Source organism: Mycolicibacillus koreensis (assembly GCF_002104795.1).
Taxonomy (GTDB): Bacteria; Actinomycetota; Actinomycetes; order Mycobacteriales; family Mycobacteriaceae; genus Mycobacterium; species Mycobacterium koreense.
Map to the genome: position 1 here is coordinate 1 of NZ_NCXO01000018.1, position 56,811 is coordinate 56,811.

Below are 56,811 nucleotides of genomic sequence, written 5' to 3' on the forward strand. Positions count from 1 at the left end.
GGGGCGGTTCGGCCGGTTCGGCGCGGCGCCGGCGCCCGCCGCCCGCGGAGGCACCGGCGGGGGCGCCGGCGTGGCGCGGCGCGGCAGCCGGTTCGGGCGGCGGCGTCTCGGCGGCCGGGGCGGCAGGAAAACCCCCGGTGGGCACCGCCACCTCGGGCACATCGATGATCGGGTTCTCCGCGGTGGGGCTGGTGTCGGCCCGGTCGGAGTCGACGCGGGTGGCGGTGGTGGCGCCCCAGTTGACGGTCTCGCCGGTGCCCCCGGCGCGGTCGCTGAAGGCATGCACGGTGGCGCGGTCGGTCTCCAGGGCCGGGCGGTGCGCCAGATCGGCGTCGAACAGGATCTCCAAGTTGGTGCGCAGCGCCACCAATTCGCTGCGCAGCGCGGCGATCTCGTCGGAGGACTCGGCGCGCAGCTCGGCGGTGAGTTCGGCGCGCAACTGCGATTCGACGCCGAGTTCGTATTCGCGGCGGGCCGCGATCTCACGGTCCAGCTGCAGGTCGTAGACGAGTTTCATGTCCCTCGCGCGCGCCTGGGCGACATCGCTTTGCCGACGGTAGATCACCGACACGAACGCCGCGACCACCGCGGCCCACAGGGCGAGCACGACCGCGAGTTTGAGCAATTCGACCCGGTTGGTGAACACCAACGCCGAACTGGCCCCCAACGCCAGCACGAGCAACGCGGTCAGCAACGTCCAGCCCGGCCTGCGGCCGCCGCGCCGGACCCGAGCGCCGCGGGACAGAACGGTCATGGCCTGACTGTACCCGTGCGAGGTCAATCAGCGTGTTGCCACGCTTGGGCGATTCTTACCGACCGTTCAGCACGCCTGGCTCTCGGCGTCCTCGCCGTGCTCCGGCGGCAACCCCGGTGAGCGACAGCAATACTGCAGCCACAGCGCAGCAACCACCAGGGCCAGAGCGCTGGCCGCGGCGACCACCGCGCCCCGGGTGTCCACGGCGGCCACATGCAGCCAACTGCGCCGCGGCACCAGATACGCCAGCACCGCCAGCCACCATCCCAGCACCGGCGCCCCCACCCACGCCGAGGCCTTGGCGATCACCAGGCTGCGGGCCACCGTCAGCGGATGCACCCGGTCGGAACCGGCGCCGATCTCGGCGGCGCCGATCTTGCTGCGCAGATACTGGCCCCAGCCCGCCTCGACCGCCGCGACCGCCAGCAGCGACAGCCCGGTCCAGACGGTGATCGGCGGGAACCACCGGTAGGCGACCATCACCAGCAGGTAGGCGCCGGCGGCGGTGATGGCGGTGACCGCGAGCAGGTCACGGGTGCGGGTGGGGCCCATCTAGTGCGCCGTCTTTGCGTCCGGGGGCGCCCCGAGGGACAGGTCGGTGCGCCGCACCGCGGCCCGCTCGGCCGGATCGAGTTCGGCGACCAGGGTACTCACCGGCCGGTCGTGGCCGGCGACCATCAGCTCGGCGTCCGGGTCGATGCCCAGCCACGGCACCAGCACGAACGCCCGCAGATGGGCCAACGGGTGCGGCAGCGTGAGCCCGTCGTCGCGGGAGATCACCAGGGTGTCGCCGGCCGGGGAGGTCTCGTAGCAGGTGACCAGGTCCACGTCGAGGGTGCGCGGCCCCCACCGCTCTCCGCGCACCCGGTGGGCGGCGTCTTCGAGTTCGTGGGCGCGGCGCAGCCAGGCGTGCCCGTCGCGGTCCGGGTCCTCGGCGATGAGCACCGCGTTGAGGAACTGGCCTTGATCCAGCCCGCCCCACGGATCGGTCTCATAGACCGCCGAGACCGCTCGCACCGTCGAGCCCAGCCCGTCGACGACCGACCGCAGCCGGGCCATCCGGTCGCCCAGGTTCGATCCGATCGACAACACCACACGGGTCATCGGTTGCGCTCCTTCCGGTTCGGCGGGCTCACAGGGCGGTGCCCGCCGGCAGCACCCGGGAGTGGCGACGGCGGGACCGCCGGGCCACCACCGCCACATCGGTGAACGTGTGCGGGATGGGGGCCTGCGGTTTGTGCACGCTGACCTCCACCGCGTCGACGCGGGCGTCGGCGATGACGTCGTCGGCGATCTCGGCGGCGACGGTCTCGATCAGGTTGCGTGCCGGGCCGGCGACGATCGTCACCGCCCGGTCGGCCAGCGCCCCGTAGTCGTAGGTGTCGGCGAGGTCGTCGCTGGCGGCCGCGGCGGCCTGGTCCAGCCAGACGGTGACGTCGACGACGAAGTCCTGTCCGTCGCGACGCTCGTGGTCGAACACGCCGTGGTGGCCGCGCACCCTCAGCCCGCGCAGTTCGATGCGGTCAGTCATCGTCGTCTCCTCCCGAGGCTCCGCGGCTCCAGGCGGCCGCCACTGCGAGGGCGTCGACGCTGGCGCGCACATCGTGGACGCGCACCCCCCAGGCGCCGTGCAGACCGGCCAGCGCCGAGATCACCGCGGTGGCGGTCTCGCGGCCGTCGGGGGGACGCGCCGCCCCGGCGGGGTCGGCGAGCAGGGCGCCGAGGAACCGTTTGCGTGACGCCCCCACCAGGACCGGCACCCCCGCGGCCACCAGCTGCGGCAGGGCGTGCAACAGCGCCCAGTTGTGCCGCGCGGTCTTGGCGAACCCGAGCCCGGGGTCGATCACCAGGTTGGCCGGGTCCACCCCAGCGGCCACCGCACGGTCCACCCCGGCGAGCAGCTCGGCGCGCACCTCGGCGACGACGTCGGTGTAGTGCGGCACCCGATGCGGCTGGTCGGCGGCGACGTCCCGCCAGTGCATCAGCACCCACCGCGCGCCGGTCTCGACCAGAAGCGGGGTCATCGCCGGGTCGGCCTGCCCCCCGGAGACGTCGTTGACCCAGCTGGCCCCGGCGGACAGGGCGGCACTGGCCACTGCCGCGTGCATGGTGTCGATGCTCACGGTGAGCCCGTGCTGCGCCAGCGCGGCGATCACCGGCAGCACCCGTGCGGCCTCCACCTGCGGGTCGATCCGGCGGGCGCCGGGGCGAGTGGATTCCCCGCCGACGTCGATGATCGCCGCGCCGTCGGCGGCCAGCGCCAGACCGTGTTCGACGGCACGGTCACACGCCAGATAGCGGCCGCCATCGGAGAACGAATCGTCGGTGACGTTGACCACGCCCATGACCTGCACCGGTGGAGAGTTCACTTGCGCAGCATCAGATCCAACGCTTCTGCCCGCGCCGCGGTGTCGGTTTTGAACTGGCCGCGCACCGCCGAGGTGGTGGTGATCGCGCCCGGTTTGCGGATGCCGCGCATCGACATGCACATGTGCTCGGCCTCCACCACCACGATCACGCCGCGCGGCTGCAGCCGGTTCATCATCGCGTCGGCGATCTGCCCGGTCAGCCGTTCCTGCACCTGCGGGCGGCGGGCGTACAGATCCACGACCCGGGCGATCTTCGACAGCCCGGTGACCCGGCCGTCGGCGCCGGGGATGTAGCCGACGTTGGCGACCCCGTGGAACGACACCAGGTGGTGTTCGCACATCGAGTACATCGGGATCTCTTTGACCAGCACCAGCTCGTTGTGCTGTTCGTCGAAGGTGGTGTCGAGCACTTCGTCGGGATCGGTGTAGAGCCCGGCGAACATCTCCCGGTAGGCGCGCGCCACCCGGGCGGGGGTGTCCTTCAGCCCGCAGCGCTCCGGGTCCTCCCCCACCGCGTAGAGCAGTTCGCGCACCGCCGCCTCCGCGCGGGCCTGGTCGAACACCGGCCCGTCGAGCGTGAGTGAATCAGCGCCCAGTTCAACGTCGACCATCTCCGAATCCGTCATCGAATCGGGGTGGGCCATGACACCTCCATCGCGTTTCAGCTGCGGGCCGGCGGGTTGGTCCGGCTCTCCTCACCGTGGCCACCCGTGTCCCCCGATCCTCGCTCAGCACCGGAGTCGCCGGGCGCACCGGGGGCCGGCGGCGGGTATCGGTGGCCCTGCGGCGGATAGGGCGGGTATCCCGGGTACGGCGCGTTCGGCTGCTGCGGGTGCGCCGGCGGGTACCAGTAGCCGCCCTGCTGCTGGGGCGGGGGCCAGCCGGGGGCGTGCCACCCGGCGGGGGCTCCGTAGTCGGGCTGGGTGCCGGCGGGCTGGGTGCCGGCCGGCGGTGCCCCGTTGCTGGGTGGGGGCGCGGCGCCCTCGGCGCGGGCCGCCTCGGCGCTGGCCCGGGCGATCGCGGCTTTGAACGCCGGTTCCGGAACCGGTTTGGGCCATTCCTCGCCGCGCTCGATCGCCAGTTCGCCGGGGGTCTTGATCGGCGGCTTGTCCGACGGGATGCGCCCGCCGAAGTCGTCGAAGAGGGTCAGCCGCGGGCGTTTGCCCACGTCGACGAAGATCGCCTCCAGGTCGGCGCGGTGCAGGGTCTCCTTCTCCAGCAGTTCGGCGGCAAGCCGGTCGAGGACGTCGCGATACTCGGTGAGGATCTCCCAGGCTTCGGTGTGGGCGGCCTCGATGAGTTTGCGGACCTCCTCGTCGATCTCGCGCGCCACCTCGTGGGAGTAGTCGGGGGCGGTTCCCATGGTGCGCCCCAAGAACGGGTCGCCGTGCTCGGTGCCGTAGCGCACCGCACCCAGCTTGGTGCTCATCCCGTATTCGGTGACCATGGCGCGGGCGATCTTGGTGGCCTGTTCGATGTCGGAGACGGCCCCGGTGGTCGGCTCGTGGAACACCAGCTCCTCCGCCGCGCGCCCGCCCATGGCGAACACCAGCTGCGAGATCATCTCCGAGCGGGTGCGCAGGCTCTTGTCCTCCTCGGGCACCGCCACCGCGTGCCCGCCGGTGCGCCCGCGCGCCAGGATCGTCACCTTGTAGATCGGGTCGATGTCGGGCATCGCCCACGCGGCCAGGGTGTGCCCGCCCTCGTGGTAGGCGGTGATCTTCTTCTCCTGCTCGCTGATGATCCGGCCTTTGCGCCGCGGCCCGCCGATGACCCGGTCGACGGCCTCCTCCAGCGCCGCGCCGGTGATCACGGTGCCGTTCTCCCGCGCGGTGAGCAGCGCGGCCTCGTTGATCACGTTCTCCAGGTCGGCCCCCGACATTCCGACGGTGCGTTTGGCCAGCCCGTCGAGGTCGGCGTCCGGGGCCATCGGCTTGCCCTTGGCGTGCACCCGCAGCACCGCGCGCCGGCCGGCGATGTCGGGGTTGGACACCGGGATCTGCCGGTCGAAGCGGCCCGGGCGCAGCAGCGCCGGGTCGAGGATGTCGGGCCGGTTGGTCGCCGCGATCAGGATCACGCCCTGCCGGTCGCCGAAACCGTCCATCTCCACCAGCAGCTGGTTGAGGGTCTGTTCCCGCTCGTCGTGGCCGCCGCCGAGACCGGCGCCGCGCTGGCGCCCGACCGCGTCGATCTCGTCGACGAAGATGATGCACGGCGCGTTCTGTTTGGCCTGCTCGAACAGGTCGCGCACCCGGGAGGCACCCACCCCGACGAACATCTCCACGAAATCCGAGCCGGAGATGGTGAAGAACGGCACCTCGGCCTCGCCGGCCACCGCGCGGGCCAGCAGCGTCTTGCCGGTGCCGGGCGGGCCGAACAGCAGCACGCCGCGGGGGATCTTCGCACCCAACGCCTGGTACCGCGACGGGTTCTGCAGGAAGTCCTTGATCTCGTAGAGCTCTTCGACGGCCTCGTCGACCCCGGCCACGTCGGCGAAGGTCGTCTTCGGCATGTCCTTGGTGAGCTGCTTGGCCCGGGATTTGCCGAACCCGAATCCCATCCGGGCGCCGCCCTGCATCCGGGTGAACAGCACGAACAGCGCCACCAGCAACAGCAGCGGCAGCATGTAGATCAGCAGCGTGCCCCAGATGCTGCCCTGGTTGACGGTGGTGTTGGTGGTGACGTGCTTGGCGGCCAGCGAGTCATACAGCGGCACCGCGTACCCGGTCGGGAACTTCGTGATGATCTGGTCGGCGTTCTCGGTGGCGTCGTTGCCGCTTTTCAGCGTCAACCGCAGTTGTTGTTCCCGGTCGTCGATTTGGGCGCTCTCGACGTTGTCCTCGGCGATCTGAGTGACGGCCACCGAGGTGTCGACCGGTTTGAATTTGCGGGTGTCGTCACTGAGATAGAAGATCGACCAGCCCAACACCACCAGCACACCGATCACGGTGAGGGTGCGGATCACGTTTTTGCGTTTCATCAACTTACGACCGGGCTCGGCCACGTCCTTCCCGTACAGGTAGTTGCAACAGCCCAGGCTACCGCGCCGCCGGCGCGGCCTCGTCGCGATGGCGGTGCCCACCGTGCCCACCGGTGCCCGCCGGTGCTTTCCCGGCACCGGCCGCTGTGCTTGGGTATGACGATGACGACGGGTGCGACGGCGGTCAGACAGCGGTTTGTCGACACCAACGGGGTGCGACTGCTGCTCACCGAGGCCGGTGAGCCGGGCGCGCCGGTGGTGGTGTTGGCCCACGGGTTCCCGGAGCTGGCGTTTTCGTGGCGCCACCAGATCCCGGCGCTGGCCGCCGCCGGCTACCACGTGCTCGCCCCCGACCAGCGCGGCTACGGCCGGTCGTCGGCGCCGGCCGCGGTCGACGCCTACGACATCCATCGCCTCACCGCCGACCTGGTGGGCCTGCTCGACGACGTCGGCGCCGACCGTGCCGTGTGGGTCGGCCACGACTGGGGCGCGCCGGTGGTGTGGAACGCGGCGCTGCTGCACCCCGAGCGGGTGGCCGCCGTGGCGGGGTTGAGTGTGCCGCCCACACCGCGGCCGCGGGAGAAGCCGACCGCGGTGTGGCGGCGGCTGTTCGGCGAGAACTTCTTCTACATCCTGTACTTCCAGCAGCCCGGTGTCGCCGACGCCGAACTCGGCGCCGACCCGGCGCGCACCCTGACCCGGATGTTCGGCGGGCTGCGCCCACCGGCCGACCGGGACGCGGCAGCCAGGATGCTCGCCCCCGGCCCGGCCGGGTTCATCGACCGGCTGCCCGAGCCCGACGGGCTGCCGGGGTGGCTGAACCAGGCCGAGCTGGACCACTACGTCGCCGAGTTCACCCGCACCGGGTTCACCGGCGCGCTGAACTGGTATCGCAACTTCGACCGCAACTGGGAGACCACCGCGCACCTCGCCGAGGCGACCACGGCCGCCCCGGCACTATTCATGGCCGGCTCCGCCGACCCGGTGCTGGGGTTCACCCGGCGCGACCGGGCCACCGACGTGGTGACCGGACCGTATCGGGAACTGGTGCTGGAGGGGGCCGGGCACTGGCTGCAGCAGGAACGTCCCGAGCAGGTCAACGCCGCGCTGCTGAAGTTCCTCGCCGAGCTGCGCTGACCGGCGTTCGCGCGCACGTCGTCGCACGCACGTCGACGCGCGCACGTCGACGCGTGCACGTTAAGGTGCCAACCATGCGCCACGCCACCTTCGACGCCCCGCCGTTCCGCAGACTGACCCGCCGGATGCTCGTCCCCGCGGCGGCCGTGTTGACCCTCATCGGGGTGGCCGGCTGCGACGCCGAATCCCCCGCCGACAGCGGCACCCGCGAGGTCACGGTGATCGGCGAGGGCCAGGTGCAGGGCAGCCCGGATCTGCTCACCGTCGACGTCGGTATCGAGTTCAGTGCCCCCGACGTGACCGCGGCGATGAACCAGACCAACGAGCGCCAGCAGGCGCTCATCGACGCGCTGATCGACGCCGGGGTCGACGAGAGCGACATCGCCACCACGTCGGTGAGCCTGCAGCCGCAGTACACCAGCGAGCCGGGCGCGCCGAGCACGATCACCAGTTACCGCGCCACCAACGCGATCAAGGTCAAGATCCGCGAGTTGGAGTCGGCCTCGGAGGCGCTGGCGCTGATCGTGAGCACCGGCGGGGACGCCACCCGGCTCAACGCGGTGAACTACTCGATCGAGAACGATTCGCAGTTGGTGCGCGACGCCCGGGCCCGGGCGTTCACCGACGCCAAGGACCGCGCCGAGCAGTACGCGCAGTTGTCGGGAATGAAGCTGGGCAAGGTGATCTCGGTGTCGGAGAGCCCCGGGGCCGAGCGGCCCAGTCCGCGCCCGGCGCAGCGGGCCCTGTCCGACGTTCCGGTGGAGCCCGGTGAGCAGACGGTGAGTTTCTCGGTGGAAGCGGTCTGGGAGCTGACTTAACTTCCCCGGCCCGCCCGGGGCTTCCGCTACTGGTAGATCCGCGGATCCAGGGTGCCGATGTAGGGCAGGTCGCGGTAGCGCTCGAGGTAGTCCAGCCCGTAGCCGACGACGAAATCGGTGGGGATGTCGAAGCCCACATAGGAGATGTCGACGCCGGTGCGCATCGCGTCGAGTTTGCGCAGCAGGGTGCAGATCCGCAGTGATCGGGGCCCGCGGGTGGCGAGGTTGCGCAGCAACCAGGACAGCGTCAGCCCGGAGTCGACGACGTCTTCGACGATGAGCACGTCGCGGCCGCTGATGTCGCGGTCGAGGTCTTTGAGGATGCGCACCACCCCCGACGACGACGTCGAGGACCCGTAGGAGCTGACCGCCATGAACTCGAACTGGGTGGGCAGCGGGATCGCCCGGGCCAGGTCGGTGACGAACAGCACCGCGCCCTTGAGCACGGTGACCAGCAGCAGATCCCGGCCGCCGGGAGGGGTGTGCGGGTCGGTGTCGGCGTCGGCGCCCAGGTGGGCGTAGTCGGCGCCGATCTGCGCGCCGAGTTCGGCGACACGGGCCTGAATCCGGTCCTGGGACAGCAGCACCGATTTGATGTCCCCGTTGTACGGCTGCGCTGTCACGCCCACAGCGTGCCATGCCCGGCGGTCAACGACCAACCGGTTCGCTGCGCAGCACCAGCACCGCGCCGTCGCGGGCGGCGACGAGGCGGCGCCGGGTCAGCGCCGAGCCGACCGCCACCCCGCCCTGACCGCGCCAGTCGGTGACGAGCGCGTCGATGCGGCGGATCTGGCGGTCGCTGAGCCCGCGGGCGCCGCCGTCGAGCAGCCAGCTGCGGATCACCCGGCGCCGCACCGGGCCGGGCAGCGGCGCCACCGCCGCCACCGCCAGCGCCCCGCCGTCGGCGTGGGCGCCCGCGGCCGCGGCCGCGGCGAGCGCGTCGAGCACCGCGGTGTCCTCGCGTAGCGCGGTCGCGGTGCGCGCCAACGCCTCGGCGACCCCGCCGCCGAGCACCTCCTCCAACAGCGGCAGCACCTCGGTGCGCAGCCGGGCGCGGGTGAAGCGGGGATCGGTGTTGTGTGGATCGGTCCAGGGGTCGACCCCCAGCACCGCGCAGGCGGCGTGGGTGAGCGCGCGGCGCACCCCCAGCAGCGGCCGGTACCAGGGCGGGTCGCACCGGGCCATCCCGGCCAGCGACCGCGCCCCCGAGCCGCGCCCCAACCCCAGCAACACCGTCTCGGCCTGGTCGTCGAGGGTGTGGCCGACCAGCACCGGCGCGCCGTCGCGGGCGGCCGCCAGCGCGGTGTAGCGGGCGCGCCGCGCGGCGGCCTCCGGGCCGCCGCCGGTGCCGACGGTCACGGTCAGCACCCGCGCGTCGACACAGCCCAGGGCCAGCGCCTGGGCCCGGGCGGCGGCCGCGACCTGCGCGGAGCCCGGCTGCAACCGGTGGTCGACGATGAGCGCGGTGGTCGGCAACAGCCCGGCGGCGACCGCGGTCAACGCCACCGAATCCGGCCCGCCGGACAGGGCGACACACCACCGGTCGGCCGTGGGGAGCCGGGCGTCGGCGAACCGGCTCAGTTCGGTCCGCAACGTCGCCAGCGGCGCCGCTAGAGCACCCGGTTGATCCATCGCTCGGGGGTGTCGATCTCGTCGGGCTGCGGCAGGGTCTGCGGGGAGGTCCACACGGTGTTGAACCGGGCCATGCCCACCCGCTCGACCACGGCGTCGACGAACGCCTTGCCGCGGGTGTACTGGCTGATTTTCGCGTCGATGCCCAGCAGTGCGCGCACCAGTCGCTGCAGCGGCGGCTGATGGCGGTTGCGGCGCTGGTCGAATCGCCGGCGGATGGTGGCCACCGACCGCACCGCCCGCGGTCCGACAGCGTCCATGACGTGATCGGCGTGGCCCTCCAGCAGGGTGCCGAGCACCAGCAACCGGTCGAGGGCGTGGCGCTGCGACTCCGATTGCAGCGCGCGCACCAGCCCGAGGATGCCGGTGGCGTTCGGGTCGGTTCCGTCGCGCCGGGCGCGGGTGAATTCGGCGAGGCGGCCCGCCACCGCGGTGAACTGGTCACCGCCGTCGGCGGTGAGCACCGCCAGCGCATCGGCCATGTGCTCGACCAGCCACGGGTTCGCGGTGAACTGCACCCGGTGGGTGACCTCGTGCAGACAGACCCAGAGCCGGAAATCGTGCGGGTCGACCCGCAGTTGGCGCTCCACGGCGATCACGTTGGGGTAGACCAGCAGCAGCCGGCCGGCCCCGTCGGCGGCCAGCGGGTCGTACTGGCCGAGGATGCCGGAGGCCACGAACGCCAGCACCGCCCCGGTCTGGGCCCCGGCCAGGTGCCCGGAGACGAACCCGCGGGCGGTGTCGGCGCCGCCGGTCATCACCCGCATCGAGTCGGCGGCCGAGGCGATCCAGCCGGGCCGGTCGACCACCGCGGTGTCCGGAGTGGCGGTGACCGGGGTCAGCCCGGTCACCTCGGCGACCAGTGGGCCGGCGGTGGTGGCGGCGTCGTCGAGTTCGGCGATGACCTGCCGGCGGGTGTAGCCGGTGCACGGCGGGCCGGGTCGGGCCAACCGGGTGCCCACGGTGACCGCGAAACGCCAGTCGACGGCGCGTCCCACGGTGAGGTCGGTCGGGCCGGTCACGTTCGGCAACCACACGACCGCAACGTGGCGGCGACGGTGTCGATCGCCGTGCGCCCGGTGGGGCCGGCGTCGTTGGAGATCAAGGTGAACGTCAACACCCGTCCGCCGCGGTCGGTGACCACCCCGGCGAGCGCGTTGGTCGCGGTCAGCGAGCCGGTTTTGGCGCGCAGCCACCCGGCGGCGTCACCGTCGCGATCCCGGTCCAAGAACCGGTCGGAGAGGGTGCCGCTGCCCCCGGCGATCGGCAGCAGGTCCAGCAGCGGGCGCAGCGCCAGGTGATCCGGGCCGGCGGCGGCCTGCACCACCTCGTCGAGGGTTTTCGGGGTCAACCGGTCATCGAGGGACAGGCCGCTGGAGTCGACCAGGGTCGCCTCGGCGGTGTCGATGCCGATACCGGCGAGTTGGTGCAGCACCGCGTCGACCCCGCCGGGGAACGAGTGCGGCCGGCCGGTCGCGGCGGCGATCTCACGGCCGATGCTCTCGGCCATCACGTTGTCCGACGCGTACATCATCTGCCGCAGCCGCAGCATCAGCGGCGCGGAGCGCACCGCGGCCACCTCCCGGCCGGGCACCGGGGCGCGCGCGATCGTCACCGCCGCCGGGTCCAGGCCGAGCGCGACGGCCAGGGCGCGACCCGCGTCGAGCCCGGGCGTGGTGGACCGTTTGGACTCCACCGTGGTCGGCTGGATGCGTCCGGCGTCGAGCATCACCGCCTCGATCGGGGCGATGTCGCCGCCGTCGATGTCCAGCGGGTCCCAGCCGGGCGCCATCGTGGCGCCGCTGAACGCCGAGAGGTCGACCTGCAGGGTGGTCGGGGTGACGCCGCTGGCACGCACCTGGGCGGCCAGGTCGGAGATCCGCGCCGCCCCGCCGTACCAGGTGTCCTCGTCGGGGCCGGCCGCCGAGAGCACCGGGTCACCGCCGCCGACGAGCACCAGCGCTCCGGGGGCGGTGTCGTCGGCCACCACCCGGGTGGTCAGCGTGGCGTCCCGGTCCAGGGTCAACAGCGCGGCCGCGGTGGTGAGCACCTTGTTGGTCGACGCCGGCAGCATCGGCATGTCGTCGTGCTGGGACCACAGTTCGGTGGCGCTGGCCGCGTCGGTGACCCGTCCGCCCAGGAAACCGAGGTCGGGGTCGGCGAGCGCGGCCGCCAGCGCCGCGGTGATCCCGGCGGCGGTGGGCATCGGGGCGCCGTCGGAGACCGGCACGACGCCGGGGTCGGCGGCCACCACCGCCGGCGGGGGCGCGACCTGCCGACTCGGATCGTGGGCGCCGGTGATCACCACCGCCACCGTCAATACCGCCACCACCAGCAGCAGCACGGACACACCGATGGTCACGTGGGTTGAGCGACGCCACTGCCTGGGACACATGGCCCTCCTGGTCCTCCCGCGTTCGGCCGGTGCTGCTGGCAGGCGCCGCGGCGGCGCCCCGGGGCAATTCTGCCGGATCGGCCGGTCGCCGCCGCGGGTGCGGTGGCCCTCCCCCGCTGGGCGGGTCTTAGACTCAGCCCGATCAACCCAAGACTTACCGCAGGCAAGGAGCCGGCACCGTGCAATTCGACGTAACCATCGAGATCCCGAAGGGTCAGCGCAACAAGTACGAGGTGGACCACGAGAGCGGCCGGGTCCGGCTGGACCGCTACCTGTACACGCCGATGGCCTACCCGGCCGACTACGGGTTCATCGAGGACAGCCTCGGCGAGGACGGCGACCCGCTCGATGTGCTGGTGTTGTTGCCGCAGTCGGTGTTTCCCGGGGTGCTGATCGAGGTCCGCCCGGTCGGAATGTTCCGGATGACCGACGAGGCCGGCGGCGACGACAAGGTGCTGTGCGTTCCGGCCGGCGATCACCGCTGGGATCACATCACCGACATCACCGACGTGCCGACCCACGAGCTCGACGCGATCAAACACTTCTTCCTGCACTACAAGGACCTGGAGCCGGGCAAGTTCGTCGAGGCCGCCGACTGGGTGGACCGCGCCGCCGCCGAAGCCGAGGTGCAGCGCTCGTTCGACCGGTTCCGCGCCGCCGGGCACTGAGCCCGCGCCGGGCGCCTCGGCCCGCCGGTCGCGCCCCGCCGGCCACGGCTAACTGCGCGGTGCGGCGCGGGCCAGCATCCGGGTGCGCACCAGGCTGGCCGCGGTGGTGACCACGATGGTCACGGCGATGACGACCAGGCTCACCCAGGTGCGGATCTCGGGCACCGGGATGGGCCGCCCGCCGTTCAGGAACGGCAGGTCGTTGTTGTGCAGCGCGTGCAGCAGCATCTTCACCGCGATGAAGGCGAGAATGAACGCCAGCCCGCGGGACAGATAGACCAGCCGGCCCAGCAGGTGGCCGAGCAGGAAGAACAGCTGGCGCAGTCCCATCAGCGCGAACACGTTGGCGGTGAACACCAGATACGGTTCACGGGTCAGCCCGTAGACCGCCGGGATCGAGTCCATCGCGAAGACCAGGTCGGTGGTGCCCAACGCGACGGCCACCAAGAACATCGGGGTGATCACCCGTTTGCCGCCCTCGACGACCATCAGCTTCATGCCCGCCCACTGATCGGTGGCCCGCAGGTGGGTGCGGGCGAAGCGCACCACCGCGTTGTCGACGTCCTCCTCGTGGACGGGGCCGCGGGCCATGCGGATGCCGGTGTAGAGCAAAAACACCCCGAACAGGTAGAACACCCAGCTCAATTGCTGGATCGCGAGCGCCCCCAGGCCGATGAAGATGCCGCGCAGGAACAGCGCCAGCGTGATCCCGATCAGCAGCGCTTCCTGCTGGTACTGCTTGGGCACCTTGAAGCTGGCCATGATCAGCAGGAAGACGAACAGGTTGTCCACCGACAGGCTGTACTCGGTGAGCCACCCGGCGAAGAACTGCATGCCGTAGCTCATGCCGTGTTGCGACCAGACCCACGCCCCGAACAGCACGGCCAGCCCGATGTAGGCCGCCAGGGCCAGCGCGCAGTTGCGGGGCTGCGGCACCCGGGGTCGCCGGCCGATCACCGCGATGTCCACGGCCAGCACGGTGAGCGTCACCGCGAGGGTGACGCACCACTCCAGCAGCGAGACGTTCAACGGCCGGGCCTCCGGTCATCGGGCGAACACCACGGGGAGCTGCGGTGCCAGCGGTGGGCGACGCGCACCGCGTCGCGGTTCAGTGTGGCAGGTCCGCCGCGGCCCGGCGAGTCGCCTCCCGCCGGTTCGTCCACCGTTCGCCGCGGGTTCCCCCGGTGGTTACCGCACCAGGTGCAGCGCCGGGGCCGTGGTCTGTGGGCGCCCGGTGCCCGCGGGGCGTCGGCGCGGGCGGGCCCGCCGCGCGGGTGGGGTGGCGACCGGTTCCGTGGCCCCCGGGTCGGGTTCGGGGGCGTCGGCGCGGGCACCGGGGCGGGCGGCGACGGCGACGGCCGCGGTGGCCGCGGCCGCCGAGCCCAGCGCCTGGGCCCACCCGAGCGGGCCGACCGGGGTGCAGCCGAGCAGTTGGCTGACCCCGGGGGTGCTGACCATCACGGTGAACGCCGCCATCGACCCGGCGGCGGTCACCAGCACCAGCGGTGCCCGCGAATCGACCACGGTCTGGCCGAGTTCCACGGCGACCAGCGCGATCAACGCCACGGTCGAGGCGCGCTGCGGCCGGCCGGTCAGCGCGGCCATCGCCCAGGCGGCGGTGCCGGCCGCGGCGGTGACCCCGCCGCGGAACACCACCGTGCGCCAGAGCTGGCGTTCGTCGACACCGAACGCGACCCGTTGCACCGGGCCGCGCGGGGTGCTGACCGCGACCGCGGTCGCCGGCAGCGCGTCGGTGAGGGTGTTCATCAGCAGCAGTTGGCGGGTGTTCAACGGGGAGTTGCCGGTCACGGCGGTGCCGATGATCGAGAACAGCACCTCCCCGGCGTTGCCGCCGAGCAGCCCGCCGACCGCGGCCTGCACCCCGCGCCACAGCCGCCGTCCCTCGTCGACGGCCTCGATCAGCGCCTCGATGCGCCCCTCGGTCAACACCACGTCGGCGGTGGCGTGGGCGGCGTCGCTGCCGCGGGCCACCACCCCGATGCCGACGGTGGCCGCCCGGATCGCGGCGGCGTCGTTGGCGCCGTCGCCGACCATCGCGCAGACCTTGCCGGCCCGTTCCAGGGTCTGGACGATCTGCACCTTGTTCTCCGGGGACATGCGAGCGAAGATCACCCGATCGGACACCGCCTGTTCCTGCTGTTTGCGGGTCAGCGCGGCCCACTGCGAACCGGTGATCACCTGCTCGGCGCCGACGGTCACGCCCAGGTCGGCGGCGATGGCGGTGGCGGTCACCGGGTGGTCGCCGGTGATCATCCGGATGGCGACGCCGCGGTCGGCCAGCGCGGCCAGCAGCCGCGGCGACTGCGGCCGGGCGGTGTCGGCGAGCCCGAGGAACCCGGTCAGCCGCAGCCCGGTGCCGCTGACCGCGCCGATCGCGTCGGGGTCGTCGCGGACCCGGCGGGCCTGCGCGGCGGTGAGTGCACGGCGGGCCACCGCGATGACCCGCAGGCCGTCGGCGGCCATGGCCAGCACCGCGTCGTGGGTGGCGGCGTCGGCGTCGTCGCAGGCGGCCAACACGACTTCGGGGGCGCCTTTGACGGTGAGCTCGCGGCCCACCAGCGACGCCGAGAACGCCCGACCGGACCGGAACGGCAGCTGTGCATCCGGCGGCGACCACGACGGTGTCGGCTCGAGGCCGGCGGCCGCGTCGATGATCGCCTGGTCGGTGGCGTGGGCGTGGGCGGCGGCCTGCGGGTCCGGCGCGGCCTGCGCGGCCACGCTGATCACCTCGTCGTGGTGGTGACCGGCGGCCGGGGTCACCCGGGTGACCCGCAACCGGTTCTCGCTGAGGGTGCCGGTTTTGTCGAAGCAGACCACGTCGAGCCGCCCGAGGGCCTCCACCGAGCGCGGCACCCGCACCAGGGCGCCGGAGCGGGCCAGCCGGCGCGACGAGGCGTGTTGGGCCAGCGTCGCCATCAGCGGCATCCCTTCGGGGACCGCGGCGATCGCCACCGCGATGGTGTTGCCCAGCGCCTGCCGCAGCCCGCCGCCGCGCAGCAGCCCCAGCGCACCGACCAGCACCCCGCCGCCGGCACTGACCGGGAACGCGCGGGTCATCAGTCGGCTGAGCTGGTATTGCAGGCCGACCTCGGGCAGCGGGCCCCCGGCGAGTTCGGTGGCGCGCCGCGCCTGGGTGTCCGGGCCGACCGCGGTCACCATCGCCGTCGCGGTACCGGTGACCACCGTGGTGCCGCCGTAGAGCATGCAGCGCCGTTCGGCGAGTTCGACACCGGGGGTGGCCTCGACCTGTTTGGTCACCGACAGCGACTCGCCGGTGAGGGCGGACTCGTCGACCTCCAGGTCGGTCTGGGCGATCACGCGGGCGTCGGCGGGCACCACCTCGTTGCTGTGCACCTCGATGATGTCGCCGGGCAGCAGCCGGTCCGCGTCGATCGCGCAGTGGCGGCCGGCGCCTTCGGCGGCATCGCACTCCCGGGGCCCCTCGGGCCCCTCGGAGCCATTGAGGACCAGCCGTGCCGGCGGGGTCTGCTGGGCCAGCAGCGCGGTGAGCCGCTTCTCCGCCTGGAGGCGCTGACCGGCGGCGAGCATCGCGTTGCCGGTGAGCACGGTGCCGACCATCAGCGCATCGATCGGGGAGCCGAGCACCGCGGTGGCCACCGAGCACAGCGCCAACACCGGGGTGAGCGGGTCGGCCAACTCCTCGCGCACCGCGTGGGCGAATTGCACCAGCATCGGGGGCTCCGGCGTCTCGGTGGCCTCGCGATCGGCGGGGGCGGGCCGGTCGGCGTCGTCGACGCCGAGCACCTCGGCGACCTGGCGCACCGACAGCGCGTGCCATTCGTGGTTCGGGGCGGGACGCGGGGTGGGGGCGCGCAGGCTGGCGCGCGCCAGCAGCGCCCCCGAGAGCAGCCCGGCGGCCGCCCCGGCGGTCACCGGCCCGGGTCCGCGGCCGCGGGGGCGTCGCACGCCGGGCACCATGAACAACGCCCCCAGCGACGACGCGCCGATCGAGATCGCGATGCCGCGGCGGGTGGCTTCCTGCGCCGCCGGCAGCGCGTGCAGCACCCGCCAGGCGGCCGCCAGATCCGGCAGCAGCACATCGGCGCTCCACGGCGGCGCGCTGTCGGCGGCGGGCAGCACCCCCAGGCCCAGATCCGCCGAGGACAGCGGCGCCGCGGCGCTCGTCGACAACACCGCCACGGTGCGCCCGTCGTGCTGCAACCGGGTCAACGCGCGCAGCAGCGCGGCGTCCAGGTCGCGGCCGGCGTCGGGGGGTTGGAGTTCGTCGAAGGCGGGGCGCATCTCGCCGAGCAGGTCGACGTCGACGGTGGCGACCACCAGTTCGGCGGTGCGCGCCGCGGTGAGCAGCGCGGTGCTCAGCCGGTGGTGGGCGGGCAGGATCAGGGCCTCCGGGACCTCGCGATTGCCTTCGCTGCTGCCGCCGCGGCCCGCCACCCCGGTCAGCGGGTGCCAGCCGGGAGCCAGGTCCGGCTCATCGAGCAGCCGTTGGGCCGCGGTCCAGGCCGCCGGCAGCCCCGGGGTGTCGGCGCCGCGCACCTGCACCACCCGCAACTGCGGTTCGCAGAGCACCCGCGGGTCGATGAGCAGCGCGTCGACGTCGCCGAGGCGGCGCAGTTTCTGCGGCTGCAGCGTCAGCACCTGCTGATCGGCGAGACCGGCGCCGAGTGTGGCGGCGAACGCCTCGGTGCTGGTGCGCATCGCCTTGGGGGCGGTGACCACGGCCGCGTTGGCGGCGGTGGTGGTGGTACGGCTCAGCGCGGCGAGCGCACCGGTGCTCAACGCCTGCACCCAGGCGACCCGACCGGTGTGGCGCTCGACGGCCCCCGGCGGTGCGGGCACCGGCCGCTGCGGCGCATGCGCCTGCTGCTCCTCGGCGTGTCGGGCCAGCGCCGGCTCGTGGCGGGCCCACGCCTTCACGCCGGCGCGGGTCTCGACGGCGCCCAGGGCGTGCATCATCAGGTCGACGGTGAGGGTGGCCGGGGAGAGTGTGACGACATGGGCCAACGTCTCGGCCAGCGACAGCATGGTGTCGGTCGTCTCGGCGCCGATGCGGTCCGCCAGCAGTCGGCGCACCCACGGCTGGTAGTTGGCGAGCGCGGCGGCGGCGTCGACGGCGACCGGAGCCTGTGGCCAGCGCAGCGCCCGGCCGGTGACCGCGACCGCCAGTCCGGCGGCGTTGGCGGCGACCAGCGCGCCGCGCACCGCCAGCATCAGGCCGTCGCCGGGCAGGCTGGCCTGGCGCGAGCCCGGCCGGGCGGTGCCGCCGCCGGTCGCGGGGATGGTGCGTTGTTCGGCGTCGGCGACCGCCGTGCACAGCTCGCTCAGCGACACCTGGTCGTCGTCGATCTCGACCACGACCCGCGACAGGGGACGGTTCAGGCGCACGGTCGACACACCGGGGCGCCCGGTCAGCGCGTCGACGACCGCCGCTGCACGCTCGGCGCCGTCGGGGCCGTCGAGGCCGCGGACCTCGATCCAGGCGCGGCCGGCACCGGCCCAGCACCGCCGGGTCAGGGTGGCCGCCGAGGCGTGCCCGGAGAGGATCCGGGCGCCGTCTCGCAGCGGGACGGCGGCGACCTCCACACTGGCCGACACCGCGGTCTGCACCGCCTCGACGGTCGCCGTCGCGGCGTGTCGGGTGGTGTCGAGCACCGCCGTTGTCGCGGCCATTCCCAGGGTGACGGCCTGCCGGGGAGACAAGATCTGCACGGTACGGACCTTCTTCGAGTCGTTGGACACAGATGTCAATGCCGGTGTGGCCGTGCGTCGTTGACGTTGACGCACGGCCGGTTCTCGGCGGCTACTTACGCGCGGTTGCCTTGCGGGCAGGGGCCTTGCGGGCAGGGGCCTTGCGCGCGGTTGCTTTGCCGGGCGGGGCCGTGCGGGCGACTGCCGGCCGCGGCGCGGGCGTCGGTGTGGCCGCCGGGGCGGGCAGCGAACCGGCCGGGCGGTTCAGCGTGCGCAGCACCAGGGCTCCGCCGCCGACCGCGGCGAGCACCGGCCACTCCACCAGGCCGCTGAGCCCGATCGCGCCGAGGGTCAACGCGGCCGCCGGGGTGGAGTGGCTGCCGGCCTCGGCACCCCGGCGGATGCCGGCGATCGCACCGCCGGCGGCGCCGACCGTGCCGGTGACCGCGGCGCCGCCGAGTGCCCCGGCTCCGGCCAGGGTGGCCGAGGCGGCCCGACCGACGGTGTGTGCTGTGGTACGCGCTGCCGCGCCGATGACGTTCATGATGACTCCTTGCGTGAGGGCACGAGGACTGCCACGAGGACTGCCACGAGGACAGCCAGGTCGACTGCCACGACGCGCCGCAGCCCGCGACGGGCTACGGATTCACCGGATTCATCTGTCGAACCGTGCATGGGGACTCTCCGGCCATCGTGACAAACCATCGTGACAATGCCGGAGGTCTCTCCCGCCGAAAGCGGCCCGCGATGCCGGTCACCCAATGGTGGGCGACGTGATGACGACACCGCCGCGAAGGAATACTCCCCTCCAGATGGTGCAGCCTACCAGAGCCGGCCGGTGTCCCGCGGGTTCGCGGCGGCCTGCCCGGGTGCCTGTCGCCTGCCCGGTTCGGCCAGGCGCTCGGTAGCTTCTACAGACGTGTCCAGTGCCCGCATTCGCCCCCGTCGCCGTGGCTGACACCGCGGCCGCCGGACCGGTCGCGGCGGGAAGCGTGGCGCGGGTGGGCGTGGCGACCGCGCTCTCCGCGCTCTGCGGCTATGCGGTGATGGCGCTGGCGGCCAGCGACCTCGACCCGGCCGGGTTCTCGGTGTTCGCCGTGTTCTGGGGGGCGTTCGGGCTGATCAACGGCGCCGCCAACGGGCTGCTGCAAGAGGCCACCCGGGAGGTGCGCGCCGCACCGGCGGTTTCGGCGAGCACCGGTGCGCGCACCCGGCCGCTGACGGTGGCCGCCGGGTGCGCGGTGGTCGCGGCGATCGGGGCGCTGGCCACCTCGCCGGTGTGGTCCGGGCGGGTCTTCGCCGAGCAGCGGGTGCTGTCGGTCGGGTTGCTGGCCGCGGGGCTGGCGGGGTTCTGTCTGCACGCGACCGTGCTGGGCATGCTGGCCGGGCGCAACCGGTGGGGCGCCTACGGCGCGCTGATGGTCACCGACGCCGCGACCCGGGTGCTGGTCGCCGTCGCCGCGTTCGTGATCGGGTGGGGACTGGCCGGCTATTTGTGGGCCACCGTGGCCGGGTCGACGGCGTGGCTGGTGCTGCTGGTGGTCTCGCCGGGCAGTCGGGAAGCCGCACGGCAGGCCACCCCGGGTACCACGGCGTCGTTCCTGCGCGGCGCCGCGCATTCGATCACCGCCGCCGGAGCCAGTGCGGTGCTGGTGATGGGGTTTCCGGTGCTGCTGAAAGCCACCGCCGGCGAGCTCGGCGCCCAGGGCGGGGTGATCATCCTGGCGGTGACGTTGACCCGCGCTCCGCTGCTGGTTCCGCTCACCGCGCTGCAGGGCAACCTGATCGCCCACTTCGTCGATGAGCGGGCCCGTCGGCTGCGGACCCTGGGGACCGCGGTGGCGGTGGTGGCGGCGATCGGCGCGGTCGGGGTGGCGGCCGCGGCGACGGTGGGACCGTGGCTGCTGGTCACCGCGTTCGGTGCCGACTATCACGCCGGCGGGGCGGCGCTGGCGTGGCTGACGGTCGCCGCGATCGGGATCGCGACGTTGACACTGACCGGTAACGCCGCGGTGGCCGCCGCGCTGCACCGCGCCTACGCGCTGGGCTGGGTCAGTGCGACCGTCGCCACGACCGGGGTGCTGCTGTTGCCGCTGGACCTGCAGACCCGCACGGTGGCGGGGCTGCTGTGCGGGGCCGCGGTGGGCATCGCGGTGCACCTGATGGCGCTGCGCCGCGCCGACCGTCTGCGTTAACGCTGGTCGCGGAAGAACGCCACGGTGCGCGCCAACCCGTCGGCCAGCGCCACCTGCGGGCGCCAGCCCAGCACCGATTCGGCCCGCCCGATCTCCAGACAGGAGCGTGCCAGATCACCGAGACGCGGCGGGTGGAACTGCGGGTCGTCGGGCGCACCGACCGCCGCGGCGACCGCGGTGTGCAGCGCCCGGTCGGAGGTCTCCACCCCGGTGCCGACGTTGAACCGCTGTCCGCCACCGGCCGGGCCCGCGGCCTTGACGAACGCGTCGACGACATCGTCGACGAAGACGTAGTCGCGGGTGTTGCTGCCGTCGCCGAACACCTTCGTCGGCGTACCGGACAGCAGCGCCTGGGCGAAGATCGCCACCACACCGGCCTCGCCGTGGGGGTCCTGGCGCGGACCGTAGACATTGGCGGGGGCGATGTGGGAGCACTCCATGCCGTAAAGGTGCCGGAAGGTGTTGAGGTAGATCTCGCCGGCCACCTTGCCCGCCGCGTACGGCGACGCCGGGTCGGTGGGGGTGTCCTCCCCGGTCGGGTAGGTCGGCGGGGTGCCGTAGATGGAGCCGCCGGAGGAGGTGTGCACGATCTTGCGCACCTCGGCGCGCCGCGCCGCCTCCGCCAGGCGGACCGTTCCGGTGACGTTGACCCCGGCGTCGAACTCGGGATCGGCCACCGAGTGACGCACGTCGATCTGGGCGGCGAGGTGGAACACCACCTGCGGGCGGTGCTCGGCGAGGATCGCCGTCAGGTCGGCGGTGACGATATCGGCCTCGACGAACGCGAACTCCGGGTTGTCGGTGAGATGTTCGAGGTTGGTGGCCCGCCCGGTCGCGAAGTTGTCCAGGCCCACCACTCGGTGCCCGTCGTCAAGCAGGCGGTCGACCAGTGTGGATCCGATGAAACCGGCGGCGCCGGTGACCAGTGCGTGCACCGGCCCACCATACCGGCGGGTAAGAAGGAGACCCATGATCGCCCGCACGACGCGTCTGCCGTGGGTCGCGGTGGTGGCCGTGGCGCTGCTGGCCGCACAGTTGGCGGTCCGGGCGGTGTTGGCTTTCGGCGGGTATTTCTACTGGGACGACCTGATCCTGGTCAGCCGCGCGGGCAGCGAGTCGCTGCTGGCGCCGGCGTTCCTGTTCGACGACCACGACGGGCACCTGATGCCGGCGGCGTTTCTGCTCGGCGGGGCGATCATCAAGGCGGCGCCGCTGAACTGGCTCGGCCCGGCGCTGAGCCTGGTGGTGCTGCAGGCGGTGGCGTCGGCGTCGCTGCTGCGCACCCTGCATCTCATCGTGGGGTGGCGCCCGGTGCTGCTGGCGGCGTGGACGTTTGCGTTGTTCACCCCGTTGGCGGTGCCCGGCTTCGCGTGGTGGGCGGCGGCGCTGAACTCGCTGCCGATGCTGGCGGCGCTGGCCTGGGTGTGCGGCGACGCGATCCTTCTGGTGCGCACCGGCGCTCGCCGCTACGCGGTCACCGGGACCTTCGCCTACCTCGGCGGGCTGGTGTTCTTCGAGAAGGCTGCGGTGATCCCGGTGGTGGCGCTCGTGATCACCGGCACCCTGGCGTACGTCCGCGGTGAGTCGGTGGTCGCGGTGTGGCGTCGCGGCCGGGCACTGTGGTACTCCACCGGTGCGCTCACCGTCGCCTGGGTGGTGCTGTATCTAACGGTGGTCAACCAGCGACGGTGGAGCACCGATTGGGCTATGACCGGAGAGTTGTTGTGGCGCTCCGTTACTCACGGAATCGTTCCCGGGCTGGTGGGTGGCCCCTGGCAGTGGCAGCGCTGGGCGCCCGCCTCGCCGTGGGCGGTGCCGGGCCCGGTGGTGATGACGCTGGGATGGCTGGCGGTGGTGGCGGTGGTGGCGGTGTCGCTGGCCCGCAAGCAGCGGCTGGCACCGGTATGGGCGACAGCGGTGGGATATGCGATCGCCTGCCAGATCCCGATCTATCTGATGCGGTCGTCGCGGTTCACCGCCTTGGAGTTGGCTCAGGCGCTGCGTTACCTGCCCGACCTGGTGGTGGTGTTGGCGTTGCTGGCCGCCGTCGGGTTCTGTGCGCCCAACCGCGCGGGGTCGGGCTGGCTGGATGCCGGACTCCGGCGCAGCGTGGTGACCGTCGCGCTGGCGGCGGCGTTCGTGGCCAGTTCCCTGTACTCCACGGCGACGTTCTACACGGTGTGGCGCGACAACCCCACCAAGTTCTATCTGCGCAACGCGGTACGCAGCCTGACGCTGGCGCACGCCGGTTCCGACGCCCCGGTGCTCGATCAGGAGGTCGACCCGATGGTGCTGCAGCGGATCATGGCCCCGAGCAACCGGGCCAGCCACCTGTTCGCGTTGCTGCGCGATCGGCCTGAATTCTCCTCGGCGACCACCGAATTGCGGATGTTCGACGCATCGGGGAATCTCGTCGACGCTCAGGTCACGTGGGTGCGCTCGATCATCCCGGGTCCGGTGGACGGCTGCGGGTATTTCGTTCAGCCCGACCTGCCGGCCCAGGTTGAACTCGACGGTCCGCTGCTGCCCGCGGATTGGACCGCCGAGATCAACTATCTGGCCAACGCCGACGGGTCGATGACCCTGGCGCTGTCGGAAGGGCCGGCGGTGAAGGTGCCGGTGCGCCCGGGTCTCAACCGGGTGTTCGTGCGCCTTCCCGGGGCCGGAGACGCCATCGCGGTGCACGCCGACACCGCGGCGCTGTCGCTGTGCATCGCGGCCGGGCCGGTGGGCTATCTGGCGCCGCGGTGATGCCGTCGTGGCGGGGCGCGGCCCACATCGTCGGCGAATGGCAGGATGCGGGTGTGGCACCCGGTTCACCGAGGCGGGGCCGGGGACGGCCGCCCGGTTCACACGTCCAGCGCGACCTTCGGCGCGATGAACTGCTCGACGCGGCCGAGCGCAGCCTCCGCAAGGGGGGCCCGGACCTGTCGCTCGTCGACGTCGCCCGGGAAGCGGGCCTGACCAGACCGGCCATCTATGCGGCCTTCCCGGACAAGGACAGCCTGGTGTTGGCCCTCGCCCAACGTCAGGCGCGCCGCATCATCGCCGAGATCGGCGTGGTCGTGCGATCGGTGGGCGATCCGCGCGACCAGACCCGTGCGGCCGTCGACTGCCTGTGCCGGTGGGTCGATGAGGAGCCGAACATCTCCGCGGCGCTGACCGGTCGGATCCGCTCGACCTCGGTCTCCGAAGAGCTGGCCCGGTGGCTGGAATCGGTTCTCACCGCGGGATTTCGCCAACTCGGCGCGGACGGCGCCGCCGCCGGGCCGTGGGCGCGAGCACTGGTCGGTGCGGTCTCGACCGCGGTGTCCTGGTGGGCGACCGATCGTACGATGAGCCGCGCCGAACTCGTCGACCATCTGACAGCACTGATCTGGTCGGGTTTCGCCGGCGCCGGCGGCGCCGCGTTGACGATGCCGATCGCGACCGGCGCCGACGATCGGCGCGCCCCCGGCTAGGCCGACACTGCCGCCCCGGCCTCGGTGTGCCGCTGGGCGAGGCGACGGCCGCGTTCGAAGGCGTCCAATCGTTTTTGGGGGATGTTGTAGTAGAACTCGCACATCAGCTGATACCGCAGTTCGGCCGGTAGCACCGCCTGCGCCAAGGGCGCCCATACCGGTTTGTACCGACGCGGCAGGGTACCGATCAACCGGTCCGACGCGAGGCGGAAAATCGCCGCCATCCGTAGGTAGTCGGCGCGGAAATAGGTGTAATCGCAGCGGTTCCGGAAATGGTCGATGTAGGTGGACGCCAGGGCACGGGGCAGATCGGCCTCGATATGGGCGGCGACACCGAGCAACAGCGCTTCGACGATGCCCTTGGGTGAGCCGGCCGCCGCGGCGCGTTCGGCCTGTCCCCACGCCCGGCGCCACGGCTCGACGACCGGTTCGCCGCGTTCGAAGGCGGTCAGGCTGGACAAATACAATTCGTGGAAGCACGGAATCAGCCGCAGGATCCACTCCGGGTTGTCGGCAAGGCCGGAGTGCAGGTGGGCCAACTGTTCCTCGGTCACGTACTGGTACACACGGGCGAACCACTGTTTCGGGTCGTCGGCCTGCGCCAACCGGTCGGCCACCGCCCGCTGCTCGACCAAGACCCGCTCGGCCGTGTCGCGCAGCGCCAGCAGATCGCCGTTCCCGAGCCGGCGCGGCGCCGGTGGGGCGGCAACGTCCGGGTGCGGGGCCAGCTCGGCGAGGCGGCGCAGCGAGCGTCGCAGCTCCCCCTCGATGAGACGGGCCGCCACGACCGCCATGCCCGGCGCCTCGAAACGCATCACCACTTCCCACCGGATCTCGGCCGCATCCGCGCCCGCGGGTGTCACGGTGATCCGGCCGGTGTGTTCACGCAGCAACGGGATCCCGCCGATCACCGTGTAGCCCAGATGGTTCGGGGGCTCCGAGGCGTGGATCACCTCGGTGAGCGGCAGACCGCTGTAGGGAAGGTAGACACGACGCATGGCGCCGACGCCGTCGGCGCGCTGGCGGTCGCCGAAGCCGACGAGCTCGATGCGCGCCGTCGACCACGCGTTCATCCGGCGCGGATCGGTCAGCGACTCCCACACCCGGGACGGCGGCGCCGCGACCGGCTGGCGCAACAGCATCGTGGTCATGACCGGATCGCCGTGAGGTCACCCATAAATGACATGATGTATATTCTGTGCACCGCTGTCAACCACCGTGGTTCACCCGTGTCGGCGCGCAGGGCCACAAGAAGACGGGTCCAGGAGGGGTGCGGGTGCCCCCTGGGCATACCGGATTCGTCGATCTCACCGGCGATCACGGCCTGTTGGGGCAGCGCAGGGCCGCACCAGCTCCGCGGTGATCGACTGGCTATCCCAATGCAGCGCCGAGTTCCGAGAGGGCGTCGAGCTTGTGGCGATCGACCCGACCGTGGTGTATGCGGCGGCCATCCGCACTCCTGGATTGTTTTCCAGTTTCCATTTCCAGTGGGGCATGTCCGGCCGTACGGCGGGGATCGAGGTGTTGCCTGCCCAGTGGTTCGGAGACGAAGAAACCCCTGACTAGCCGGGATTTTTGAGCCGCCTAGGAGAATCGAACTCCTGACCTATTCATTACGAGTGAATCGCTCTACCGACTGAGCTAAGGCGGCCTGCCCGTGGGCGGGGTCGAGTTTACAGGTCGGCCTCAGCGCCCCGGGCGCAGCGCCTGCCCGACGGTGGCAACCATCGCGTCGACGGCGAACTTGGGCTTGACGTTGCCCGCCAGCGCCTCGCGGCAGTGCAGCACCGCCTCGATGCATCGCAGCAGCGCAGCCGGGGTGGCGTGGCCGGCCAGCGCGGCGACCTGCTCGGCCATGTCGGGGTGGTTCGCCGCGATCGTGTCGGCGTCGGCGGCCACCAGCAGCGCGTCACGGAAATAGGTGGCCAGGTCGATCAACGCCCGATCCAACGCATCGCGTGAGGCCCGGGTCTGCCGGGATTTCTGCCGTTTCTCCAGGTCCTTGAGCGCCCCGGCGGACCCTCGCAGCGCCCCGGCGGAGCCCTTGCCGGTACCGCCGGCACCCAGCGCGGTGCGCAGTTCCTCGGTCTCGGTTTCGGCGCGCTCGGCGGTCAGGGCGACCGCCTCCGCTTCGGCGGCCGCCACCAATTCCTCGGCGGCGGCGTAGGCGCGTGACGGCGTGGCGGCGTCGCGGGCCAGGCCCAGCGCGCGGCGGCGCCGCTGTTGGGCCTGCGGGTCGGTCGCCAGTCGCCGCGCCCGACCGACGTGGCCACCGCTGATCGCCGCCGCCTGGGCGGCCTGCTCGGCCGAGAGCCCGTCGGCGTCGACGAGCACTTGGGCGATCGCGGCCACCGTCGGGGTGGCCAACGCCACGTGCCGGCACCGTGAGCGCAGCGTGACCGAGATGTCCTCGGGGTCCGTGGACGGGGCGCACAGCAGGAACACCGTGGCCGCGGGGGGCTCTTCGACCGCTTTGAGCAGGGCGTTGGCCGCTCCCTCGGTGAGCCGGTCGGCATCCTCGATGAGCACCACCTGCCAGCGCCCGGTGCTCGGCCGCCGGGCCGCCACCTGCACGATGTCGCGCATGTCGCGAACCCCGATCGACAGTCCCTCCGGTACCACGCGGCGCACATCGGCGTGGGTGCCGGCGACGGTGGTCGTGCAGGCCCGGCAGGTTCCGCAGCCGGGCATGTCGGGGTCGGTGCACTGCAGCGCCGCGGCGAAACACAGTGCCGCCACCGACCGTCCCGACCCGGGTGGGCCGGTGATCAACCAGGCATGGGTCATCGCGCCGGCCGCCTGCTCGGCGTCCCCGCGGGCCGCCCGTGCCGCAGCCACCAACTCGGCCTCCACCGCCTGCTGGCCGACCAGCCGCGCAAACACCCCGGACATCACCGCAACAGTACTGCCGGGCCCCGACACAGCGACACCACGGAGTGTCCCGGCGCACAGCCGGTCGGCGCCGCGGCGCGAACGCTACGGTGGGTTGGTGAACAGCACACCGAAACTCACCGATCGGGTGGGTGGTTTCGTTCGGTGGGTGGTGCGTACCCCGTGGCCGCTGTTCACCCTCACGATGCTGCAGGCCGACATCATCGGCGGGCTGTTCGTCCTGGGTTTCCTGCGGTTCGGGCTGCCGCTGGAGGACCGGCTGCAACTGCAGGACGCCCCGCGGTCCAACCTAGTGATCCTGGCCGCCGCGTTGGCGACGCTGTTCGTGCTGGAGTTGGCGTTGAGCATGCGGATGCTGCTGCCGGTGTTCCGCTGGCAGCGGCGCGACGGACTGCTCACCGACGCCGACCCGACGATCACCGAACTGGCCCGCGCACGGGCCCTGCGGATGCCGTTCTATCGGGCGCTGATCAGCCTGGCCAACTGGACGATCGGCGGGGTGGTGTTCATCCTGACCAGCTGGCCGGTGGCCAGCCGCACCGCCCCGGTGGTGGCGATCGCGATCGCGTTGGGCGCGGCGGCCACCGCGATCATCGGCTACCTGCAGTCCGAGCGGGTGCTGCGGCCGGTGGCGGTGGCCGCGCTGCGGGCCGGGGTGCCGGAGAATCTGCGCGCGCCCGGGGTGCTGCTACGCCAACTGTTGACCTGGATGCTGTCCACCGGGGTGCCGTTGCTGGCGATCGTGCTGTCGGTGATGGCCACCAAGTTCTCGTTCATGCACGCCCCGGCCGACCAGCTGTCGGACCCGATTCTGCTGATGGGGGTCTCGGCGCTGGTGATCGGGCTGGCCGGCACCATGCTGGTGGCGATGTCGATCGCCGACCCGCTGCGCCAGCTGCGCTGGGCGCTCGGGGAGGTGCAGCGCGGCAACTACAACGCCCACATGCAGATCTACGACGCCAGCGAGCTGGGCCTGCTGCAGGCCGGCTTCAACGACATGGTGCGTGACCTGGCTGAGCGGCAGCGGCTGCGCGACCTGTTCGGCCGCTACGTCGGGGAGGACGTGGCGCGCCGTGCCCTGGAGCGCGGCACCGAGCTCGGCGGCCAGGAACGCGAGGTCGCGGTGCTGTTCATCGACATGGTCGGCTCGACCCATCTGGCCGCCACCCGTCCGCCCACCGAGGTGGTGGCGCTGCTCAACGAGTTCTTCCGGGTGGTCGTCCACACCGTCGACCGGTACGGCGGGTTCGTCAACAAGTTTCAGGGGGATGCGGCGCTGGCGGTGTTCGGTGCTCCGCTGGAGCACCCCGCCGCCGCCGGGGCGGCCCTGGCGGCGGCGCGGGAATTGCACGACCGGCTGCTCACGGTGCTCGGCAGCACCGAGTTTGGGATCGGGGTGTCCGCCGGTCGGGCGCTGGCCGGTCACATCGGCGCGCAGGCCCGCTTCGAATACACCGTGATCGGCGACCCGGTCAACGAGGCGGCGCGGCTCACCGAGCTGGCGAAGCTGGAGGAGGGTCACGTGCTGGCCTCGGCGACCGCGGTCAGCGCCGCCCCCGACGACGAGGCGCTGCGCTGGGCCGTCGGGGAGGTGGTCGAGTTGCGGGGTCGTTTGGCCCCCACCCAGCTGGCACGCCCGCTCACGACCACGGTGGCCAAACCGGCGCCGGAGCCGGCGGGGAAGTCCGGTTAGACCACGCCGACCAGCACCGGGTGCGCCCGGCCGCTCAGGCGGGCGGAGCCGGCAGCAACGAATCGTCGATCGTCAGCGTCACCGGCGGCGTCGAGGTGCCGGTGTCCTCAAGCATCCCGCTGAGGTCGAGGTCGGTGAGTTCGTTGAGGCTCGGCGGCGGGGCGGTGTCCCCGGAGACGATCTGCCACCACTGCTGGTACTGCTCGCCGATCTTCGGTGTCGAATCCGACGACAGCTCCACCACCGGCACCTGCACGTTCGGCAGCGGCCGGGTCACCGGTGCGGCGGCCACGACCACCGCACCGGCCAGCACGACCGCGGCGGAGACACCGAAATAGACACCACGTCGCATGGCGCCTCCTTCCGCTCCGGTTTGCGGCAGCCGTGTGGCAGCAATCCTCAGCATACCTGAGAGCCGGCTAAGCAACAACACAATCTGTTGCGGTGGCCTCGGCCATGCCTCGCCAGAACCCCAGCATGGCGCTGAGAATACGGTAAACGCAGCGGTCAGCCGGTGCGGTGCAGTCAGGATTACTTAGTCGCCCGGCCGGTTTTCTTCGCCGCCGACTTGGTGGTTTTCTTCGCCGCCTTCTTGGCCGGGGCCTTCTTGGCCGCGGCCTTGCGGGTCCGTTTCGCCGGCCCCCGGGCGCGGCGCTCGGCGAGCAACTCCGCGGCCCGCTCGTCGGTGATCGTCGCCACGTCGTCGCCCTTGCGCAGGCTGGCGTTGGTCTCCCCGTCGGTGACGTACGGACCGAACCGGCCGTCTTTGACCACCATCGACTTGCCCGAGCCGGGGTCGGTGCCCAACTCGCGTAACGGTGGGGCCGCGGCCTGCCGTCCCCGCCGTTTCGGTTCGGCGTAGAGCTTCAGCGCCTCCTCGACGGTGATCGTGAACAGCTGTTCCTCGGTGGCCAGCGACCGGGAATCGGTGCCGCGCTTGAGATACGGGCCGTAGCGACCGTTCTGCGCGGTAATCTCCTCGCCGGAGTCGGGGTCGACCCCGACCACCCGCGGCAACGACAACAGCTTCAACGCGTCGTCGAGGGTGACCGTCTCCACCGACATGCTGCGCAGCAGCGACCCGGTGCGCGGCTTGGGCCCGGCGGCCTTTTTGCCCCGTCCCTTCTTGGCCGGGGTTTTGGCCCCCGGGCTCTCGGCGCCCTCGACACCCTCGGGTTCGGCGGGCTCGTCGGGTTTGGGCAGCACCTCGCTGACGTACGGGCCGTAGCGGCCGTCCTTGACGACGATCTCGTGGCCGGTCGCCGGGTCGACGCCGAGGACCCGACCCTCCTGCGGGGTGGCGAAGAGTTTCTCGGCCAACTCCAGGGTCAACTCATCGGGGGTGAGGGCGACGTTGAGGTTGGCCCGCTGCGGCGTCGGCTCACCGTCCTCCCCGGTGACCATCCGCTCCAGGTACGGGCCGTTCTTGCCGACCCGCACATAGATGTCGCGGCCCTGGTCGTCGGCGAACAACTTGATGGAGTTGATCTTGCGGGCGTCGATCTCCTCCAAGTTCACCCCGACCAGCGTCTTCAACCCGCCGGCGCGGGCGACCGACTGCTGCGAGCCGTGGTCACCGCCGAAGTAGAACTTGCTCAGCCAGTCGGTGCGCCGCTCGTGGCCGGCGGCGATCTCGTCGAGTTCGTCCTCCATCGCCGCGGTGAAGTCGTAGTCGACCAGCCGGGAGAAATGCTGCTCCAGCAGCCCGATCACCGCGAACGCCACCCAGGACGGCACCAGCGCGCTGCCCTTTTTGTGCACGTAGCCGCGGTCCTGGATGGTCTTGATGATCGAGGAGTAGGTCGAGGGCCGCCCGATCCCGAGCTCTTCGAGGGCCTTGACCAGCGACGCCTCGGTGTAGCGGGCCGGCGGGTTGGTGGCGTGCCCGTCCGGGGTCGCCTCGACGGCGTTGACCTGCTGGCCCTCGGTGAGGTTCGGCAACCGCCGCTCGGCGTCGTCGGCCTCCCCGCCGGCGAGTTCGTCGACGGTCTCCACGTACGCCTTGAGGAAGCCGGGGAAGGTGATGGTGCGCCCACTGGCGGCGAACATCACCTGCCGTTCGCCGGCCGCACCGCCGATGCGCAGGCTCAGCGTGGTGCCGCGGGCGTCGGCCATCTGGGAGGCGACGGTGCGCTGCCAGATCAGCTCGTAGAGCCGGAAGTCGTCGCTGTCGAGTTCGCCGCGCACCGCGTCGGGGGTGGCGAAGGTGTCCCCGGCCGGGCGGATCGCCTCGTGCGCCTCCTGGGCGTTTTTCACCTTGCGGGTGTACTGACGCGGCGAGGCGGCGACGAACTCGTCGCCGTAGAGCTGGCGGGCCTGGGTGCGCGCCGCCTCGATCGCCGACGCCGACAGCGTGGTGGAGTCGGTGCGCATGTAGGTGATGTAGCCGTTTTCGTAGAGCCGCTGGGCCACGCCCATGGTGCGCTCGGCGGAGAACCGCAGCTTGCGCCCGGCCTCCTGCTGCAGGGTGGAGGTCATAAACGGCGCATACGGCCGACGGGTGTAGGGCTTCTGTTCCACCGACGCGACCGACAGCGCCGCGCCCTGCAGCCCGGCGGCCACCGCGGTGGCCGCGCTCTCGTCGAGCACCACCACGTCGTCGGGTTTTTTCAGCGCCCCCAGCGAGTCGAAGTCGCGACCGGTCGCCACCCGGCGCTCATCGACGCTGACCAGCCGCGCGGTGAACGTGGGCGGGGTCGCCGCCGGATCGGAGACACTGGCGTCGAGGCTGGCCACCACGTCCCAGTAGGCCGCACTGCGAAACGCCATCCGGTCGCGTTCGCGGGCCACGATGATGCGGGTGGCCACCGACTGCACCCGCCCGGCGGACAGTTTCGGGGCGACCTTCTTCCACAGCACCGGGCTGACCTCATAGCCGTAGAGGCGATCGAGGATGCGCCGGGTCTCCTGGGCGTCGACGAGGTCGGTGTCCAGGTCGCGGGGGTGTTCGGCGGCCGCCCGGATCGCCGGCTCGGTGATCTCGTGGAACACCATCCGTTTGACCGGGATCTTCGGCTTCAACGTCTCGAGCAGATGCCAGGCGATGGCCTCGCCTTCCCGGTCACCATCGGTGGCCAGATACAACTCGTCGACGCCTTTGAGCAGATCCTTCAGCTCACGCACCGTGCTCTTCTTGTCCGGGCTGACGATGTAGAGCGGCTCGAATCCGCCGTCGACGTTCACCCCGAGCCGAGCCCACGGCTCGGTCTTGTACTTGGCGGGGATGTCGGCGGCGGTGCGGGGCAGATCCCGGATGTGCCCGCGGGAGGATTCCACGACATAGCCGCCGCCGAGGTACCCCGCGATTTTGCGTGCTTTGGTGGGCGACTCGACAATGACAAGTCGCCGAACCCCGGTTTTCGCGCCGTTGCCGCCGTCAGCCAACGCCTCCACGCTCCACTTCTCTCCGGTGTCGATGCAGGTTGAGCACCACTGCCGCCCGCCGACCAGAGACAATTTCGCACCCTCTGGCCGGACTGCGCAAACCGGGGTCCCCGCCGGACGCCGGAATCCGGCCGTCGGGAACCGCCGTTATGCGTGCGGCCATTGCGCCAACGCCTCCTGGTCGTCGGGATGTTCCCCGACATTCTCCACCAGCCGCGCGAGCCGGCGCCGCCCGCTGATCCGCAGCGCCGGATGCGCCCCACGGGTGCCGATGAGGGTGGGCGCGATCCCGACCCGCATCAGCGCCGACGCCAGCGGGGCGTGGGTGTCGGGGGCGTGCGGGTCCAGGCCCAGAAGGTAGCGGCCGTCCTCGCCGGTTCCGGCGGCCAGCACCCAGGCCCGCAGCTCACGCCCGCCCGGCGCCCACGACGGCGGCACCGTTTTGACGGCCCCGCGGGTCCAGGCCTCGGCAACAGGGCGCAGCCGCGCGTCCACGGCGGTGCGCACCAGCGGGGTGTCCTCGTCGGTGCGGCCGATCTCCGGGGTCAACCCGGCCGCGGCGATCATCTCGGCCAGCGCGGTCGCCCGCCACGGCCGGTCGACGACCACCGACAGGCGCGCGCCGGCGCCGACGACGACGATCTGACCCGGTGCGGCCAACAGCCCGGTGAGATCGGTGACCGCGGCGGGCACCGACTCGGCCGAGAAGAACGACAGTTGGCTCACGTCACCGACAGTAAGCCAGCACACCGGCGACCGGGCCGACCGACGCTGATACAGGCCGCTGACAACCCGCCGAAACGCAGATCCCCCGCCCGGAATCCGCACTCGGACCCGGACGGGGGACTGTCGTCAGACCTGCTGTGTTAGATGGAACGCACGCCCGTAGCCTGCGGCCCCTTGGGGCTCTGGCCGACCTCGAATTCGACCCGCTGGTTCTCTTCAAGGGTGCGGAAGCCTGATCCCTGGATCTCCGTGTAGTGGACAAACACATCGGCGGAGCCATCTTCAGGGGCGATGAAACCGAACCCCTTCTCCGCGTTGAACCACTTCACAGTTCCCTGTGGCATTTGTCGATCTTTCCTTCTCTACTAACCGGGTGCCGGTGCACCGTCGTTCGGTGCACCGAGTTTCGGTGCCCCGGGTCGGCTGCGGCCACGCCGCCTGCCGGCCCACACCGGAGGATTCTCCGGACGATGACCTCGCAGGAACGCAGCCGTAACGGAAGTCCTGCGAAGTTTTGACACGAACACAGAAGCTACGACCGTCCATCAGTCAACCACGTTCTGCACGTCGGCGACAGACGTGGGAGGTCAAATGCGCACAATTGGTCTCTATCGGGCTCATCTCGGCGTGCCCATCCCGGGGCCAGCCGACCGGCAGGAGGGAACCGATGACCAGTTTTGGCGCCGCGCTGCTGCACGCCGCCCGCGCCGGGGTGCCGGCCGGGGAGGACCCGGTGCGCCACGTCGCCGAACTGCCCGCACGCACCGCGCGGTTCAGCACCTGGCCGGACTGGGTGAGCCCCCCGGTGCGCCGGGCGTTCACCGAGCGCGGCATCGCCACCCCGTGGTCGCATCAGATCGACGCCGCCGATCGAGCCCACCGCGGCCAGCACGTCGTGCTGGCGACCGGAACCGCGTCGGGCAAGTCCCTGGCCTATCAGCTTCCCGCGCTCAACGCGGTCGCCACCGACGCGCGGGCCCGCGTGCTGTATCTGTCGCCGACCAAGGCGCTCGGCCACGACCAGCTGCGGGCCGCCCAGCAGTTGGTCGCCGCGGTGCCGGCGCTGGCCGACACGGTGGCACCGGTCGGTTACGACGGGGACAGCCCGCTCGAGGTACGCCGGTTCGCTCGCGAACATTCCCGGTGGCTGTTCTCCAACCCCGACATGGTGCACCTGACGCTGTTGCGCAACCATGCCCGCTGGTCGGTGTTCCTGCGACATCTCCGCTTCATCATCGTCGACGAATGCCATTACTATCGCGGAATTTTCGGCTCCCACGTGGCGCTGGTGCTGCGCCGGCTGCTTCGGCTGTGCGCCCGCTACGCCGGCACCGGCGCGCGAGTGCGGCCACCGACGGTCATCTTCGCCAGCGCCACCACCGCCGAGCCCGGCCGCACCGCCTCCGACCTGATCGGCGCGCCGGTCACCGAGGTCACCGACGACGGCTCCCCCCAGGGCGCGCGAACGGTCGCGTTGTGGGAGCCAGCCCTTTCCGCCGAGCCGGCCGGGGAGAACGGCGCCCCGGTGCGCCGCTCCGCCGGGGCCGAGGCGGCCCGGGTGATGGCGGATCTGATCGCCGAAGGTGCCGCCACCCTGACGTTCGTGCGGTCCCGGCGCGGCGCGGAGCTCACCGCGCTGGGCGCGCGCACCCGGTTGAGCGAGATCGCTCCGGCGCTGGCCACGACGGTCGCGTCGTATCGGGCCGGCTATCTCGCCGAGGACCGTCGGGAGCTGGAGCGCGCCCTCGCCGACGGCGAGTTGCGCGGACTGGCCGCCACCAATGCCCTGGAACTCGGCATCGACATCGCCGGCTTGGACGCGGTGGTGCTCGCCGGGTTCCCCGGCACCATCACCTCTTTCTGGCAGCAGGCCGGTCGCTCGGGCCGGCGCGGCCAGGGTGCGCTGATCGTGCTGGTGGCCCGTGACGATCCGCTGGACACCTACCTGGTGCACCATCCGGCGGCACTACTGGACAAGGCGATCGAACGTGTCGTCGTCGACCACACCAACCCGTACGTTCTTGCGCCTCAACTGCACTGCGCAGCAACCGAACTGCCCTTGGAGGACGCCGAGGTGCAAGCGTGGGGCGCGCAGGCCGCCGTGGCCCGGCTGGTCGACGACGGGGTGCTGCGCAAGCGGGCGGGCCGGTACTTCCCGGCCCCGGGCCCCGACCCGCATCCGGGGGTGAACATCCGCGGCGACACCGGTGGGGAGGTGCTGATCGTGGAGACCGACACCGGCCGCCTCCTCGGCGAGGTCGGCGCCGGCCAAGCAACGCTGAGCGTGCATCCCGGCGCGGTCTATCTACACCAGGGCGAGACCTACATCGTCGATGATCTGCAGCATCCCGGGCCGCACGGCGAGTCGGCGGGGATGGCGTTCGTCCACGCCGCCGACCCCGACTACACCACCCACGCCCGCCAGATCACCGAGATCAGCGTCACCGGGCCCGGCGATCGTTGCGAGTTCGGACCGGTCACCCTCGGACTGGTCCCGGTCGTGGTCACCGAGCAGGTGACCGGGTATCTGCGGCGCCGACACGGCGGAGATGTGATCGATTTCACAGAACTGGACATGCCGGCGCAGACCCTCGACACCGTCGCGGTGATGTACACGATCACCGAGGACGCTCTCGTGCAGGCTGGGCTCGATCCGCTGAGCGTGCCGGGTGCCCTGCACGCCGCCGAACACGCCGCGATCGGGTTGCTGCCGCTGGTGGCCAGTTGCGACCGCGGTGACATCGGCGGGCTGTCCACCGCCATCGGCCCCGATACCGGGTTGCCCACGGTCTTCGTCTACGACGGCCACCCCGGCGGCGCCGGCTTCGCCGAACAGGGCTTCCGCCGGGCCGCCACCTGGCTGTCGGCGACCGCGGACGCGATCACCGCATGCGAGTGCCCGCACGGATGCCCGTCGTGCGTGCAGTCCCCGAAATGCGGCAACGGCAACGAGCCGCTGGACAAGGCGGGTGCGGTGAGGGTGCTGCACCGGGTGCTCGCCGCGTTGGGCTCTATCGCGGGCCCGCGGCCCCACCGGTCGGTACAGTAACGGTCATGGGCCACGACTGGTTGCTCGTGGAGACACTGGGCGAGGAACCCACCGTGGTCGCAGAGGGTGCGACGCTGAAGGATCTGGTTCCGCTGGCGATATTTCTGCGGCGCAGCCCGTACCGCGCGGCCGTCCAGACCGCGATCACCGAGACCGTGCAAAACGGTGAGTCACTGGCCAGCATCACCCCCAAACACGCCCGGGTCATTCGGACCGAACCGGTGAAGATGCCCGACGGCCGGGTGCACGGGGTCCACGTCTGGCTGGGACCGGCATCAGCCGAACCCCCCGAGCGTCAGCGACCCGGGGCGCTGAAGTGGGATCTGACCTCCCACACCGCGATCGACACTGCCGAGTCGCTGGTCAACGCGGGCAAAGACCTGCACGCCGAGGGCATCCACGAACGTGCGTTCACCGACGACCTCCCGGCTCGTGAGCTGACCCACAATGAGGCACAGGTCGTGGCGCTGGCGATCAAAGCCGAACCGGGCCATGCATTGTGCAGCAGCTGGGATGTGACCGACTGGCAGGACAACCCGATCCGGGTGTCGTTCGTGGCGCGTATCTTCTTGGAGCCCACCGCCGACGGCGTGGACCATTTGGTGGCACGTGGGATGAACTGGCGCGGTCAACTCGACGAGGAGATCTTGGCGCCTGAACAATTGGCCCAGCGGGTGCTCGACGCACTGGCGCAGCCGGGGGTGCATCGCGCCCTGGTCGACCTGGACACCTGGACGCTGCTGCGCTGGCTCGATGAACCGTGCCCGTTTGACGACTGGCGCTCCGGAGAACTCGGCGAGCAGCGCGTGCACCCCGACGACACGCCCCTGATGGAGTCGATGCGCACCGAATTCGAGCACGGCCCCACCTCGCGGGTGCTGCGGCTGCGTCGCGCCGACGACGACTGGGTACCGTTGCACGTCACCGTGAACCGCGTCGAACTGGAGGACAACGAACCCATGGGTCTGGTGGCGCTGCGGCTGCCCAGCGACGCCGAACTCGCCGACGCGGGTCTGCACTGAGCCCCTGCACCCACCGGCCCGGCACGAGCGGCCGCCCGGGCTGCCCCGGGAACGCCGACACCGACCACCGACAGCGGCACCGTCACCACCACCACAACGTCGAGATCCTGGATGGCACAGTCGATGTCATCGAATCCCATAGCGTGCGCAAGTTCGCGAGCCCGGTCGCAGGCGCGGTCCCGACCGCCGGGTAGCCGCGCCGCCGCGGCCAGTGCGGCGAGGTCGGCGGCGGTCTGCGCCCGGTGGCGGGCCACCAGCACCGCACCGAACTGCACGCCGAATCCGGTCACGACCAGCATCAGCACCACCATGATCGCGCCGAGGACGGTGGCCGATCCGCGCTCGCCGTCAGGGTTCCGCTGCCGCGATCCCGGTCGCCGAGATCGACACCGCGGCAAGAATGGTCGGGTGAGCAGTAACCGTGGCGACATACACCGGTCCGTCGCGGCGCAGCTGCACGGTTGACCCCGAGGGTGCGATCTGCTGCGCCACCGCGACCGCTGCCGACTCGTCACCACGCGCGGCCAACCGCGCGGCCTCCCGGGCCGCATCGATGCACCGCAGGTGCAGACCGATCGCAGCCAGCCCGGCCACGCAGACCAGCAGCACCGAGACCAGGCTGGCGATGGCCAGTGCCGCTTCGACGGTGCTCGAGCCGGCCGTGTCACCGAGCAGCCCCCTCAGACGCGGGTGTTCAACGCCCGCCCGATGATCCGGGTGAGTGCCGCGACCACTGAGTCGCCGGTGACCACCGTGTAGAGGATGGCACCGAAGGCCGCTGCGGCTATCGTTCCGATGGCGTACTCGACGGTCGACATCCCGGTCTCGTCGGCCACGGCCATCAACAGCCGCGTCCGCAGGGTCTCGATCATGGTCATTGTTCGTTCCTTTCTTCGAAATCGCTTGACCCCGATGGGGCTTCATAACAACCCCGATCGCATTATGTTGCCCGCCAGCCCGGCGATGACCGGGACGATTCCCAGACAGACGAATGCCGGCAGGAAACACAGGCCCAGCGGTCCGGCGATGAGGACACCGGCTCGCTCGGCGGCGGCCGTCGCGGTGTCGCGGGTCTCCCGGCGGCACTCGGCGGCCAGATCGGCGACCCCACCGGCCAGTGCGGTGCCCGACTGCGCTGAGCGGCGCGCCATCCGCAGCAGGGCGTCCAGGTGTGGATCGTGTGGATCGGTGAGCGCCGGCGCCCAGGCCTTCGCCGGGTCGGCCCCGAGTGCCAGCAGGTCCGCCGCGCGTCGCAGCGGACGCGCCAACGTCTCGGGGCAGCCGTCGGCCGCGGCCCTGGCAGCGGCCGCCACCGGTAGGCCGGCCGCCAGGCACACTGCGAGCAGGTCGAGGCCGGCCGCCAGGGCATGAGGGTCCACAGCGCGGGCACGGCGGGTGGCCGCGGCCGGCGCGGCGGTAGGGCGGCTCAGCCGCGCACACGGACGCGGCCCGGCGATCAGCAGCGCGAGTGCTGTCAGTACCGCGGCGATCACGACAGCACTCCGGCGACGATCCGTTGTGACCACGCCACACCGACCAGGATCAAACACACCCCGGCCACAAGGACCGCACCGCCGCCGCCACCGCCGAGTAAGAACCGCAGCGGCTGCGCACCGATCAGTTCACCGAGCAGCACGCCGATCAACGGGAGCGCCGCCAGGATCGCGGCGGTGGCCCGGGTGCCGGCCAGTGCTGCACGCAGGTGCCCGGCGTGGCGTTGGCGCGCGGCGAGGTCGCGGTGGGCGGCCTGCAGCAGCGGGGCGATCCGCACTCCGTGTTCGTGGGCCACCTGCCAGCAGATGGCCATCCGCTCCCAGTACGGCACCAGCGCCGGCACGCTGGGCAGGCGCCGCAGCGCGCCGGGGACGTCGGCGCCGAGACGCGCTCCGGCTGCCACCGAGCGCAGGCCCTGGCGTACCGCGCCGGGTTCGGCGTCGTCGGCGGCGACGAGCAACCCGGCGACAGGATCCGCGCCGATGCGCAACTCACCGATGAGCACCTCCAGTGTCGCGTTCAGCGTGCGCCGTGCCGCGCGGTCGCGCCGCTCCCGCCGTGTGGCCCGCCACTGCAGTCCGCCGGCGCCTGTGAGCACTGCCAGCGCGACCACCACCGAGACGGGAACCGCTGCGGCGACACCGGCGACGGCCGATGCGGCGACGACCACCGCCGCGGCACGCCGAAGCCGGCGGGGAAACCGGCGGGGCGGCGCGGCCGCGAGCCGGTGATACGGGGCCGGCGTGATCACCGCGGCACCGGCGAGCGCCAGGGCGGACACCGTCACCGCGGTCACGACGCACTCCGGTCGAGGATGGCGCCCAGTTCCGGGGGCATGGCGGTCGGTGGGCGCCGGTCCACGTGCCACACGGTGTGCACACCGACCAGTCCCGAGGGTTCGCGGCGCAGCACCGCGATCTCCTGCAGTCGGCGTCGGCCCGACCGGTCGCGCCCCAGGTGCAGCAGCACCCGCACCGCAGCGGCCACCTGGCTGTGCAGCGCGGCGCGATCGAGTCCACCGAGAGCCCCCAGCGCCTCGAGCCGCGCCGGCACCTCCGTCGGGCTGTTGGCGTGCACCGTTCCCGCACCGCCGTCATGCCCGGTGTTCAATGCGGTCAGCAGGTCCACCACCTCCGCCCCGCGCACCTCGCCGACGACGATCCGGTCGGGGCGCATCCGCAACGCCTGGCGGACCAGTTGACGCACGGTGACTTCCCCGACGCCCTCCACGTTGGCGCAGCGCGCCACCAGATTGACCAGGTGCGGGTGCGCCGGCGCCAACTCGGGGGCGTCTTCGACACACACGATCCGTTCATTCGGGGCGACCGCACCCAACAGCGCCGCGAGCAGGGTGGTTTTCCCCGCTCCGGTACCGCCTGAGATCAAAAACGCCGCCCGCGCGGCGAGGATCGCCTCGACCAGCGGCACGGCCGTCGCGGCGATCGCCCCGGCGGCGATGAGCGCAGCCAGATCCTGGGTGGCCGCGCGCAGCACCCGTAGCGACAGGCACGTCCCACCGGCGACCACCGGCGGCAGAATCGCGTGCACGCGCACCCCGACGCCCGGCCCGGCCAGGCCGGCGAGTTGGCCGTCGACCCACGGCTGGGCGTCATCGAGGCGCCGGCCGGCCGCCAGGGCCAATCGCTGGGCCAGTCGGCGCACCGCCGCCTCGTCGGGGAAACACACCGCCGTGCGTCGCAGACCTGCACCGTCATCGATCCACACCTGGTCCGGTGCGGTCACCAAGACGTCGGAGACTCCGGGTGCCCGCAGGAGCGGATCCAAGACGCCGGCACCGCAAAGCTCGGTCTGCAGAGCTCGAAGACCGGCCAACGCCTCGGTATCACCCAACACCCCACCGGATTCGGCACGCAGTGCTGCCGCCACCGCAGCGGGGCGCAGAGGCACGCGTTGATGCGCCAACCGATCCCGAACCCGGTCGAGCAGGCCGTCGTTCACGCGGCCCGCCCACAGGTCGCGGTGTCGAGCACCGCCAGTACCCGCCGCGCCGCGACCGCCAGCCCCTCGTTGCGGCGCAGCCGTAATCGTCCGAGCTCCACCCGAGCGGCGAGTCGGGGCTCGGCACGCAGCGCAGCGAGCACGGGAGCCGCCGTGAGTTCGGCGATCTGGGCGGCCTGTAAACCTCCGGGAGCGGGACCGCGCACCACCAGACCGACGTTGGGGTTGCGGGCGGTCAGCACCGGAAGGAACGCTGCGGTGGCCGCCGCCGCCCGAACATCGCAACGGGTCAGTACCGCAACCAGATCGGCCGCAGACAAGGCGGTTTCGACTGCTTCGGTGAGTCGCCTGGGAAGATCGCACACCACCGTCGCGCCACCGCGTCGCGCCGCATCCAGCACGGCAGCGACAGCGCCCGGGTTGAGCTCGTGGCAGTGCCGTCCCGCGGAGAGAACCACCGCACCGCAATGGGTCGGCAACGCATCGCGCACCGTCGGCCACGGCAGCCGACCGCCTTGCAAATTCAAGTCCGGCCAACGCATCTCATCGCTCATGTCGTCGGCCATGAGTAAATCGATACCGCCGCTCCAGGGATCCAGATCGATGAGCGCCGCCTTCGGCGCCGTCTGGGTCAGTGCCGCACTGAACAGTGAGGCACCCGCCCCACCACAGCCGCCGATCACCGCCGCAACCCGCCCCTCACCACGGTCCTCGCCTTGGGGCTCGGCCGCTTCGGCCAACACCGAGGCCAGTACCGACTCATCCAGGGGGACTGTCAATACCTGATGGGCTCCGATGGTTACCGCGGCTTCCCAGGTCGTCGGCCGTACGTCGGAACCGGCCACAACCACCAGCACATGGTCGCGGCGCGGCAGCGCAACCGGAGCGCTCTCGGCGCAGAGTTTCACGGTGGGCTCGTCAATGATCACCGCAGCGGCGGCCGACCATTCCCGGCGCCCGGGAATGTCCTCGGTGTGCACGACGTGCACACCGACCGCGGCCGCGATGCGTTCGATCTCGTTACGCAGCACCGGATCGACCACTGCCGTCAACATCGCGGGGGTTGTCACCATGGGGCTCAGCCTGCGACCACGGCGCGACCGGCGCCAGTCACCCCGGCATCGACTGGGGATGGATCTCCGACTGTGCAGGGAACTGCGTGCTGGTGCCGGGAATAGAAAGGGGACGACCCCCGCCAGGGGGGGAGGAGGCGAGGGTCGTCGTGCATCAACCCCGGGGGGTCGGGCTGATACACCCTCGGACATAAGCCGAGTAATGGCTACTATACACGCGGCCACGCAGGTCGACGCAAGGTTTGCGACGAAGATCGGGGCGTGTCGGAGGGGCCCACCAAAGCCCTCCCGGAACCACTCCTGAAACCCACTGTGCGAGACCTCGCCGAGACGGCCGACGAGTCCCTTTATGCTGGGACGGTGACCGCCTCCGACCCGGCCACGGGGCCGCAACCGGCGCCGGACCTCGCCCCGACGGCGCGGGGGGTCCGCTCGGCCGCGTTTTTCGACCTGGACAAAACCGTCATCGCCAAATCCAGCGCGCTGGCGTTCAATAAGCCGTTCGCCGCCGAGGGGTTACTCGGCCGTAGGGCGGTATTGCGCTCCAGTTATGCGCAATTTCTCTTTCTGGTCTCCGGCGCCGACCACGATCAGGTCGACCGGCTGCGCGCACATCTGACCCAGATGTGCGCGGGATGGGATGTGGAGCAGGTCAAGGCGATCGTCGCCGAGACGTTGCACGACATCGTCACCCCGTTGATCTTCGCCGAGGCAGCCGATCTGATCACCGGACACAAGCTGTGCGGGCGCGACGTGGTGGTGGTCTCCGCCTCGGGCGCGGAGATCGTCGCGCCGATCGCGCGGGCGCTGGGCGCCACGCACGCGATGGCGACGCAGATGGTCGTCGAGGACGGCAAGTACACCGGCGAGATCGAGTTCTACTGCTTCGGAGAGGGCAAGGCCCAGGCCATCCGGGAGTTGGCCGCCCGCGAAGGTTACGCGCTCGAGCACTGTTACGCCTACTCCGATTCGATCACCGACCTACCGATGCTGCAGACCGTCGGCCATCCGACCGCGGTCCGCCCCGACCGGGCACTGCGCAAGGAGGCGACCGCCCGCGGCTGGCCGATACTGACGTTCTCGCGCCCGGTGGCGCTGCGGGATCGACTGCCCGCGCCGTCGGGCGCGGCGGTGGCGACATCTGCCGCGGTGGCGGTCACCGCGCTGGCTGCCGGCGCGTTGAGTTACACGCTGCTACGTCGTTTCGTGTTCTGACCCGTTCCGCGGTGCCGATCCGGTAACGACGGCAAGTTACTCGCGGTTAGGCCTTGCTGTGACCGAGACCACGTAGTAGAAATGAGGCACGGAAGTCCGGTGAGGCCAAGGTCGATTCAGAAGAGAAGGGTCGACCTCCCGAGCCGGGCGACCCAGCACGGGCCTCCGGTACCCACGGGGAGCTACAGCCGCGATAATGGCAGAAGTGTTGCGGGCCTGCGTTATTGCGAAAAGCGGACGGTCTCGACAGCCCTTTGGGTGGGGTTGCAACCGAGGCGCATCGCAAGACCGCCGAGGCCACCCACGCAACCCACGTGTCGCACGCCTGGTAACCGAGTTCCGTGCTAGCGGGCGGCGCTACGCGATCAGCGGGGTGCCGCCCGCTTCATTTGGTCCAGCACCCCGGCCGCGCCGTCGGAGGTCTTGTTGGCCGCCTCGGCAATCGACACCGCCTCCCCGGCGCCGGCTTGCAGCGCCTTGCAGCACAGCACCAGCCACCCCGCCACCCCGTCGGCGGTGCCGGCGGCGAAACCTTGCGCGGCCGCACGGTAATTGCCCGAACCGCGCATCCAGGTCAACTCCGGTACGCCGAGGCCGCGCGGGTCGAGTCCGCTGGCGATCGTGATCAGCCGGGACACCGCACGGGCCACCACCCCGTCGGCGGTGCCGAACGGCGCCAGGGCCAGCAGTTCGCCGTGGGCGACCGCGGCCAGCACCGGCGCGGGCGCACGGGTGCCCCCGGTGACCAGATCGGCCAGCAGCGCCAGCCGGCGCCCGACCTGCTCGTCGGATTCGCCGTGCCGCGGCCTGCCCAACCGGTCGTCGTCGTCGACCAGGTCGGCCGCGGCCAGCATGTGCAGCTTCGCGATCGCCTGCAGCGGGGCGCGCCGCCACACCTCGACCAAGGCGGTCTCCCCGCCCTCTAAGGCTTGGGAGACCCGCAGCGCCCCGGCGAAGATCGGGTTGGTGGTGGCCGACTCGTCGACCTGAACCGGCCCGCCGTCGAGCACCGAGGACGCCCGCGCGGCCCGCAGGGCGGCTTCGGCGGCGGTCACCGGCCAGCCACGCCGGTTGGTCTTGTGCTGGTGGGCCTTGCTCAAAGCCTGGCGCGCGAGGTCGGAGGCCTCGGTCACCCCGGGCAACTCCAGCAGCGGGGCCAGCGGGTCATCGGTCACGTCCGCTCACGTTACCGTCCGCCGGTCACGGCGAACCCAGCGATCCGCGCCGACCGGAGCCCCGGCGGTGACTACGCTCGGAACACGTGAGCGCTGCTTCGACATATCCGCCCCCGCCGGAGTTCGCCGCCGCGGCCAACGCCGGGCCCGAGCTGTATCGGCAGGCCGACGCCGATCGGCTGGCGTTCTGGGCCCGCCAGGCCGAGCGGGTGTCGTGGGCCTCCCCGTTCACCGACGTGCTGGACTGGTCGCAGGCCCCGTTCGCCAAATGGTTCGTCGGCGGCACCCTCAACGTCGCCTACAACTGCGTGGACCGCCACGTCGACGCCGGTCACGGCGACCGGGTGGCAATCCACTGGGAGGGCGAACCGGTCGGTGACCGGCGCAGCCTGACCTACGCCGAACTGCGGGACGAGGTGTGCCGGGCGGCCAACGCCCTGACCGGGCTGGGGCTGCGCGCCGGTGATCGGGTCGCGATCTATCTGCCGATGATCCCCGAAGCGGTGATCGCGATGCTGGCGTGCGCGCGCCTCGGGGTGCTGCACACCGTGGTGTTCGCCGGATACTCCGCCCACGCGCTGCGCGCCCGCATCCAGGACGCGCAGGCGTCGGTGGTGATCACCGCCGACGGGCAGTTCCGGCGCGGCGCACCGGCCGAGCTCAAACCCGCCGTCGACGAGGCGGTCGCCGACTGCCCCACCGTCGATCACGTCCTGGTGGTGCGGCGCACCGGGAGCGCGGTGGCCTGGACCGACGGGCGCGACCTGTGGTGGCACGACACCGTCGGGCAGGCCTCGCCCGTACACGCCCCGGACGCCTTCGACGCCGAACATCCGCTGTTTCTGCTGTACACCTCCGGCACCACCGGCACCCCGAAAGGCATCACCCACACCAGCGGCGGCTATCTGGTGCAGACCGCCTACACGCACTACTACACCTTCGACATCAAACCGGAGACCGACGTGTTCTGGTGCACCGCCGACATCGGCTGGGTCACCGGGCACACCTACGGGGTGTACGGCCCGCTGGCCAACGGCGTCACCGAGGTGCTCTACGAGGGCACCCCGGACTGCCCGGACCGCCACCGCCACTTCGACATCATCGCCCGGTACGGCGTGACCATCTACTACACCGCGCCGACACTGATCCGGACCTTCATGAAGTGGGGACGGGAGATCCCCGACGCCCACGACCTGTCCAGCCTGCGGCTGCTGGGATCGGTCGGTGAACCGATCAACCCGGAGGCCTGGCGCTGGTTCCGCAGCGTCGTCGGCGCCGACTCGACCCCGGTCATCGACACCTGGTGGCAGACCGAGACCGGAGCGACGATGATCTGCCCGCTGCCCGGGGTGGCCGCCGCCAAGCCCGGCGCGGCGATGCGCCCGCTGCCGGGCATCTCCGCCCGGATCGTCGACGACCACGGCAACCAGCTGCAGCCGGGCACCGACCACGGTGAGCAGCCCACCGGCTACCTGGTTCTCGACGAGCCGTGGCCAGCGATGCTGCGCGGCATCTGGGGCAACCCGGAGCGTTTCATCGAGGCCTACTGGTCCCGCTTCGCCGAGCAGGGCTGGTATTTCGCCGGGGACGGCGCCCGCTACGACGCCGACGGCGACATCTGGGTACTGGGCCGCATCGATGACGTCATGAACATCTCCGGGCACCGGATCTCCACCGCGGAGGTGGAATCGGCACTGGTCGCGCACGCCGAGGTCGCCGAGGCCGCTGTCGTGGGCGCCGCCGACGCCGATACCGGTCAGGCGATCTGCGCGTTCGTGGTGCTCACCGGCGTCACCACCGACGCCGGCGAGCAGACCGTCGCGGCGCTGCGTGAGCAGGTCGCGACCGAGATCTCCCCGATCGCCCGGCCGCGTGAAATCCACTTCGTGCCGGAGTTGCCCAAGACCCGCAGCGGCAAGATCATGCGCCGGTTGCTGCGCGACGTCGCTGACGGCCGCGAGCTCGGCGACACCTCCACCCTGGTCGACCCGGGGGTCTTCGAGGCGATCCGCGCCGCCAAATAGGCCGGGCTCAGACCGGGCGGGGCCCCTACACCGGGATCGGCACGAATCCCGATCCGGCACGGTTCTTGGCGTTGATGTCGTCGAGGACCGCGGTCATCGACACCACCACCGCCGGGGTGTGCAGCGGGATGTATTTGATGACGCAGTCGGGCAAGGCGTTGGAGAACGCGCCGTGGATCATTCCCACCAGCATGTTGTTGACCGTGACCGGCCCGCCGGAGTCGCCGTGCTGACCGCAGACCTGCATGACGATGGTGCCCGGATCCTGGCCCTGCCCCCAGGTGACCCCGCACGAGTTGCCGGTGGTGCGGCCCTGCTTGCAGGCCACCGTGCCGAATGCCGGGTCGGGGGCGATGCCGGCGATGACGAATCCGTCGACGTTGGCGACCGGGGCGACCTTCTCCGGGTCGAACTTGATCACCGCGTAGTCGAGGGCATCGTTGCCGGCGACCATCTCCCCGACGGTCCCGGCCCCCTCGGCGGCTTCGGCGGCGACCTGCGCGCCGGGCCCGCCGCAGTGCGCGGAGGTGAATCCGATCAGTGCGCCGGTGTTGTCGTGCCCGATCGTGGTCAGGGTGCACAGGGTGTCGCCGTCGACGACGATGCCGGAACCGCCGCCCATCGGCACCTTGTCGTCGGCGAGGGCGGCCGGGGCGCGCAGGACCGGGACGACCAGCGCGACCAGGACCGCGGTGACCACCGCGATACGTCCCATCGTGCCGTGGCGCTCGCCATGGATGATCCGCAAGGGATACTCCTGTCCGCCCGACCCGGGCCGTCAAAGTGCTGAGTCAGTCTAACGTGGCCGCCGCGGCGGCCCGGGTCCGCGCTGGCAGTTGGGTGCATCCGCCGACGTCGCTCATGGCACCATGAACCCGACGACAGCGAACCGGGAGGACCGTCTGTGAGCAAGACCGACCGCACCACCACGTCAAAACCGGGCCGCAAGGCCCCCGTGCCCTCCACCCTGACCGAGATCCCGCTGACCGACCCGCACGCGCTGCCCGCCGACCCGTCGATCGGAGCGTTGGTCAAAGACGCGACGTCGCATATGTCGACGCTGGTGCGGGCCGAGGTCGAGTTGGCCCGCGCGGAGATCACCCGCGACGTCAAGAAGGGCCTGACCGGCAGTGTCGCGTTCATCGCCGCGCTGGTGGTGCTGTTCTACTCGACGTTCTTCTTCTTCTTCTTCATCGCCGCCCTGCTCGACACCTGGCTGTACCGCTGGGCGGCCTACCTGATCGTGTTCGGGCTGATGATCGTCACCGCCACGCTGCTGGCCGTGATCGGCTATCTGAAGGTGCGGCGCATCCGCGGACCGCAGCAGACCTTGGAGACCGTGCGCGAGACCCGCACCGCGCTGACCCCCGGTCAGTCGCGCACCGCCACGCCGGCCCCCGCACCGACAGACCCGTCGGGCTGGTAGATGGCTCCCCCGGATCCGTCGATCACCCGGATCGACGGACCGTGGCGCCATCGGGACGTGCACGCCAACGGGATCCGGTTCCACCTCGTCGAGGCCGGCACCGCCGACGGTCCCGATGACGCGACCTCGGTGCCGCTGGTGCTGCTGTTGCACGGATTCGGTTCGTTCTGGTGGTCGTGGCGCCACCAGTTGCGCGGGCTCAGCGGGGCCCGGGTCGTCGCGGTCGACCTGCGCGGCTACGGCGGCAGCGACAAACCGCCACGCGGCTACGACGGCTGGACGCTCGCCGGGGATGTCACCGGGCTGATCCGCGCGCTCGGGCACTCCTCGGCGATCCTGGTCGGCCACGCCGACGGCGGGCTGATCTGCTGGGCGACCGCGGTGCTGCACCGGCGCCTGATCGCCGCGGTCGCGGTGATCAGCTCCCCGCACCCCGCGGCGCTGCGCCGCTCACTGCTCACCCACGCCGGGCAGCGCCGCGCGCTGCTGCCCACGCTGCTGGGCTACCAGTTGCCGCTGTGGCCCGAACGCCGTCTCACCCGCGACCACGGCGCGGAGATCGAACGGCTGGTGCGCTCCCGTGCCGGCGCGCGCTGGCTGGCCACCGACGACGCCGCGCAGACCCTGGCGCATCTGCGCCAGGCGATCCAGATCCCGGCCGCGGCGCACTCGGCACTGGAGTATCAGCGCTGGGCGGTGCGGACTCAGCTGCGCGACGAGGGGCGGCGGTTCATGGCCGCGATGGACGGCCAGATCACGGTGCCGATGCTGCACCTGCGCGGCGACACCGACCCCTATGTGCTCGCCGATCCGGTCGATCGCACCCTCCGCTACGCGCCGCACGGGCACTACGTCTCGGTCGCCGACGCCGGGCATTTCGCGCACGAGGAGGCCCCTGAGGCGGTCAACGACCACCTGCAGCGGTTCATCGGCGAGCGGCTCGGCCACCGCTGAGGGGGCCGGGGTGAATCAGCCCACGCAGGTCTCGGTGTTGACCGGCTGACTGTCGCCGATCTTGGCCAGTTGGCGCGACACCTCGTTGGCGGTCAACACGAACCCGGTGTCGTCGTCGTCGACCGCGGCGCCGAACACCACCCCGAGCACCCGTCCGCTCTGGTCGATCAGCGGCCCACCGGAATTGCCTTGGCGCACGGTGCCGCGGATCGTGTACACCTCGCGGTTGACGGTGGTGGTCTGGTAGATGTCCGGGCCGGACAGTTCGATGATCTCGCGGATGCGTGCCGGGGTCGCGGTGAACACCCCGCCGCCGGGGTATCCCAGCACGATGGCGTCGGTGCCCGACGGGGCAGGCTGGTCGACGAACGTCAACGGCTCCGAGGGCAGGTTGGGCACCGCGAGCAGCGAGACGTCGTGGTTGGGGTCGAACGACACGACGGTGGCGTCATACGGCGTGCCGTCGACCTCGACGGTGACCCCGGTGGAGCCGGCCACCACGTGGGCGTTGGTCATCACCCGCTGCGGGGCGACGACGAAACCGGTGCCCTCGAGCACCTTTTGGCAGCTGGTGGCCACCGCGCGGATCTTCAGCACGCTCGGCTGGGTGGCCGCCACCACGGGGCTGGTGGCCAGCGCCGAATCGGGGGCGTCGACGTTGGCGATCGGGGTGCGGCTGAACGGTTCGAGCACGGTGGGCAGCCCGGAGGTGTCCAGCAGCGCTGACAGTCGTTTCGGCACGGCCCGAAGCCAATTCGGGGCGGCGTCGTTGACGTGGCCGAGCACCCGCGAGCCGTTGATCGCCGCAGCCAGGTTCGGCTGGTCCGAGGAGGTCAACGGGGTCGCCAGGAGCCAGGCGGCCACCAGCACCACCATCAGTTGCACCCCGACGCCGATGATCGAGTCGATCCCGCGGATCACCGGGTTGCGGATCGCGCCGCGCACCGCCCGGCCCAGCACCACCCCGGCGACCTCGCCGATCACCACCAGCGACAGGATCAGAAACAGCGCGGCGAACAGCTTCGGACGTGACCCGCTGATGTGGCTGACGATGTGCGGGGCCATCAACACCCCGGCCACCCCGCCGAGCAGCACCCCGACGAACGACAACAGCGACCCCAGCGCCCCGGAGCGCCACCCCGAGATCGCGGCGATGAACGCGATCGCCACGATCGCGATATCGAGCCACTGCGACGAACTCATCGCGTCACCGTCTTCCTCGCCCCTCGCCCACCAACGTCATCGCCTCGTCCAAGGCGCGCACATCGGCGGTGTCCCACGGTCGCGCCCACCCGGCGACGTCGAGCATCGCCGAGATCACCTGCCCGGTGAATCCCCAGACCAGCATCTCGTTGAGCAGAAACGCCGGCCCGGCCCACCGGCGGGTGCGCGCATCACGGTAGACCATCAGCCGGTTCTCCGGGTTGAGGAACGCGCTCAGCGGCACCCGCGAGACGATCGCTGTCTCGGCGGTGTCGATGACACCGACCGGCCCCGGGTCCGGCGAGTACGCCAGCACCGGCACCACGTGAAATCCCGACGGCGCGATGTAGAGCCGCTCCACGGTGGCCAGCGGACGCAGCCGCTGCGGGTCGACGCCGGTCTCCTCCTGGGCCTCCCGCAGCGCGGTGGCCACCGGGCCGGCGTCGGTGTCGTCGGTGGCGCCGCCGGGGAACGCCGCCTGCCCGGCGTGGTGGCGCAGGCTGTCGGCGCGCACCGTCACCAGCAGGTCGACATCGGCCGGCGGTTCGGCAGGCGGGGCCCCGGCGGGTCCGGTGTCCGGGCCGGAGAACAACATCAGCACCGCGGCGTCGCGGCTCGCGCCGCGCAGCCGGGCCCGCGCGCCGGCGGCGGTCATCAACGCCAGTGCGTCGGCCGGCAAGCGGCTGCGGAACGCCGCCGGCACCCGATCCAGGTTGTCGACGAGCGGGCGCAGCCACGGCGGGCTGGCCTCGGGGCTGATCGCCACCCCGGAATGCGCATCGGCGCCCTCCCCGGCACTCACCGACACACCCCGATTCGCTCACGGCCGGGACCGTCGGTCGGCCGGCTCCTCACACCAACTCCCCGACCGCGGCGGCGATCTCGTCGGCGTCGGCGAACGGCCGCGGCAGGATCTGTGCCACGCTACCGTCCGCGGCCAACACCACCGTCGCAGGCATCACGTTGGGCACCGACAGCGCCGCGGCGATGCTGCGGGTGCCGTCCTGCAGCGTCGGAAGGTGCACCCCGAGGTCGGCCAACAGGTGCAACGCCGCGGCCTCGTTCTCGTCCTGATGGACGGTGACCACCTGCACCCGGGGGCCGACGCGGCGTTGATACTCCGCCATCGCCGGCAGCTCCGCGCGGCACGGCCCGCACCAGTAGGCCCACAGGTTCAGCACACTCGGCCGCCCGGCCAGCGCCGCGGCGACGGCCACCGGCCGCCCGTCGGCGGCGCACTCCACCACCACCGCGTGCAGCGGCGAGTCCCCGGCGGCCGGCGCCGCCGCGGAATCCGCGCCCGGGCACGGTTGCAGGTCGGCGCGGCGGCGCGGTTCGACCAGTGCCGCGGCGGTGTCGGCGTCACGGTGGTCGCGCGCGACGGGCGGGCCCGGTGACCGCGCCGACTCCCCCGGGGTGTCGTCACGCAACTCCAGCGCCAACGCGACGATCAGTGCGGTCACCACCGCCAGCACCGCCACCGTCCACCGCATCGCTGTGCTCACCGCCGGGTTACAACCCGACCATGGCCAGCAGGTGCTCGGCTTCGGGTCCTTTGACCAGTGCCGCCGCCGTCAGCGGGTCGACCGGCCCGGTCCCGTAGGACGGACAGTCCTTGGCGAGCACGCAGGCGCCGCAGGCGGGTTTGCGGGCGTGGCAGACCCGCCTGCCGTGGAAGATGACGCGGTGGCTCAGCAGCGTCCAGTCGGCGCGCTCGAACAGCGCGCCGACTGCGTGCTCGACCTTCACCGGGTCCTGCTCGGTGGTCCAGTTCCACCGCCGCACCAGCCTCCCGAAGTGGGTGTCGACGGTGATGCCGGGGACCGCAAAGGCGTTCCCCAAGATCACGTTCGCGGTTTTGCGCCCCACCCCCGGTAGGGTCACCAGGTCCTCGATGCGGTCGGGCACCGCACCGTCGAACCGTTCCACCAGCGCCTGCCCCAGCCGGATCAACGAATCGGTCTTGTTGCGGTAGAACCCGGTCGGGCGCACGATCTGCTCCAGCTCGCCGCGGTCGGCCCGGGCGTAGTCCCAGGCGGTGCGGTAGCGGGCGAACAGCGCCGGGGTGGTCAGGTTGACCCTCTTGTCGGTGCTCTGCGCGGACAAGATGGTGGCCACCGCCAACTCCAGCGGCGTGGTGAAGTCCAGTTCGCAGTGCGCGTCGGGGAAGGCCAGGGCCAACGTCCGGTTCATCCGCCGGGCCCGACGCACCAGTCCCAGGCGCGTCTCCGCGCTCCAGTCCTTCGGCCTCGACGCCGGCCGATCACGGTTGGCCACGCTCACGCTCATAGGGTACTGATTCGTGATCACGACGAGCCCGTCACCGTGACCTGACCGGGGTTTACTTGCTCTCCATGTCCTGGATGCTGCCGGCGCTGGTGCCCGGGCTGCTGATCGCAGCGACGTTCGGCCTGGACCGCGTGGAGACGCGGCTACGCATGCCCCGCACCATCGCGGATTCGCAGGTTCGGCCACCTCGACACGACGATCGTGTGTAGCGTTGGCAAGTCGAATACTGACGTAGTTCTAGACTCATCACACCAGCTGAATACATGATGGTCTGCGCGTGTCGATCATCCGAGTTTCGAAGGGGCAACGTGGACGAGATCCTGGCGCGGGCCGGAATCTTCCAGGGCGTGCAACCCAGCGCCGTCGCCGCACTGACAAAGCAACTGCAGCCGGTCGATTTTCCGCGCGGACACACCGTGTTCGCCGAGGGGGAGCCCGGCGATCGGCTGTACATCATCTTGTCCGGCAAGGTGAAGATCGGGCGCCGTTCACCGGATGGCCGGGAGAACTTGCTGACGATCATGGGCCCGTCGGACATGTTCGGTGAGCTGTCGATCTTCGACCCGGGCCCGCGGACCTCCAGCGCGACCACGATCACCGAAGTGCGCGCGGTCTCGATGGACCGTGACGCGTTGAAAGCCTGGATCGCCGATCGCCCCGAGATCGCCGAGCAGTTGCTGCGGGTGCTCGCCCGCCGGTTGCGTCGCACCAACAACAACCTCGCCGACCTGATCTTCACCGACGTGCCCGGCCGGGTGGCCAAGCAGCTTTTGCAGCTGGCCCAGCGGTTCGGCACCCAGGAGGGCGGCGCGCTGCGCGTCACCCACGACCTGACCCAGGAAGAGATCGCGCAACTGGTGGGGGCCTCCCGGGAGACGGTGAACAAGGCACTGGCCGATTTCGCCCACCGCGGCTGGATCCGGCTGGAGGGCAAGAGCGTGTTGATCTGCGACTCCGAGCGCCTGGCGCGCCGCGCCCGCTAGACGATCCGCGCGCGGCCTCAGCAGCGCAGATAGTCCAGCTGGGCCTGCACCGACCATTCGGCGACATCCCAGAGTTTCTCGTCGACGTCGACGTAGACGTGTTCGACCACCTGCCGGGTGGTGGCGTCCTCGCCGAGGGTGCGCAGCGCCGCACGGATCTGGTCGAGCCGTTCCTCGCGGTGGGCCAGGTATTGCCCGGCGACGGTGTCCACCCGCGGTAGATCCGGGCCGTGCCCGGGCAGCACCCGACGTTCCCCGAGTCCGCGCAGTCGCCGCAGCGACTCCAGATAGGCCCCCAGGTCCCCGTCCTCGGGGTCGATGACGGTGGTGCCGCGCCCGAGCACGGTGTCGGCGGTGAGCACCGCGTCGTCGAGCACGAACGACAGCGAGTCCCCGGTGTGTCCCGGGGTGGCCAGCACGGTGATCGACAACCCCGCCGCGTCGATGACCTCACCGTCGACGAGCGGTCCACCCAACCCGCGAAGAAAGCCGCTGGCCACCGAGCGCACCACCGCACCGGTGCGCTCGACCAACTGGTCGACGCCGTCATTGTGGTCGCCGTGGCGGTGGCTGATCAACACCAGCGCGATCTTGCCGATCCCGGCGATCCGGTCGATGTGCTCGACATCGTCGGGACCGGGGTCGACCACGACGATCTCGTCGCTGCGCGGGGCGCGCAGCACCCAGGTGTTGGTGCCCTCCAGGGTCATCATCCCGGGGTTGTCGGCCAACAGCACCGAAGCGGTCTCGGTGACCGGCCGCAGCAGCCCATAGGCGGGATGCTGCGGGGCGGTCACGGCACTCATCGGGCTACCCGACCTCGACGATCACTTCGATTTCGACGGGGGCGTCCAGCGGCAGCTCGGCCACCCCCACCGCGGAGCGGGCGTGGGCCCCCTGCTCACCGAAGATCTCCCCGAGGATCTCCGATGCGCCGTTGACCACGCCGGGCTGACCGGTAAAGCCCGGTGCGGAGGCGACGAAACCAACCACCTTCACCACCCGGGTGATCGCGTCGACACCGACGAGGGCGTCGACCGCGGCGAGGGCGTTGAGCGCGCAGATACGTGCCAGCCGGTAGCCGTCTTCGGGGCTGACCTGTGCGCCCACCTTGCCCACACCGGCGAGTTGACCGTCCTGCATCGGCAGCTGACCGGAGGTGTAGACCAGGGTGCCCGACCGTACCGCCGGGACGTAGGCGGCCAGCGGGGCGCTCACCGCGGGCAGCCCGATCCCGAGCTCGGCGAGGCGAGCCGCCCACGATGCGGTCATTTCGGGCGTTTCATGTACGCGACGAGTTGCTCCCCGGTCGGCCCGGGCAGCACCGCCACCAGCTCCCAACCGTCCTCACCCCATTGGTCGAGGATCTGTTTGGTGGCGTGGGTGATCAGCGGAACGGTCACGTACTCCCATTTGGTCGGCTCGCTCATACCGCCGAGCTTATCGCTGCGCACCGGTGACGCCACCGGCCGGGCGGCGGACGCGTTGGTTAGCATGCACTGGTGTCGACACCATCACTCGGTTGGCCCTCCCGGCTGTCAAAAGCCCGACTGCACTTCGTCACCGGCAAGGGCGGAACCGGAAAAACCACGGTCGCTGCGGCGCTGGCACTGGCGCTCGCCGCCGGCGGACGCAATGTCTTGTTGGTCGAAGTCGAAGGGCGCCAAGGCATTGCGCAGCTCTTCGATGTCCCTCCGTTGCCCTATGAGGAGGTGAAGATCGCGACCGCTGAGGGCGGCGGGCAGGTCAACGCGCTGGCGATCGATATCGAGGAAGCATTCCTGGAATACCTCGACCTGTTCTACAACCTCGGGCTGGCCGGAAAGGCGATGCGCCGGGTCGGCGCGGTCGACTTCGTCACCACGATCGCACCGGGGCTGCGCGACGTCATCCTCACCGGCAAGATCAAATACACCGTCGGCGGGGAGGGCAAGGACAACCGCGCCCACTACGACGCGCTGGTCGTCGACGCCCCGCCGACCGGACGCATCGCCCGGTTCCTCGACGTCACCAAGGCGGTGTCGGATCTGGCCAAGGGCGGCCCGGTGCACTCCCAGTCCGACGGCGTGGTCAAGCTGCTGCACTCCGATCAGACCGCGATCCATCTGGTCACGCTGCTGGAATCGCTGCCGATGCAAGAGACCATCGAGGCGATCGACGAGTTGCGGGAACTGGAGCTGCCGATCGGCAGCGTGATCGTCAACCGGACCATCCCGCCGTACCTGGGGGCCGAGGACCTGGCCAAAGCCGCCGACGGCGTCGTCGACGTCGATGCGGTGCACGCCGGGCTGGCCAAGGCCGGCATCACCCTCGACGACGACGACCTCGCCGGGCTGCTGACCGAGACGATTCAGCACGCCACCCGGATCACCGCCCGCGCTGAGACCGCCGAACGGCTCACCGAGCTGGAGGTGCCGCGGTTGGAGCTGCCGACCGTCGGTGACGGAATCGACCTGGGCAGCCTGTACGAACTCTCCGAAATTCTCGCCGAGCAGGGGGTCCGATGAGTCCCAACCCGTCCAAGAAGCCGCCGCGGTTGGACACGGCCACGGTGCTCTCCGACACCAGCAACCGGGTGGTGGTGTGCTGCGGCGCCGGCGGTGTCGGCAAGACCACCACCGCCGCGGCGATGGCGGTGCGCGCCGCCGAGTACGGCCGCACCGTGGTGGTGTTGACCATCGACCCGGCCAAACGTCTCGCCCAGGCGCTGGGGATCGAGGACCTGGGCAACACGCCGCAGCGGGTGCCGCTGCCGGATGAGGTGCCCGGTGAACTGCACGCGATGATGCTCGACATGCGTCGCACGTTCGACGAGATGGTCGTCCAGTACTCCGGGCCCGACCGGGCCCAGGCGATCCTGGACAACACCTTCTACCAGACCGTGGCCACCTCCCTGGCCGGCACGCAGGAGTACATGGCGATGGAGAAGCTCGGCCAACTGCTGGCCGAGGACCGATGGGATTTGGTCGTCGTCGACACCCCGCCGTCGCGCAACGCGCTGGACTTCCTCGATGCGCCCAAACGCCTCGGCACGTTCATGGACAGCCGGCTGTGGAAGCTGCTGCTGGGCCCGGGGCGCGGTATCGGCCGACTGGTCACCGGGGTGGTCGGGCTCGCGATGAAGGCGATGTCGACGATCCTGGGCTCGCAGATGCTCTCCGACGCCGCCAGTTTCGTCCAGTCGCTGGACTCCACGTTCGGCGGCTTCCGCGAGAAGGCCGACCGCACCTATGAGCTGCTCAAGCGTCGCGGCACCCAGTTCGTGGTGGTCTCCGCCGCCGAACCGGACGCGCTGCGGGAGGCCTCGTTCTTCGTCGACCGGCTCTCCTCGGAGAATATGCCGCTGGCCGGGCTGATCCTCAACCGCACCAACCCGATGCTGTGTTCACTGCCGGTCGACCGGGCCACCGACGCGGTCGCCACCTTGAGCGAGCAGGCCGAGCCCGACCCCGGCGATGCGCTGGCGATCGCGGTGCTGCAGATCCACGCCAACCGGGCACGCACCTCGCAGCGGGAACTGCGGCTGCTGTCGCGGTTCACCGGCGCGAATCCGGCGGTGCCGATCGTCGGGGTGCCCTCGCTGCCGTTCGACGTCTCCGACCTCGACGCGCTGCGGGCCATCGCCGACCAGCTGACCGGGTCGGCTACCGAAAAAAGTTAGCCAGCGCTGCGGCGCTTACGCTGCGCAGCGAAGAAATCAGCCCACGAGGTGACCTCGGGGTGCTGCTTGAGCAGGGCGCGGCGTTGACGTTCGGTCATCCCGCCCCACACGCCGAACTCGACCCGGTTGTCCAGCGCGTCGGCGGCACACTCGAGCACCACCGGACAGTGTCGGCAGATCACCGCGGCCTTGCGCTGCGCGGCGCCGCGCACGAACAGCTCATCGGGGTCGACGGTGCGGCAGGCGGCCTTGGCCACCCACGCCAACCGGTCCTCGGCGGCGGCGCCGTGCACCGCGCTGTAGGCCGGTGGAGTGTTGGTAATGCGCGGTCCTGGCCGAATACCTGACACCTGCGTTCCCTTCGTTCCGGCCGCCGGGACGGCGGCACTGCCCTCCGGTGCAGACCCCCACTTGCGAACGCTGAGATCCACGCCACATTGCGTCGTTCAGTGTTACCTGAATCGCACTCTGGTTATAAGTTAGGTGGTC

The 56,811-nt window shown here is 71.4% G+C and carries 55 protein-coding genes, 1 tRNA gene and 1 pseudogene; 18 read left to right on the forward strand and 39 right to left on the reverse strand.

What is annotated here, in order from left to right:
- The 7 genes from B8W67_RS09700 to ftsH all read right to left on the reverse strand — a co-directional run.
- Positions 1–754 (reverse strand): DUF6779 domain-containing protein (locus B8W67_RS09700; protein WP_338065981.1); only part of this gene is annotated, 754 nt, incomplete at its 3' end.
- 66 nt (positions 755–820) lie between these two features.
- On the reverse strand, positions 821–1,306 hold the full coding sequence (locus tag B8W67_RS09705) for a DUF3180 domain-containing protein (RefSeq protein ID WP_069393160.1): 486 nt from the start codon (positions 1,304–1,306) through the stop codon (positions 821–823).
- On the reverse strand, positions 1,307–1,858 hold the full coding sequence (folK, locus tag B8W67_RS09710) for a 2-amino-4-hydroxy-6-hydroxymethyldihydropteridine diphosphokinase (RefSeq protein WP_085303723.1): 552 nt from the start codon (positions 1,856–1,858) through the stop codon (positions 1,307–1,309). It lies immediately after the preceding gene.
- A gap of 28 nt (positions 1,859–1,886) precedes the next feature.
- Positions 1,887–2,285 (reverse strand): dihydroneopterin aldolase, encoded by a 399-nt coding sequence (gene folB / locus B8W67_RS09715; RefSeq protein ID WP_085303725.1) that lies wholly within the window; start codon positions 2,283–2,285, stop codon positions 1,887–1,889.
- Entirely contained in the window at positions 2,278–3,099 is an 822-nt protein-coding gene (gene folP, locus B8W67_RS09720) for a dihydropteroate synthase (RefSeq protein WP_174254794.1), read from the reverse strand. The genes folB and folP overlap by 8 nt, the downstream gene beginning before the upstream one ends.
- Before the next feature lie 20 nt (positions 3,100–3,119).
- On the reverse strand, positions 3,120–3,734 hold the full coding sequence (gene folE / locus B8W67_RS09725) for a GTP cyclohydrolase I FolE (protein ID WP_085303799.1): 615 nt from the start codon (positions 3,732–3,734) through the stop codon (positions 3,120–3,122).
- A 50-nt stretch (positions 3,735–3,784) separates the two neighbouring features.
- A complete protein-coding gene (gene ftsH / locus B8W67_RS09730) occupies positions 3,785–6,103 on the reverse strand; it encodes an ATP-dependent zinc metalloprotease FtsH (RefSeq protein WP_085303800.1) in 2,319 nt (772 codons plus the stop codon).
- Between the two features lie 162 nt (positions 6,104–6,265).
- Here ftsH and B8W67_RS09735 point away from each other — a divergent pair, with 162 nt between their 5' ends.
- On the forward strand, positions 6,266–7,240 hold the full coding sequence (locus B8W67_RS09735) for an alpha/beta fold hydrolase (RefSeq protein ID WP_085303802.1): 975 nt from the start codon (positions 6,266–6,268) through the stop codon (positions 7,238–7,240).
- Positions 7,241–7,314: 74 nt separating this feature from the next.
- Complete coding sequence (locus B8W67_RS09740; RefSeq protein WP_085303729.1) at positions 7,315–8,058, forward strand: SIMPL domain-containing protein; 744 nt, start codon at positions 7,315–7,317, stop codon at positions 8,056–8,058.
- A gap of 26 nt (positions 8,059–8,084) precedes the next feature.
- On the opposite strand, the gene hpt is transcribed toward B8W67_RS09740, so the two are convergent.
- The 4 genes from hpt to dacB are packed head-to-tail and all read right to left on the reverse strand — an operon-like array spanning position 8,085 to position 12,085.
- Entirely contained in the window at positions 8,085–8,717 is a 633-nt protein-coding gene (gene hpt, locus B8W67_RS09745) for a hypoxanthine phosphoribosyltransferase (RefSeq protein ID WP_069393155.1), read from the reverse strand.
- Positions 8,707–9,690 carry a tRNA lysidine(34) synthetase TilS gene (gene tilS / locus B8W67_RS09750; protein WP_085303731.1) on the reverse strand — a complete coding sequence of 328 codons (984 nt, stop codon included), beginning with the start codon at positions 9,688–9,690 and terminating at the stop codon, positions 8,707–8,709. The genes hpt and tilS overlap by 11 nt, the downstream gene beginning before the upstream one ends.
- Positions 9,669–10,712 (reverse strand): Rv3626c family coenzyme F420 biosynthesis-associated protein, encoded by a 1,044-nt coding sequence (locus B8W67_RS09755; protein ID WP_085303803.1) that lies wholly within the window; start codon positions 10,710–10,712, stop codon positions 9,669–9,671. The genes tilS and B8W67_RS09755 overlap by 22 nt, the downstream gene beginning before the upstream one ends.
- Entirely contained in the window at positions 10,709–12,085 is a 1,377-nt protein-coding gene (gene dacB / locus B8W67_RS09760; protein ID WP_085303733.1) for a D-alanyl-D-alanine carboxypeptidase/D-alanyl-D-alanine endopeptidase, read from the reverse strand. Before dacB ends, B8W67_RS09755 begins: the two co-directional genes overlap by 4 nt.
- A 179-nt stretch (positions 12,086–12,264) precedes the next feature.
- Here dacB and B8W67_RS09765 point away from each other — a divergent pair, with 179 nt between their 5' ends.
- A complete protein-coding gene (locus tag B8W67_RS09765; protein WP_085303734.1) occupies positions 12,265–12,753 on the forward strand; it encodes an inorganic diphosphatase in 489 nt (162 codons plus the stop codon).
- A 48-nt stretch (positions 12,754–12,801) separates the two neighbouring features.
- On the opposite strand, the gene B8W67_RS09770 is transcribed toward B8W67_RS09765, so the two are convergent.
- The 3 genes from B8W67_RS09770 to B8W67_RS09780 all read right to left on the reverse strand — a co-directional run bounded on the left by B8W67_RS09770 (position 12,802) and on the right by B8W67_RS09780 (position 18,988).
- A complete protein-coding gene (locus tag B8W67_RS09770) occupies positions 12,802–13,782 on the reverse strand; it encodes a TerC/Alx family metal homeostasis membrane protein (RefSeq protein ID WP_085303736.1) in 981 nt (326 codons plus the stop codon).
- Between the two features lie 159 nt (positions 13,783–13,941).
- Positions 13,942–18,426 (reverse strand): cation-translocating P-type ATPase, encoded by a 4,485-nt coding sequence (locus tag B8W67_RS09775; protein ID WP_085303805.1) that lies wholly within the window; start codon positions 18,424–18,426, stop codon positions 13,942–13,944.
- A gap of 130 nt (positions 18,427–18,556) precedes the next feature.
- Positions 18,557–18,988 carry a hypothetical protein gene (locus B8W67_RS09780; RefSeq protein ID WP_069393094.1) on the reverse strand — a complete coding sequence of 144 codons (432 nt, stop codon included), beginning with the start codon at positions 18,986–18,988 and terminating at the stop codon, positions 18,557–18,559.
- A gap of 382 nt (positions 18,989–19,370) precedes the next feature.
- Here B8W67_RS09780 and B8W67_RS09785 point away from each other — a divergent pair, with 382 nt between their 5' ends.
- Positions 19,371–20,639 (forward strand): hypothetical protein, encoded by a 1,269-nt coding sequence (locus B8W67_RS09785; protein WP_069393095.1) that lies wholly within the window; start codon positions 19,371–19,373, stop codon positions 20,637–20,639.
- On the opposite strand, the gene B8W67_RS09790 is transcribed toward B8W67_RS09785, so the two are convergent.
- Positions 20,636–21,574: an NAD-dependent epimerase/dehydratase family protein gene (locus B8W67_RS09790; protein WP_085303738.1), complete on the reverse strand. Its 939-nt coding sequence runs from the start codon at positions 21,572–21,574 to the stop codon at positions 20,636–20,638. The two genes, B8W67_RS09785 and B8W67_RS09790, sit on opposite strands and share 4 nt — an antisense overlap.
- Here B8W67_RS09790 and B8W67_RS09795 point away from each other — a divergent pair.
- Both B8W67_RS09795 and B8W67_RS09800 read left to right on the forward strand, forming a co-directional pair.
- Entirely contained in the window at positions 21,540–23,390 is a 1,851-nt protein-coding gene (locus B8W67_RS09795) for a hypothetical protein (protein WP_084228974.1), read from the forward strand. The genes B8W67_RS09790 and B8W67_RS09795 overlap by 35 nt on opposite strands.
- A 53-nt stretch (positions 23,391–23,443) precedes the next feature.
- Entirely contained in the window at positions 23,444–24,100 is a 657-nt protein-coding gene (locus tag B8W67_RS09800; protein ID WP_234793964.1) for a TetR/AcrR family transcriptional regulator, read from the forward strand.
- Here the strand turns inward: B8W67_RS09800 and B8W67_RS09805 are convergent.
- A complete protein-coding gene (locus B8W67_RS09805) occupies positions 24,097–25,251 on the reverse strand; it encodes an SRPBCC family protein (RefSeq protein ID WP_069393097.1) in 1,155 nt (384 codons plus the stop codon). The two genes, B8W67_RS09800 and B8W67_RS09805, sit on opposite strands and share 4 nt — an antisense overlap.
- Before the next feature lie 208 nt (positions 25,252–25,459).
- Between B8W67_RS09805 and B8W67_RS21280 the strand changes: the two genes are divergently transcribed.
- Positions 25,460–25,666, forward strand: a complete 207-nt coding sequence (locus B8W67_RS21280) for a hypothetical protein (RefSeq protein ID WP_069393098.1) — start codon at positions 25,460–25,462, stop codon at positions 25,664–25,666.
- Between the two features lie 12 nt (positions 25,667–25,678).
- Here B8W67_RS21280 and B8W67_RS09815 read toward each other — a convergent pair.
- Positions 25,679–25,751, reverse strand: a tRNA-Thr gene (locus B8W67_RS09815).
- A 35-nt stretch (positions 25,752–25,786) separates the two neighbouring features.
- Positions 25,787–26,992 carry a DNA polymerase III subunit delta' gene (locus tag B8W67_RS09820; protein ID WP_069393099.1) on the reverse strand — a complete coding sequence of 402 codons (1,206 nt, stop codon included), beginning with the start codon at positions 26,990–26,992 and terminating at the stop codon, positions 25,787–25,789.
- A gap of 97 nt (positions 26,993–27,089) precedes the next feature.
- On the opposite strand from B8W67_RS09820, the gene B8W67_RS09825 reads away from it, so the two are divergent.
- On the forward strand, positions 27,090–28,685 hold the full coding sequence (locus tag B8W67_RS09825; protein ID WP_069393151.1) for an adenylate/guanylate cyclase domain-containing protein: 1,596 nt from the start codon (positions 27,090–27,092) through the stop codon (positions 28,683–28,685).
- A gap of 34 nt (positions 28,686–28,719) precedes the next feature.
- Here the strand turns inward: B8W67_RS09825 and B8W67_RS09830 are convergent, their stop codons facing one another.
- The 4 genes from B8W67_RS09830 to B8W67_RS09845 form a co-directional block, all read right to left on the reverse strand.
- Positions 28,720–29,037, reverse strand: coding sequence for a hypothetical protein (locus B8W67_RS09830; RefSeq protein ID WP_069393100.1), 318 nt, complete (start codon positions 29,035–29,037; stop codon positions 28,720–28,722).
- A 179-nt stretch (positions 29,038–29,216) separates the two neighbouring features.
- Positions 29,217–32,078: a type I DNA topoisomerase gene (gene topA / locus B8W67_RS09835; protein ID WP_109561759.1), complete on the reverse strand. Its 2,862-nt coding sequence runs from the start codon at positions 32,076–32,078 to the stop codon at positions 29,217–29,219.
- Positions 32,079–32,216: 138 nt separating this feature from the next.
- On the reverse strand, positions 32,217–32,795 hold the full coding sequence (locus B8W67_RS09840; protein WP_085303740.1) for a hypothetical protein: 579 nt from the start codon (positions 32,793–32,795) through the stop codon (positions 32,217–32,219).
- 140 nt (positions 32,796–32,935) lie between these two features.
- Positions 32,936–33,139 (reverse strand): cold-shock protein, encoded by a 204-nt coding sequence (locus tag B8W67_RS09845; protein WP_003925183.1) that lies wholly within the window; start codon positions 33,137–33,139, stop codon positions 32,936–32,938.
- 323 nt (positions 33,140–33,462) lie between these two features.
- On the opposite strand from B8W67_RS09845, the gene B8W67_RS09850 reads away from it, so the two are divergent.
- Together B8W67_RS09850 and B8W67_RS20845 are read left to right on the forward strand one after the other, a co-directional pair.
- On the forward strand, positions 33,463–35,844 hold the full coding sequence (locus B8W67_RS09850) for a DNA 3'-5' helicase SftH (protein WP_085303742.1): 2,382 nt from the start codon (positions 33,463–33,465) through the stop codon (positions 35,842–35,844).
- A gap of 5 nt (positions 35,845–35,849) precedes the next feature.
- Positions 35,850–36,866, forward strand: coding sequence for a PAS domain-containing protein (locus B8W67_RS20845; RefSeq protein WP_163797273.1), 1,017 nt, complete (start codon positions 35,850–35,852; stop codon positions 36,864–36,866).
- Positions 36,867–36,940: 74 nt separating this feature from the next.
- Here B8W67_RS20845 and B8W67_RS21625 read toward each other — a convergent pair.
- The 7 genes and pseudogenes from B8W67_RS21625 to ssd all read right to left on the reverse strand — a co-directional run.
- A pseudogene (locus B8W67_RS21625) lies at positions 36,941–37,297 on the reverse strand (Rv3654c family TadE-like protein); the annotation flags it as partial.
- A complete protein-coding gene (locus B8W67_RS09860; protein ID WP_085303811.1) occupies positions 37,215–37,541 on the reverse strand; it encodes a TadE family type IV pilus minor pilin in 327 nt (108 codons plus the stop codon). The gene B8W67_RS09860 and the pseudogene B8W67_RS21625, both read right to left, overlap by 83 nt.
- Positions 37,542–37,546: 5 nt before the next feature.
- The gene (locus B8W67_RS09865) at positions 37,547–37,744 is read right to left on the reverse strand and encodes a DUF4244 domain-containing protein (RefSeq protein ID WP_069393105.1); all 198 of its coding nucleotides are present in this window, start codon (positions 37,742–37,744) and stop codon (positions 37,547–37,549) included.
- A 42-nt stretch (positions 37,745–37,786) separates the two neighbouring features.
- Positions 37,787–38,359 carry a type II secretion system F family protein gene (locus tag B8W67_RS09870; RefSeq protein ID WP_085303744.1) on the reverse strand — a complete coding sequence of 191 codons (573 nt, stop codon included), beginning with the start codon at positions 38,357–38,359 and terminating at the stop codon, positions 37,787–37,789.
- On the reverse strand, positions 38,356–39,156 hold the full coding sequence (locus tag B8W67_RS09875) for a type II secretion system F family protein (RefSeq protein ID WP_085303746.1): 801 nt from the start codon (positions 39,154–39,156) through the stop codon (positions 38,356–38,358). Before B8W67_RS09875 ends, B8W67_RS09870 begins: the two co-directional genes overlap by 4 nt.
- A complete protein-coding gene (locus B8W67_RS09880; protein WP_085303748.1) occupies positions 39,153–40,319 on the reverse strand; it encodes a TadA family conjugal transfer-associated ATPase in 1,167 nt (388 codons plus the stop codon). The genes B8W67_RS09875 and B8W67_RS09880 overlap by 4 nt, the downstream gene beginning before the upstream one ends.
- Positions 40,316–41,392, reverse strand: coding sequence for a septum site-determining protein Ssd (gene ssd, locus B8W67_RS09885; RefSeq protein WP_372507499.1), 1,077 nt, complete (start codon positions 41,390–41,392; stop codon positions 40,316–40,318). The genes B8W67_RS09880 and ssd overlap by 4 nt, the downstream gene beginning before the upstream one ends.
- A 360-nt stretch (positions 41,393–41,752) precedes the next feature.
- On the opposite strand from ssd, the gene B8W67_RS09890 reads away from it, so the two are divergent.
- On the forward strand, positions 41,753–42,607 hold the full coding sequence (locus B8W67_RS09890; RefSeq protein ID WP_085303750.1) for an HAD-IB family hydrolase: 855 nt from the start codon (positions 41,753–41,755) through the stop codon (positions 42,605–42,607).
- A gap of 365 nt (positions 42,608–42,972) precedes the next feature.
- Here the strand turns inward: B8W67_RS09890 and B8W67_RS09900 are convergent, their stop codons facing one another.
- Positions 42,973–43,782 carry an oxidoreductase gene (locus B8W67_RS09900; RefSeq protein WP_085303752.1) on the reverse strand — a complete coding sequence of 270 codons (810 nt, stop codon included), beginning with the start codon at positions 43,780–43,782 and terminating at the stop codon, positions 42,973–42,975.
- A gap of 86 nt (positions 43,783–43,868) precedes the next feature.
- Between B8W67_RS09900 and acs the strand changes: the two genes are divergently transcribed.
- Entirely contained in the window at positions 43,869–45,806 is a 1,938-nt protein-coding gene (acs, locus tag B8W67_RS09905; RefSeq protein ID WP_085303754.1) for an acetate--CoA ligase, read from the forward strand.
- A 25-nt stretch (positions 45,807–45,831) separates the two neighbouring features.
- Here the strand turns inward: acs and B8W67_RS09910 are convergent, their stop codons facing one another.
- On the reverse strand, positions 45,832–46,521 hold the full coding sequence (locus B8W67_RS09910) for a chymotrypsin family serine protease (RefSeq protein WP_085303815.1): 690 nt from the start codon (positions 46,519–46,521) through the stop codon (positions 45,832–45,834).
- A gap of 189 nt (positions 46,522–46,710) precedes the next feature.
- Between B8W67_RS09910 and B8W67_RS09915 the strand changes: the two genes are divergently transcribed.
- A complete protein-coding gene (locus B8W67_RS09915) occupies positions 46,711–47,232 on the forward strand; it encodes a phage holin family protein (RefSeq protein ID WP_109561761.1) in 522 nt (173 codons plus the stop codon).
- A complete protein-coding gene (locus tag B8W67_RS09920) occupies positions 47,233–48,186 on the forward strand; it encodes an alpha/beta fold hydrolase (protein ID WP_085303756.1) in 954 nt (317 codons plus the stop codon).
- Between the two features lie 15 nt (positions 48,187–48,201).
- Here the strand turns inward: B8W67_RS09920 and marP are convergent, their stop codons facing one another.
- Genes marP through nth form a run of 4 tightly spaced genes read right to left on the reverse strand, consistent with a single transcriptional unit; the run spans position 48,202 to position 51,678 of the window.
- Positions 48,202–49,389 (reverse strand): acid resistance serine protease MarP, encoded by a 1,188-nt coding sequence (gene marP / locus B8W67_RS09925; RefSeq protein ID WP_085303758.1) that lies wholly within the window; start codon positions 49,387–49,389, stop codon positions 48,202–48,204.
- Positions 49,390–49,393: 4 nt separating this feature from the next.
- On the reverse strand, positions 49,394–50,191 hold the full coding sequence (locus B8W67_RS09930) for an NUDIX hydrolase (protein ID WP_234806719.1): 798 nt from the start codon (positions 50,189–50,191) through the stop codon (positions 49,394–49,396).
- A gap of 49 nt (positions 50,192–50,240) precedes the next feature.
- Positions 50,241–50,894, reverse strand: coding sequence for a TlpA family protein disulfide reductase (locus tag B8W67_RS09935; protein WP_085303762.1), 654 nt, complete (start codon positions 50,892–50,894; stop codon positions 50,241–50,243).
- A 7-nt stretch (positions 50,895–50,901) separates the two neighbouring features.
- Positions 50,902–51,678, reverse strand: coding sequence for an endonuclease III (gene nth, locus B8W67_RS09940; RefSeq protein WP_085303764.1), 777 nt, complete (start codon positions 51,676–51,678; stop codon positions 50,902–50,904).
- Positions 51,679–51,743: 65 nt separating this feature from the next.
- Between nth and B8W67_RS20850 the strand changes: the two genes are divergently transcribed.
- Positions 51,744–51,887: a hypothetical protein gene (locus tag B8W67_RS20850; RefSeq protein WP_163796979.1), complete on the forward strand. Its 144-nt coding sequence runs from the start codon at positions 51,744–51,746 to the stop codon at positions 51,885–51,887.
- 99 nt (positions 51,888–51,986) lie between these two features.
- The gene (gene crp / locus B8W67_RS09945) at positions 51,987–52,661 is read left to right on the forward strand and encodes a cAMP-activated global transcriptional regulator CRP (protein ID WP_085303766.1); all 675 of its coding nucleotides are present in this window, start codon (positions 51,987–51,989) and stop codon (positions 52,659–52,661) included.
- 17 nt (positions 52,662–52,678) lie between these two features.
- Here crp and B8W67_RS09950 read toward each other — a convergent pair whose 3' ends face one another.
- Genes B8W67_RS09950 through B8W67_RS09960 form a run of 3 tightly spaced genes read right to left on the reverse strand, consistent with a single transcriptional unit; the run spans position 52,679 to position 54,091 of the window.
- Entirely contained in the window at positions 52,679–53,467 is a 789-nt protein-coding gene (locus B8W67_RS09950; RefSeq protein ID WP_085303768.1) for an MBL fold metallo-hydrolase, read from the reverse strand.
- Positions 53,468–53,471: 4 nt separating this feature from the next.
- Entirely contained in the window at positions 53,472–53,933 is a 462-nt protein-coding gene (locus B8W67_RS09955; RefSeq protein WP_085303770.1) for a RidA family protein, read from the reverse strand.
- Positions 53,930–54,091, reverse strand: a complete 162-nt coding sequence (locus B8W67_RS09960) for a Sp36 family protein (protein WP_109470166.1) — start codon at positions 54,089–54,091, stop codon at positions 53,930–53,932. Before B8W67_RS09960 ends, B8W67_RS09955 begins: the two co-directional genes overlap by 4 nt.
- A 69-nt stretch (positions 54,092–54,160) precedes the next feature.
- Between B8W67_RS09960 and bagA the strand changes: the two genes are divergently transcribed.
- Both bagA and bagB read left to right on the forward strand, forming a co-directional pair.
- Positions 54,161–55,168: an ATPase BagA gene (bagA, locus tag B8W67_RS09965; protein ID WP_085303774.1), complete on the forward strand. Its 1,008-nt coding sequence runs from the start codon at positions 54,161–54,163 to the stop codon at positions 55,166–55,168.
- On the forward strand, positions 55,165–56,322 hold the full coding sequence (gene bagB, locus B8W67_RS09970) for an ATPase BagB (RefSeq protein WP_085303785.1): 1,158 nt from the start codon (positions 55,165–55,167) through the stop codon (positions 56,320–56,322). The genes bagA and bagB overlap by 4 nt, the downstream gene beginning before the upstream one ends.
- Here bagB and B8W67_RS09975 read toward each other — a convergent pair.
- Entirely contained in the window at positions 56,319–56,672 is a 354-nt protein-coding gene (locus tag B8W67_RS09975; RefSeq protein ID WP_069393122.1) for a WhiB family transcriptional regulator, read from the reverse strand. The two genes, bagB and B8W67_RS09975, sit on opposite strands and share 4 nt — an antisense overlap.
- Positions 56,673–56,811: the final 139 nt, after the last annotated feature.

What these genes read in the sequence shown, in the direction of transcription:
- B8W67_RS20850 (WP_163796979.1), top strand. Translation starts at nt 51,744, where the DNA reads ATGTCCTGGATGCTGCCGGCGCTGGTGCCCGGGCTGCTGATCGCAGCG.
- B8W67_RS09830 (WP_069393100.1), bottom strand. Translation starts at nt 29,037, where the DNA reads ATGCGACGTGGTGTCTATTTCGGTGTCTCCGCCGCGGTCGTGCTGGCC.
- bagB (WP_085303785.1), top strand. Translation starts at nt 55,165, where the DNA reads ATGAGTCCCAACCCGTCCAAGAAGCCGCCGCGGTTGGACACGGCCACG.
- B8W67_RS09920 (WP_085303756.1), top strand. Translation starts at nt 47,233, where the DNA reads ATGGCTCCCCCGGATCCGTCGATCACCCGGATCGACGGACCGTGGCGC.
- B8W67_RS09795 (WP_084228974.1), top strand. Translation starts at nt 21,540, where the DNA reads ATGAAACCGGCGGCGCCGGTGACCAGTGCGTGCACCGGCCCACCATAC.
- B8W67_RS09950 (WP_085303768.1), bottom strand. Translation starts at nt 53,467, where the DNA reads ATGAGTGCCGTGACCGCCCCGCAGCATCCCGCCTATGGGCTGCTGCGG.
- ssd (WP_372507499.1), bottom strand. Translation starts at nt 41,392, where the DNA reads ATGGTGACAACCCCCGCGATGTTGACGGCAGTGGTCGATCCGGTGCTG.
- nth (WP_085303764.1), bottom strand. Translation starts at nt 51,678, where the DNA reads ATGAGCGTGAGCGTGGCCAACCGTGATCGGCCGGCGTCGAGGCCGAAG.
- folE (WP_085303799.1), bottom strand. Translation starts at nt 3,734, where the DNA reads ATGGTCGACGTTGAACTGGGCGCTGATTCACTCACGCTCGACGGGCCG.
- B8W67_RS09780 (WP_069393094.1), bottom strand. Translation starts at nt 18,988, where the DNA reads ATGAACGTCATCGGCGCGGCAGCGCGTACCACAGCACACACCGTCGGT.
- dacB (WP_085303733.1), bottom strand. Translation starts at nt 12,085, where the DNA reads ATGTGTCCCAGGCAGTGGCGTCGCTCAACCCACGTGACCATCGGTGTG.
- B8W67_RS20845 (WP_163797273.1), top strand. Translation starts at nt 35,850, where the DNA reads ATGGGCCACGACTGGTTGCTCGTGGAGACACTGGGCGAGGAACCCACC.
- B8W67_RS09805 (WP_069393097.1), bottom strand. Translation starts at nt 25,251, where the DNA reads ATGACCACGATGCTGTTGCGCCAGCCGGTCGCGGCGCCGCCGTCCCGG.
- B8W67_RS09845 (WP_003925183.1), bottom strand. Translation starts at nt 33,139, where the DNA reads ATGCCACAGGGAACTGTGAAGTGGTTCAACGCGGAGAAGGGGTTCGGT.
- B8W67_RS09865 (WP_069393105.1), bottom strand. Translation starts at nt 37,744, where the DNA reads ATGACCATGATCGAGACCCTGCGGACGCGGCTGTTGATGGCCGTGGCC.
- B8W67_RS09850 (WP_085303742.1), top strand. Translation starts at nt 33,463, where the DNA reads ATGACCAGTTTTGGCGCCGCGCTGCTGCACGCCGCCCGCGCCGGGGTG.
- B8W67_RS09960 (WP_109470166.1), bottom strand. Translation starts at nt 54,091, where the DNA reads ATGAGCGAGCCGACCAAATGGGAGTACGTGACCGTTCCGCTGATCACC.
- B8W67_RS09775 (WP_085303805.1), bottom strand. Translation starts at nt 18,426, where the DNA reads ATGGCCGCGACAACGGCGGTGCTCGACACCACCCGACACGCCGCGACG.
- B8W67_RS09820 (WP_069393099.1), bottom strand. Translation starts at nt 26,992, where the DNA reads ATGTCCGGGGTGTTTGCGCGGCTGGTCGGCCAGCAGGCGGTGGAGGCC.
- marP (WP_085303758.1), bottom strand. Translation starts at nt 49,389, where the DNA reads ATGAGTTCGTCGCAGTGGCTCGATATCGCGATCGTGGCGATCGCGTTC.
- ftsH (WP_085303800.1), bottom strand. Translation starts at nt 6,103, where the DNA reads ATGAAACGCAAAAACGTGATCCGCACCCTCACCGTGATCGGTGTGCTG.
- folP (WP_174254794.1), bottom strand. Translation starts at nt 3,099, where the DNA reads ATGGGCGTGGTCAACGTCACCGACGATTCGTTCTCCGATGGCGGCCGC.
- folB (WP_085303725.1), bottom strand. Translation starts at nt 2,285, where the DNA reads ATGACTGACCGCATCGAACTGCGCGGGCTGAGGGTGCGCGGCCACCAC.
- B8W67_RS09705 (WP_069393160.1), bottom strand. Translation starts at nt 1,306, where the DNA reads ATGGGCCCCACCCGCACCCGTGACCTGCTCGCGGTCACCGCCATCACC.
- B8W67_RS09955 (WP_085303770.1), bottom strand. Translation starts at nt 53,933, where the DNA reads ATGACCGCATCGTGGGCGGCTCGCCTCGCCGAGCTCGGGATCGGGCTG.
- B8W67_RS09910 (WP_085303815.1), bottom strand. Translation starts at nt 46,521, where the DNA reads ATGGGACGTATCGCGGTGGTCACCGCGGTCCTGGTCGCGCTGGTCGTC.
- folK (WP_085303723.1), bottom strand. Translation starts at nt 1,858, where the DNA reads ATGACCCGTGTGGTGTTGTCGATCGGATCGAACCTGGGCGACCGGATG.
- B8W67_RS09740 (WP_085303729.1), top strand. Translation starts at nt 7,315, where the DNA reads ATGCGCCACGCCACCTTCGACGCCCCGCCGTTCCGCAGACTGACCCGC.
- tilS (WP_085303731.1), bottom strand. Translation starts at nt 9,690, where the DNA reads ATGGATCAACCGGGTGCTCTAGCGGCGCCGCTGGCGACGTTGCGGACC.
- B8W67_RS09735 (WP_085303802.1), top strand. Translation starts at nt 6,266, where the DNA reads ATGACGACGGGTGCGACGGCGGTCAGACAGCGGTTTGTCGACACCAAC.